Below are 56318 nucleotides of genomic sequence, written 5' to 3' on the forward strand. Positions count from 1 at the left end.
TCCTCGTCGTACTGTAAAACCTTTGATCCCATTCTATCATCCTCCTTCTGAGCTGTATTTACTTTTCAATGATTCCCAGAATGTCATCCTCTCGCATGATGAGGTATTCCTTGCCTTCCACCTTGACTTCCGTGCCGGCATACTTGCTGAAGAGGATCCGGTCACCGGCCTTGACGTCCAGCTTGATCAGCTTTCCATCCTCCGCGGTGCGGCCCTTGCCTGCGGCGACAACCTTGCCTTCCATCGGCTTTTCTTTGGCTGTGTCGGGGATAATGATGCCTCCCTTGGTCTTCTGCTCCTCGTCCACCCTCTCGACGATGACCCGATCCTGAAGCGGCCTGATCTTCATTCTGCAACCTCTCCTTTCTTTGGTTAATCTCTTATTTTTACAAGAATTTCAGATAGGATATAGCAATTCGCGGATATATTAAACATCAATTTCCCCCTGTCAAGTCGAGGCGGCAAGTTTTTCCTCCATCGGCCGGGAAATAGGACTTGACATTTTTGTCAACGGAGGCTAGGAATGTGGCACTCGGCCGCGAAGCACCGCTGTACAAGGGCTGGCGGCGCATCGGCAGGTCGGGAAAAACGAAAAGGAGGTAAACGATGAGGAGAAAAAGAATGATGTATGCGGCTGTTGGTTTGTTGGTCGTGTTGCTGTGGGCTCCATTGGCCATGGCGGCGGAAGCTGCGGCTCCCGGAGCGGCGGTGAATTACACGAAGGCCATTATCATCGGTTGCAGCGTGTTGGCGGCCGGCCTTGGTGTTGGAATCGCGGCGAACGGAACCGGTACCGGTATGGGACATGGTCTTGGCGGAGCCACGAGCGCCGTTGGTCGTAACCCCGAAGCCCAGGGCAAGATCCTTCTCACCATGATGGTGGGTCTGGCGATGATCGAATCGCTGGCGATTTACGCCTTGGTTATCGCGCTGATTCTGCTTTATGCGAATCCGCTGCTGAAGCTCATTGCATAAGGCAAGAGCGATCCTGTTATCATAGAAAAAACGGGAGAAGGAGCGCCGCAAATAATGCTCCTTGCTCCCGTTTTTTTTACTCTTATGCATCGTCGGTGTCCGGAGCGGCCGTGCGGAGTCGCTTTTTCTCAGACTGGCGGTGCTTGTCCTGAAGCATCCTCTCTTTGGCACGCTGGGAACGGCGCCGTTTCTGCCGACGGATTCTTTCCCGCTTCTGCCTCTCTTCCGTGAGGAATCCCTTCTGCTGCCTCTCGATCCGATCCAGAAGAATCCGTCGGGCGAGATAGCGATTCAAGGTTTGGGACCGTTCTTCCTGGCATTTCACCGACAAACCCGTGGGAATGTGGACCAGATGCACGCAGGTTGATGTTTTGTTGACCTTCTGGCCTCCCGGACCGGAAGAACGGGTGAAATGCTCCTGAAGGTCGCTTTCGGAAACACCGAGTCTGGCCATCCGTTCGGCCAGTTCCTGAAATTTTTCGCGCCGGACCGTCATGCTTCATTTCCTTTGCCGCCTGCGGCAAGAACTTTTCTGATGAGGGTGCTTACAGCAACACGTTGCCTTCCGTTCATCCACCGGGGAGGAAACCCGGCATCCGGTGCCCTCCCATACTTCCGGAACGTGCAGAGGCCCTGAATTCCTGCAGCATTTTCGGTTGAATTTTTGGAGTCCCCCCTGTAGTATGCCGACACTGGCGGAGTTCGCCATCCGTCGGGAACAGCGGATGGGCCGGCTGGTCCGTCAGGACCGGATCACTCTGGATACCGCCATGGGAAAACCCGACAACCGGATGCTTCAGCGACCCAATATCAAATTTCCCGTCTGGCTGACGACCTTTTTTCTTCTGCTCTTTCTGGTCCTCATGGCATTGACGGTGAATCATGCCCTTCGCAAAGGGGTGGCGGAGCCGTTCAGCCGTCAGGAGCTGACCTTCGCCCTGGGTGCCGCAGGGCTGATCCTGATTCTGTTCGCGGGCGGTATCGTTCTGGCCTACGTGAGCAGGCGCCGGAGATTTGTCCGCGAGGAACTGGAACGGCTGAAGGAAGTGGAGGCCTGGGAGGAGCGCCTCCTCCGTGAAAAGAAGACCGTCGAGGGAATCATCGAGGGTTCCCCCATCCCCACCTTTGTAATCGACCGCGACCACAGGATCATTCTCTGGAACAAGGCCTGCGCCGACCTGACCGGCCTCGATCAGGCCGACATGATCGGCACGGACCGGCAGTATATCCCTTTTTATGGCCCGGGCCAGAAGCGGCCGGTCATTGCTGACCTGATCGTGGATCAGGATATGGCGGGGCTGGAGCAGTTTTACGGCACGAAGAAAGTTCAACCCTCGAAACAGGTGGAAGGGGCTTACGAGGCCAGGGACTACTATGAAAACCTGGGAGGAAAGCCCCGGCACCTCTATTTTCTCGCCGCACCGATCTTTGACGAGAAAGGACAGATCATCGCCGCCATCGAGACCCTCCAGGACGTATCCCAGGAAGTCGAGATGGCGCTGCACCTCAAGGATTCGCAGGAACAGCTGGCCAGGGAAAAAAGAACCGTCGAGGGAGTGATCGAGGGCTCCCCCATCCCGATGTTCGTAATCGACCGTTCCCACCGAATCATCTTCTGGAACCGGGCCCTGACGGAGATGAGCGGTTACGGAAGCAACGAGATGACCGGAACGGACAGGCAATACCTTCCGTTCTACAAAGAGAAGCGACCGCTCATTGCGGACCTGATCGTGGATAACAACATCGAGGAACTGGATCGATATTACGCGAAAAAAATGGTCCGGCCCTCTGCAGTTGTGCAGGGCGCCTATGAGGCCAGGGACTATTACGAAGATCTCGGAGGCAAGCCTCGCCACCTTTATTTTCTCGCGGCACCTATTTTCGATGAAAAAGGGGAGATCATCGCAGCCATCGAAACGCTCCAGGATGTGACCAGGGAAGCGGAGATGGCCATGAACATGAGGGAATATGCCGAGACTCTGGAAAACGAAGTTACGGAGAACGTCAACCTCCGACAACAGATCGAGGCCGTTCATAATTACCTTCGGTCCATTGTCGAGAGTTCACCGGACAATCTCTTTGATCTCGGTCCCGACGGGACGGTGAACTTCATCAGCCGCGTTCCGAAATTCATGAACGGGCTGACAGCTGAAGAGATGCGGGGCCGGCACTTCACAGAGTTTATGGGATCGGAGCATCGAACCGCTCTCCTGACCCGGTTCGAGGATGCGAAAAAGGGGATCTTCACCCCATTTGAAATGGAGGTTACCCTCGGCGACGGGACCAAGCGAAACCTCCTCCTGACGGCCCGGCCGCTCCGCGGTACGGACCGGCTCGTGGTCGTCGAACGGGATATCACCGAATTCAAGGAACTGGAGGAAAAGTTCTACGAAAGCCAGAAGCTGGCAGCGGTCGGCCAGCTTTCCGCAGGCATTGCCCATGAAGTCCGGAACCCTCTTTCGTCCATCAAGATGAGCCTGCAGATCCTGGAGAAACGGCTGCAGCCCACAGGAAACGATCTCAAGCGCTTCAGGATCGCCCAGCGGGAGGTCGAGCACCTGGAGCACCTGGTGAACGACGTGCTCATTTTTGCGCGTCCGGAGGAACCGAGAAAGAGGATGACCGACATCCGCCGAATCCTGGAGAACGCCATGGAAATGGTGGAAAAGTCCCTGGCGGACAAGACCATCCGCGTCGAGTATCGCTTCCCCGAAGCCCTTCCTGCCGTGGCGGTGGACGGAGCCATGCTGGAGCAGCTTTTCCTGAACCTGTACCGGAATGCCATCGACGCCATGGAGACGGGCGGTACGCTTGTGGTAGGCGCCGGGAATCTCCAGGAGAGCGGCAATTCCATGCTGGTCGTGGAAGTCGAGGACAACGGCTGCGGCATCGATGACGAGGAGATGCCGCATGTGTTCAACCCTTTTTTTACCCGCAAAAGCTACGGAACGGGGCTGGGGCTGACGCAGGTCAAGAAGATCGTGGATCTTCATCAGGGAAACATTGAGATCAGGAGCCGCAGAGGAGAGGGGACCCGGGTGATCGTGACGCTGCCGCTTGGTACGGGAAACGGCAAAGCACCCGTTACGGCCGTTGAGAGGAACGGAAATTGAGCCGGATCCAGAGGAGAGACGGAATGGCCAAGATTCTTGTCATCGATGACGACGAATCCATCTGCGAAACCCTCGAGATGTACCTTTCGGAGGAAGGCTATGAGGTCGTGACGGCCAATACCGGGACGACGGGGCTCAACCGATATGTGGAAGGTCCCACCGACGTGGTGATCCTGGACATCCGCCTGCCGGACATCGACGGATTCACCGTCCTGGAGGATCTCCGGGAAGAAAACGAAAACGTGAAGGTGATCATGATTACGGCCCACCACGACATGGACTCGACCATCAAGGCCATGAAGGGGGGCGCCTTCGATTATATCCACAAGCCTGTCAATGTGGACGAGCTGGATGTGGCCATCAAGAAGGCCCTCAAGACCAACGAGATGGAAAAGAAGATCGACGGCCTCCTCATGGAGCCCTCCCGGCGCTTCAAGGTGGGCGATATCATCGGTGCAGGGCGGTTGATGAGGGACATCTTCAAGACCATCGGCGTGGTCTCTCAAAGCAAAACCACCGTAATGATCCAGGGGGAGAGCGGGACGGGCAAGGAGCTCATCGCCCGGGTCATTCACAACAATACTTCTCCCGACGAGCCTTATATCGCCATCAACTGCTCCGCCATCGTGGAGACCCTGCTGGAATCGGAGCTCTTCGGTCATGAGAAGGGGTCCTTCACCGGGGCGTTCACGCGAAAGCTCGGGAAATTCGAGTTGGCCAGGCAGGGGACCGTCTTTCTCGACGAGATCAGCGAGATGTCTATTAATCTTCAGGCCAAACTTCTCCGGGTTCTTCAGGAAATGGAGTTCGAACGGGTCGGGGGCAAGGACCGGGTGCCCGTTCACGCCCGGGTCATCGCCGCGACCAACCGGGACCTGAAAACCCTGGTGGAGGAGGGGAAGTTCCGGGAGGATCTCTATTACCGGCTGAACATCTTATCGATCCGGATCCCCGCCCTACGGGAGAGGAGGGAGGATATCCCTCCACTCGTGGACTACCTTCTGGCGAAGATCAATGTGGATCTTCACAAGCGGATCGTGAGCGTTTCCGAAGACATGATGGACGTCTTCATGAAGTACGACTGGCCCGGAAATGTCCGGGAGCTCGAAAACCTGCTTGTCCGGGCGGCCGTTGTCGCCAAGGGGCAGGTCCTGGGAAAAGGCGATTTCCCGGAACTTCTGGGGGAGCCGCAGCCTGAGGTTACGGCTGGAGAGAAGGCCGAAGAAACAAAGCTTCCGTACCGGGATGCATCCGGGAGGATCATGACCCTGGATGAACTGGAGGAAGACCAGATTCGAAGAATTCTGGCCGATGGGGGCCGGAACAAGGGAGAGATCTGTGAGAGTCTCGGCATCTCCCGGCCCACGTTCGAACGAAAACTGGAGAAGTACGACATCAATTTCGAAAAGGAATGATTCGAGGCGGTCCACCGGCCGGCCGATCGGAACAGGAAAACCGACAGAATGAACAAGTCCAGTCAGTCCATCTTTGCCGGCACAGCCGCGGACCCGTCCCAGTTTCCCCGGGAAGGCCTTCCCGAGGTCGCGTTTGCCGGCCGCTCCAATGTCGGGAAATCATCTCTGATCAACGCCCTTCTGAATCGCCGGAGCCTGGCCAGGACGAGCAAAACCCCCGGAAAGACGCGAGCTATCCAGTTTTTCCGCGTCAATGACGATCTGCTGTTTGCGGACCTTCCCGGGTACGGGTTCGCCCGTGTTGCGCGGACCCTTCGGGAGGACTGGGGGCCCCTGATTGAGGAGTACCTGACGGAAAGGGATCGCCTGAAACTCCTGATTCTGCTTCTGGATATCCGCCGTGATGTCACCCCGGACGATCTGGCGCTTCTGGAATGGCTTGCACTCAAGGGGGTACCGGCGCTGGTGGTTCTTACGAAAATCGATACGCTGTCCCGGACGCAGCAGACGGCGCGGGAGCGAATCATCCGCTCGGCGCTTGGACAGGCGGGTGAATCACTACTGATGGTTTCCGCCCGAACGGGAGCCGGGAAAAACAACTTGTGGGGGGCAATCCGAAGGCGTGTGCTCTAAAAACTTGCTGAAGGAGTTAAGGGATTCGGGATGATCTCGAATGAGAAAAAGGGGGCCGATTTCAATCGGTCCCCTTTTTCTCATTTCAGGACGCAGCAGACGACCGCTGATCAACAGCCTGCCGACTAGAGCGAGTAAATTTCTTCACCCACGATGCGGATCCAGTTCTGCTTCAGAATACGGGACGCTTGCTCGATTTTGTCCACACCCAGGATCACAATGGTTTCCCGGCCGATGCGGTTGATGGTTGTATAGAGGTAGTGGACATTGACGTCGCTGCCGGCCAGGGGCTTGAGGATTGCGTTCATTCCGCCCGGGTGGTCGGGCACCTCCGCCGCCAGGACCGCCGTGACTTCGTAATTGTACCCGAATGTCATGAGAATGGCGGAGGCCCGCTCCGGCTCGTTCACCACCAGCCGGACCATGCTGCTCTCGGTCGTGCTGGCCGTGAGCAGGGCCTTTGCGGTGATTCCCTCGTTGTCCAGCATGTTCATGAGCTTCAGAAGCGTTCCCGGGACATTGTCCAGCAGAACCGAGATCTGGTTGACGATCTTCATCGGCCGGCCTCCCCATCGACGGACTCGAGAAAGCGGAAACCGGCGTCGAAGGCTTTCCGGTTCGATTCGTGCATCGCCTTCTTCTTGCTTCCCATGATGGTCTCCAGGCTCTTCATGTATATCTCCGGCCGGATGATTCCCGTCTTTTGCAGAAATGCCCCCATCATGACGACATTGGCGGCCCTCGGGTTGCCGACGTCCTCAGCCATCTCCGCGCAGGGAATGGCGTAGAAGGTGATGTCCTTTCGGGTCGGCCGGGCCTCGATGATGGAAGCGTTCAGGAACAGGATGCCGCCCTTGGCGAGGCGGTTCTGGAAAGTATAAAGGGATGGTGCGTTCATGACCACCAGGTAATCAGGCTCCGATGCAATGGGGGAGGCGATTTCCTCATCCCCCAGGGAGATCGTACAGTTGGCCGTTCCGCCCCGCATCTCGGCACCGTAGGCGGGCAGATACGTCACATGGAAACCCTGCGTCATCGCCCCGTGGGCGAGGCTGTAGCCCATCATGAGAACGCCCTGGCCGCCGAATCCGGAGAAGATGGTCTTGACGTTCATGACTTCTTCTCCTTCCCGGTTTCTTTGGTGCCGATGTCTTTGAGGACACCAAGTGGAAACTCCTTCGTCATGACCTCGTCGATCCACTTACAGGCATCGACGGCGCTCATCTTCCAGTTTGTGGGACAGGGGGAGAGGACCTCCACCATGCTGAACCCGCGGTTATCCATCTGATACTGGAAGGCCTTCCGGATGGCTCGTTTTGTCTTCATGACCGCCGCCGGACTGTTGACGGTGCAACGTTCGATGTAGGCAGCCCCCCGAAGTTGGGCGAGGATCTCGCTGATCTGAACGGGGTATCCATCCAGGAGAGGCGTCCGGCCGGGGGGAGACGTCGTGGTTTTCTGCCCAAGGATGGTCGTGGGGGCCATCTGGCCTCCCGTCATTCCGTAGACGGCGTTGTTGATGAAAATGATCGTGATGTTTTCTCCCCGGTTGGCGGCGTGGAAGCTTTCGGATGTACCGATGGCCGCCAGATCGCCGTCACCCTGGTAGGAGAAGACGAGATGATTCGGCAGAACCCGCTTGACTCCTGTGGCCAGGGCAGGTCCCCGTCCGTGGGGGGCCTCGACCATGTCTATATCGAAGTAGAAATATGCCAGAACGGCGCACCCCGCCGGGGGGACGCCGATGGAACTGCCGCGCATGTCCATTTCGTCAATAACCTCGGCCACCAGGCGGTGGACGATGCTGTGACCGCACCCTGGACAATAGTGGGTGGGAGTGGGCTTGAGGCTTCTGGGTCTTCCGAAGATCTTTTTCATGGTTTGTCGGATCCTTGACCGGTCGGTCCGGGGATTACGGTCCGAAGGGACCTTCCACAACCTTGAACCGGAGGAAACGGTCCACGTATGCATCCTTCTGCGGATAGCGGCGGGATACCACGTTGGATAGTTCCGCCGGTGTCGGGACGACGCCACCGGGACGGCCGAAGAAATCGATGTTGGCGAATCCCTGGAGGGCGAGTCGAACGTCATCGAGCATCTGGCCTGTACTCATTTCGAAGACGATGAAGTGTTTGATGTGCTCGGACAGCTCCCGAAGTTCGCGGGTGGGAAAGGGCCACAGGCTGACGGGCCGGAACAGCCCCACCTTCAGTCCCATGCTCCGGAGGCGGCGTATGGCCCCTTTGGCGACCCGGGCGGCGGTTCCATAGGCGACGATCATCATTTCCGCATCTTCCGCCTCGTGGATCTCGCAGCGGGTCTCCTGCCGGCTGATCAGATCGTATTTCCGGGCCAGCTTCCAGTTGTGCTCTTCCATTTCGATGGCATCCAGGATGAGCCCGCGGATGAATTTGCTCTTTCCGTCGCCCGCCCCCTTCAGAACGTAGCAATCCGGATACTGCCGGGGCTTGGGTTTCCGGAACACGACGGGTTCCATCATCTGGCCCATCATCCCGTCGGCGAGAATCATCACCGGCGTCCGGTACTTGTCCGCCAGGTCGAAGGCGTCCATGGTCAGATCCGCCAGTTCCTGGCCCGTGGCGGGGGCCAGGACGATGGTCCGGTAGTCGCCGTGACCGCCGCCGCGGGTGGCCTGGAAATAGTCCCCCTGGGAGGGACGGATGTTGCCCAGACCGGGTCCGCCTCGCATCATGTTGACGATCACTCCGGGGAGTTCGCAGGCGGCCATGGAGGAGATGCCCTCCTGCTTGAGGGATATGCCGGGGCTGGAAGACGACGTCATCACGCGGGCTCCGGCGGCGCTGGCTCCGGCGATCATGTTGATGGCGGCGATCTCGCTTTCCGACTGGATGAAGACGCCCCCCTCCGCCTTGCGGAGATGTTCCGCCATGTATTCCGTCAATTCGTTCTGGGGGGTGATGGGATATCCGGCATAGAAGCGGCAGCCCGCACGGATGGCGGCCTCGCCGATCACGCAGTTTCCCTGCATCAGGACCTTAGTCACGGTACACCTCGATGGCCACTTCCGGACAGATGATGCCGCACAGGGCGCAGCCGGTACATTTGGCGCCCTCAACCGATTCGACGGGGCGATACCCTTTTTGATTGAATTCCTTGCCCGGACGTATGTTGCCCTGCTTGCAGGCCTGAATGCAGAGGTGGCATTCCTTGCACAGGTTCCGGTCAATGACTATCATTCCCTTCGGTGCCATTCCGTCTCCTGTAGAGGGGAGAATAGGTAGAAAACAGGAGGGCCTTTATTCAAAAACCGCTCTGAAAGTCAAGGCGAATCTTCGGCTCAGATCTTCGCCACCTGGAATCCTTCCAGCCGGATCGCCACGGAACGCTGGAGGAGTTCAATGGAAACCACGAACAGTTCCTGCTGGTAATCGGCCTTCAGCACGATACCCTCTATTCCCTGGAAAGGTCCGTCGATGATGCAGGCCCTCTCCCCCACCTTCGGGTACTGGATCTGCTGGATCTCCACCCGGGAGACGACCAGGCGCTGGATCGCGTCGATTGTTTCATCCGGGACGGGAATCGGCTCCTGGCTGTTCGGCCGGCCGAGGATTCGGACCACTCCGGATGTCTTAAGGATGTCGAGCCGGATCCGGTTGTCCATCTCCGCTGTTTCGGCAAAGAGATATCCGGGAAACATGGGAACGGGAATCTTCTTCCGCCGGTCTTTGCGCTTGCTCCACACCTCCATCTTCGGTAGAAAGGCGTGGACGGCCTTCTGAGTCAGTCCCAGGCAGACCTTGTCTTCGTGACGGCTTCTCGTATGGATGGCGTACCAAGGCATATCCCGGATCTCCCTCCTGGCTGCCGACGATTCATAGCGCGGTCTATATCAAAGCATCCCGTTTTGCAACGAGGATCGGATCATGAACCTTCGGATCAGCGGACTGGAACTCTCTCTCGGCAAGCCGGAAGCGTCTCTGAAGGGGGAGGTGTCGGGGCTTCTGAACGTCCCGGAAGATGCCATCTCCCGCCTGAGAATCATTCGTCGTGCCGTTGACGCCCGCCAGTCCAGGCCACCCCGGTTCGTTTATGTCGTGGAAGTGAGTGTCCCGGATGATGTCCGCCTGTCCCCGGTGCAGAAAAAAGGAATCACGACGGCCGCCTCTTTACCCGATCCTGTCCCCTTGCCGGTCCCGGCGATCGCCCGGGGAGGTGCCCGGCCGGTCGTCGTCGGGACCGGACCGGCCGGCCTGTTTGCAGCCCTGACGCTGGCCGGAAGCGGTCTTCCGCCCCTCCTCGTGGAAAGGGGCAAACCCGTGGAGGAAAGAATCGCCGATGTTCAAAGCTTCTGGGAAAGGGGAGTCCTTGATCCGGAGAGCCATGTCCACTTCGGCGAGGGGGGCGCGGGGACATTCTCCGACGGCAAGCTCACCAGCCGGTCGAAGAATCCCTATACGCCATGGGTGAAAAGAGTCCTTGTCGATGCGGGAGCGCCTTCTTCGATCCTGACGGATGCCAAACCGCACATTGGTACGGACCGCTTGAGAAAAGTTTTGATTTCGCTGAGGAATCGCCTGATCGAACAGGGTTGTGAGGTCCGTTTCCGGACCGTTCTGACCGATCTGCTCATGCATCGGGGAAAGCTTGCCGGAGTCGTTTTCGGATCCGGAGAGGAGGTTCCTGCGGATGCCCTCATCCTTGCAACCGGCCAGAGCGCCCCGGACGTGTATCGTCTGCTGATGGCCCGGGGAATGTGCCTGGAGGCCAAGCCGTATGCCATCGGGCTCCGCATGCAGCATCCGCAGGACGGGATCGACCGAATCCAGTACGGGAAGTGGGCCGGCCATCCGGACCTGCCTCCGGCGGAGTATTTCCTGGCCGTGAAAACCCCGGTGGGAGGCCGTTCGGTTTACACGTTCTGCATGTGTCCGGGCGGAGAGATCATCGGCTGCAGTTCCGAGGAGGGCGGCGTTGTGACAAACGGCATGAGCACGTGGAGACGGAATGGCCCATGGGCCAACAGCGCCGTTGTCGTGAACGTGCGGACGGATGACTTTCGGGAATTCGGGGAAGGACCGCTGGCAGGCCTCGCCTTCCGCCGCTTCTGGGAAAAGCGGGCCTATAAACTGGGTGGTGGTGGCTTTTTTGCGCCGGCCCAGCGAGTAACCGAATTTCTAAAGGATGGGTCGTTCGATTCCTTGGGTGACGTTACGTATCGTCCCGGCGTTCGGGGAGCGCCTCTCCGGGATGCCCTCCCTTCGTTCGCCGTCGATGCGATCAAGGCGGGCCTCCTGCTTTTCGAGAGGAAGATTCGCGGCGTCGTCTCCGAGGAGGCCATGCTCGTCGGCGTTGAAACCCGGACGTCGTCACCGGTTCGGATCCTTCGCGACGAGAACGGTCGATGCATCGGCGGGGACGGAATCTATCCCTGCGGAGAGGGGGCCGGCTATGCAGGGGGAATCGTCAGTTCCGCCCTGGACGGTATTCGGGCGGCACGGCGGCTCCTGGAGACACGAGCCGGTTGATCAGGTCGCCCCGGCATCTACTGCCGACGCTTTGGGATCCCGCAGAACGCCGTCGAAGATCATATCCTCGCCCCGGCGAAACACCTTCCGCCAGGTCAGGCCGACGGCTTCTTCCATATTGCGGATATTAAGCTCTCCCACCGCGTTGATCCCGCTCCCCAGAATTTTCGGAGCCACGACAACCACGATCCGGTCGGCCAGCCGTTCCTGCAAAACAGATGTGATCACTCCGGCGCCGCCTTCCACGAGCACGGATGTTACTCCCTTCCGGCCCAGCAGAAGGAAGAGTCCTGCCAAATCCACGCGGCCCTGCTTGTCCTCCGGGACATGCAGGATATCGATGCCCTTCCGCGAAACCTGTTGAATCTTCTTCCGGGGGGCGCGCCCGGTCACGGCGAGCATGGTCCTGGCCTCCTCCTGGTCCCGGAGCAGCTTCGCACCCAGGGGGATCCGAAGGCCGGCGTCGACGACCACCCGGAGAGGATTACGCCCTTTGACCCGTCGTACCGTCAGTTCCGGATCATCCTTCAGAACCGTGCCGATTCCTACGAGAATTGCGTCATGGGTGCTCCGCAGCCGATGGGCGAGAGTGAGTGAGGGGGGGGAACTGATCCACCGGGAGTGACCGGTGCAGGTGGCGATCCGGCCGTCCAAAGTCTGGGCGAATTTCAGTGTGACGAAAGGGCGCCCCGTTTCCATGTATGTAAAAAAACGCTCGTTCAGGGCCCGGCATTGGGGAGCCAGTACACCCACGGTCGTCCGGATGCCCGCCTTTTCCAAGGCGGCGATGCCGGCCCCGGCAACGAGGGGGTTCGGATCCGGAGTTCCGATGACGACGCGGGCCGGCCTCTTGCCGATGAGGGCCTCGGCGCACGGAGGGGTTCGGCCATGATGGCTGCAGGGTTCCAGCGTAACGTAGACCGTAGACCCCTCGACGGATTCCGGGGCCTTGCGGAGTGCGTTGATCTCCGCATGCTCCTCGCCGCAGCAGCGGTGGTATCCCTCCCCGATGATCCGGTCGTCCCGGACGATGACGGCACCCACCATCGGATTCGGAGTAACCCGGCAGGCGCCTCTCCGGGCCAGGGCAAGAGCCCTTCGCATGTAACGTTCGTCGCTGTTCATCCGGACCTTCTCCTTCGTCCAGGCAGGCGGTCGCCGACCTATATCATGCACGGCCTGGAAGGAAAAACGCTTTTTGTTGGGCATCCGGGGGATTTATGATATACATCCCGCGCCATTGAAAGAACAGGGCAAGGAAAGGAGATCAGGCATGAAAGGCATCGTACTGGCGGGAGGACTGGGGACCCGGATGCATCCCCTGACGAAAGTGACCAACAAGCACCTCCTGCCCGTTTACAATGAACCGATGATCTATTATCCCATCAAGGCCCTAGTCAATGCGGGCATCGACGAGATTCTGATCGTGACGGGAGGCGGGAATTCCGGCGATTTTCTCCGGCTGCTGGGCAACGGCAAGGATTTCGGACTCAAGCACATCAATTACACATACCAGGAAGGAGAGGGAGGCATCGCCGCCGCCCTGAGCCTGGCGGAGTATTTCTCGGATGAGGACAGAATCATCGTCGTCCTGGGGGACAACATCATCGAGAAAAACATCTGCCGGGCCGTTCAGGCCTTCAAGGAGCAGAAGGATGGCGGCCGGATCCTGCTCAAGGAGGTTTCCGATCCCCAGCGGTTCGGCGTTCCCGTATTCGAAGGGGATCGTATCGTCCGGGTGGAGGAGAAACCCGCAAATCCGGCTTCCTCGTATGCCGTCATCGGCATCTACATGTACGACCACCGGGTGTTCGATTTCATCAAGACCCTGAAACCGTCCCAGCGGGGGGAACTGGAGATCACCGACGTGAACAACTTTTACATCCGGGAAGGAAAAATGGAGTGGGACGTCCTGGACGGCTGGTGGTCCGATGCGGGAACATTCGAATCCCTTCTATACGCCTCCAACATGGTGGCAAAAACAGGGGCGAACCGCCTGGACTGACGGGGTGGGACTAGAGGATGAACCGGGAGGCGTCATGATCGACGGCGTGAAGGTCAAGAAGTTGCGGGTAATTCCCGACGAACGGGGACGGCTCATGGAGATCCTCCGTGCGGACGACGAGATGTTCCAGGCTTTCGGCCAGGTCTACATGACCACCGCCTACCCCGGGGTCGTCAAGGGGTGGCATTATCACAAGGAGCAGTCGGACAATATGGCCGTCGTCCGGGGAATGATGAAGATCGTTCTCTACGATTCCCGAAAGGATTCTCCCACCTGTGGGGAAGTGAACCAGTTTTTCGCCGGGGAGCACAACCCCATCATGGTCCACATTCCGCCTTACGTCTATCACGGCTTCAAGTGCATCTCCGCGGAAGAGGCGATCGTGGTGAACGTGCCCGACCGGGTCTACCGCTACGACGATCCGGATGAATACCGGGCCGATCCCCATGAAAACGATATCCCGTACAGCTGGGACCGGAAGGACGGGTGACGAAAGGCGACCATGGCCGTATTCATGGACATCTTCATCGCTGTAGCGACCGCCTGTGTGGGCAGCTTTCTCAATGTCTGCATCGCCCGGATGCCCGTCGAAGGCCAGTCCATCGTAAAGCCCGCGTCGCGATGCCCCAGGTGCGGGCACCCGATCCGCATCTACGACAACATCCCGATCATCAGCTGGCTGATTCTGAGGGGAAAATGCCGGGACTGCGGGGAGCCCATTTCGTTCCGCTATCCTCTCGTCGAGGGTTTGACCGCCATCCTGGGATTGACTCTTTTCAAACTGTTCGGCCTCGGTCTGCCTTTCCTGGCCGCCTTCCTGTTCGTCTCCGCCCTTGTCGTCATCACCTTCATCGACCTGGACCACCAGATCATCCCCCATGCGATCACCCTGCCGGGAATCCCGCTCTGTTTCCTGGCGGCTGTTTTTATCATGCGTGTTCCGGCGGTGGATTCCTTTCTGGGGATCATGATCGGTGCGGGCACCCTCTATTTCGTGGCCGTATACTTCGAGGCCATCACGGGCCGGGAGGGCATGGGCGGAGGAGACGTGAACCTGCTGGCCATGCTGGGCGCTTTTTTCGGCTGGAAATCGCTTCTTTTCATCATTCTCATGAGCTCCTTGACGGGAGCACTGGCGGGAGTGGGATATATCCTGCTGAAAAAAAAGAACCGGGAAACGCCCATCCCGTTCGGTCCTTTCCTCTGCCTTGGGGCGCTCGGTTATCTTTTCGCGGGGGACCCGTTTCTCCGCTGGCTCCTGACGCGTTCGTGAGGTTCAAAAAGGCTTGACTTCATCGGGTGGTGCGGATAAACGTATCGCCCGGAGCGATAGAACCGGCACCGGAGGAGAGGTCGTTCCCGGACTTGCCGGTGATTGAAGGCTGAAAAAGGGGGCTGTCAATGGGAACGGACAAGAAGTACTGTGCAATCTGTGCATGGAGAGGAACCTGTCAGAAGCGGTTCAGCGTCTCGACGGATGCCTCAGGCAACGTTCATTGTCCCGATTACACGAGGGATCTGGCGATCAAGGACCAGGACGTCGAGGCGGCGAAAAAGAAATTCGACGGATAGGAACGGGATCCCGGCAGGATCCGGGCCTGCGTGTGTCGGAGTTCGAAGCGCGGATCCAAGCCGATGAGGTTCTGAACCGATGTTTATGAAAAGGTTGGCCCCGTGCCAACCTTTTTGCTGTCCTGCAGAAAGAAATTCCGGCAAGTTTATTATGAAGCGAACACTCCAGAATATGCTGTCCGAAGCCTTGGCAGCGTCCTTCCGGGAAGGGCTCCTGCCGTCCTGTGATATTCCCGCGCTTGAAGTGGACTGGACCAAGGATCCCGTTCACGGGGACTACGCATCCAATGCGGCCATGGTTCTCGCATCCCGTCTGAAGAGAAAACCGCGCCAGATCGCAGAGATCCTCGTAGCGAAACTCGGCGATTCCAAAGGAGTGATCCAGAAGATGGAAATCGCCGGTCCCGGCTTCATCAACTTTTTCATCGAGCCGGACCGCTGGTATCGAATGCTGGGGGAAGTGGAGGAGCGGGGCGAACGGTACGGGATGTCGGACATAGGCCGGAACCGGAGGGTGCAGATCGAGTTTGTCAGCGCCAATCCGACGGGTCCCCTGCACATCGGCCACGCCCGCGGAGCCGTAGTCGGGGACGTCATCGCCAACATCCTTGCCGCAACGGGGCACTCGGTTTTCCGCGAGTATTACATCAACGACGCGGGCAACCAGATGAACAACCTGGGACGCTCCGTTTATTACCGCTATCTTCAGCTTCTGGGAGAAGCCGTCGAGTTTCCGGAAAACGGCTATCAGGGAGACTACATTGCCGAACTGGCCCGGGAAATACTGGCGCGGGACGGTGATCGCCACCGGGTCCTGGGGGAACAGGAAGCCGTGCCGGTTCTATCCACCGATGCCGGAGGCGAGATCCTCGAGGGGATCAAGGACGATCTGAAAGCTTTCGGCGTGGTCTTCGACCTTTATTTCAGTGAGCAGGAACTCTACAAGGATGACGGCGTTGCGAAGCTTCTCGAGGATTTGAAACAGAAAGATTTCATCTACGAGGAGGAAGGGACGCTCTGGTTCCGGACGACCGCATTCGGGGACGAAAAAGACCGGGTTGTTGTCCGCCAGAACGGCGAACCGACCTATTTCGCTGCGGATATCGCCTATCACCGGAACAAGTTCGCCCGGGGATTCGAAACGGTCATCGACATCTGGGGTGCCGATCACCACGGATACATTCCCCGGATGATGGCCGGTGTCCAGGCCCTCGGTCACGAGCGAGAAGCCCTGCAGGTCATCCTTGTGCAGCTTGTCAGTTTGCTCCGGGACGGAAAACCGGTGGCCATGTCCACACGTGCCGGTGAATTTGTTACGCTCCGGCAGGTTGTGGACGAAGTGGGGAAGGATGCGGCCCGCTATAATTTTCTCATGCGCCGTTCCGACAGCCATCTGGATTTCGACCTGGAGGTGGCGAAGCGCCAGTCCAACGAGAACCCCGTTTATTATGTTCAGTACGCCCACGCCCGGATCTGCAGCATCTTCCGGATGGCGGCGGAACGGGGTTTCGCCAGACCCGACCGGCGGGATGTGGATCCGTCGGTACTGAAGCTGGACGAGGAGATCGCCCTGATCAAGGCCATTGTCCGCTATCCGGAGGTCGTGGAAGCGGCGGCCCTCGCCCTGGAACCGCACCGCCTTACATTTTATCTGAACGATCTGGCAGGCTTGTTCCACAGTTACTACAACCGGAACAAGGTCCTTTCCGAGGACGGCCCCCTGAGCATGGCACGGCTCTTTCTGGCCGGCTGCATCCAGACGGTGCTCCGCAACGGATTGGGTCTGCTCGGCGTCACGGCGCCGGAGGCGATGTAAAATCCCGTTTTGTGCCGGGAACGGCGGGGAGATCGACGGAATGCCCTCCAGGAACGAAAAGCGATTCGAATTCCGGTTGGGAAGACGGGGATTGCTGCTCTTTGCTGCGGGTATGTCGGCTCTGGTCTTCGCCTCCTTCTGGGTTGGGCTGCAGATGGGCAGGAATATGGAAACTCCGGCGATGCAGATGAGCCGGATGGCGCCGCCGCTGGTCGGAACCGAAAAAGGAAATCTGCCCACGCCGGGCCCTGCCAAGGTCGTTGAAACACCGGCAGTGGGAGGGGAGAAGGCAGCAACGGCGGCTGCGGCCCCCGGCGTTGCCCCGGCGCCTCAAACGGCATCTTCCGGGACGGGTTCTCCCGTGCCGTTGAAACAGGCTGAGACGAAGCCGGCGCCCGTACCTTCCAGTGCATCCGCTTCCGGAACGGTACCTCTTCCGGATGGTGCGGCTGCGCAGAAAGCAACGGCTCCTCCGGCCGCCGGAGCGGTCGGGCGTGCACCGGCAGGCGAAAGAGACGCGAAAGCAGGGAAGTCGGCGCCGTCCGTTCAGGCTTCGGTGGCAGCCACTCGCGGAGTGGAGACGGCGGTTGCACCTCCAAAGAAGACAGCCGAACCGGCAAAAGGAGCAGGGACAGCCAAAGAATCCTTCATCCTGCAGGTTGCCTCTTACAAGGAAAAGGTGAAGGCGGAAGAGACGGCCAAAAAACTGGGCTCCATGGGATTCAGGCCGCGGATTCAGGCGGTCGATCTGCCGGCAAAGGGACGCTGGTTCCGCATTGTCGTTGGAGGATTCGAGTCCCGGGATGCCGCTCAAAAGGCGGCGGATAAGATATCCAAGAAACTCAAGGGCATCAATTGTATCGTTCGCAAAGTATGATGGTTTTGGATCGAAGAGATGGAATCCCCCCGGGGAAGCCCTGCGGCATATGCTGGACCCACGACGTGCCCTCCGGGGCCGGGGGACGGAAGACGCCCGACGAAGGTTGAAGATCATGTTCGAGAACCTGACTGAAAAACTGGAAGGAATTTTTAAAAAGCTCAGGGGCCATGGCGTACTGACGGAAGAGAACATCCAGGACGCTATGAAGGAAATCCGGATGGCGCTTCTCGAGGCGGACGTGAATTTCCGGGTCGTCCGTGATTTTGTCGAGGACGTCCGTACCAGGGCAGTCGGCCAGCACGTCCTGGAAAGCCTGTCGCCGGGGCAGCAGGTCGTCAAGATCGTCCATGAGCGTCTCGTGGAACTCATGGGCGGAACGGGCAGCGCAATGCGGTTCGGGAACCGTATCCCAACGCCCGTCATGATGGTGGGTCTTCAGGGATGCGGAAAAACGACAACATCCGTGAAGCTGGCCCGTATCCTGGCGGCCCAGGGGAAGCGGGTGTCCCTCGTTTCCGCCGACGTCTATCGGCCCGCCGCCATTGAACAGCTGCGGGTGCTGACCGAATCCATCGGCGCAGGCTTCCACCGGGCTGATGATTTGAAAGATCCCGTAAAGATCTGTCTGAATGCTGTCGATGAGGCCCGCTCGAAAGGGTACGAAGTCCTGATTATCGACACCGCCGGCCGTCTTCACATTGATGAAGCCATGATGGACGAACTGCGGCGCATCAAGGAAGCCGTGCTTCCAGCGGAGATCCTCTTCGTGGCCGATGCGATGACCGGCCAGGAAGCAGTGAATGTGGCAGCGAAATTTAACGAGAGCCTCGGCATCGACGGCGTCATCATGACGAAGATGGACGGGGATGCCAGGGGTGGCGCCGCCCTCTCGCTGCGTGCGGTGATCGGGAAACCCATAAAATTCGTCGGTGTCGGAGAGAAGGTGGACGCGCTCGAGCCGTTCCATCCGGAGCGGATGGCCTCCCGGATCCTCGGAATGGGAGATATCCTGACCCTGGTGGAGAAGGCCCAGACGGCGGTCGACCAGAAAAAGGCCATCGAACTGGAACGGAAAATCCGCAAAAACGAGTTCACCCTCGAGGATTTTCGGGACCAGTTGTCGCAGATCCGGAAGATGGGATCGCTGCAGGACATTCTGGGCATGATCCCCGGCCTTGGGCGGGTGAAAGCCATGAAGGATACAATGCCGGACGAAAAGGAGCTTGTCCGGATCTCCGCCATCATTGATTCAATGACCCGCCAGGAGCGGGCGAATTACCTCATCATCGACGGCTCCAGGCGCAAGAGGATCGCCCGGGGAAGCGGGACCTCCGTACAGGATGTGAACCGGCTGTTGAAGAATTACATTGAGATGAGGAAGATCATGAAAAGGATGACCTCCAAGGACGGCATCAAGGCCCTCCGCCGGGGTAATTTTCCCTTTTCATTCTGAAAAAGATATGTTAATCAATCACCCTTTTCGTTAGAAAAACCACTTTCGGAGGAGGTTACAAGCAGATAGAATGGCAACAAAGATCAGACTGGCACGCATGGGAACCCGGAGCAGGCCTTTCTACCGCATCGTGGTAGCCGATTCCGAATTTCCGAGAGACGGAAGATTCATCGAGATTGTCGGCCACTACGACCCCAAAAAAGAGCCGGCGGAAGTAACCTTGAAAGACGAACGCGTCCGGGAATGGCTCTCCAAGGGGGCGAAGCCGACGCTCACTGTTTCCCAGCTGCTGAAAAAAAAGGGAATCCCACTTAAAGGGTAACTTTTGCCCGTCATTTCCGGCCGAACGGCATGTTTCGGGCGCTTCCGACCCACGATCGATCGTGCAAGCAGGAGATCCCAGGCTGCCGGCAGGCAGCCGGTGAGAATCGATATTCGTGACGCTTCAATCTTTGCAGACATCACGGAGGTGGGAACGATGAAGGAGCTCATCAAGTACATGGCGCAGGCTTTGGTGGATCATCCTGATCAGGTGGAAGTGAATGAAATCGTTGGAGAGCAGACCTCGGTGATCGAATTGAGAGTGGCCAAAGAGGATTTGGGGAAGGTTATCGGAAAGCAGGGACGAACCGCCAAGGCGATGCGGGCTATCTTGAGCGCCGCTTCAACGAAAATCCGTAAGAGGACGGTCCTCGAGATCATTGAATGATGCATGAGACTCCTGGAAATCGGACGGATCGTCAAGTATCACGGGTTGAAAGGAGCCTTGAAGGTGCTCTCCTTCCTGGAGGGAAACCGCACCCTGAAAACCATCCATGAAGTTTATATCGGGAAGGAGGCCACCCGTGCCGTTCCTTTCCGGATAAAGTCCGTAGAACCGCTCAAAAGGGCATTTGCACTGACCCTGGAAGGTATTGAGCGGAATGAACAGGCGGAATCCCTTCTGGGGTGCAGCGTCTGGATTCCCGCGGACCGCCTGGAGAAACTTCCGGACGGCGAGTATTACTGGTGGCAGATCATCGGCCTTGAAGTCCGGTCGGAGGAAGGGTGTCGACTGGGCTTCATAGAAGAGATCCTTCCCACGGGAAGCAACGATGTGTATGTCTGCCGGGGGGGCGAGAGGGAGATTTTGCTCCCGGCCATTGCAGACGTGATTCGGGAGATTGACACGGAGAAGGGATTCGTAACCGTTCGAATCCTTGAGGGACTTTGAGCCGCCATGCTCCGCTTCGATATCCTGTCGATTTTCCCGGAGATGTTCCGATCCCCCTTCGATGCCAGCCTTATAGCGAAGGCCAAGGACAAAGGGAGAATCGAGATTCACCTGCACGACATCCGGGATTATGCCGAGGGAAGGCACCGGATGACGGACGATTATCCTTACGGCGGCGGCGGTGGGATGGTCATGAAGGTGGAGCCGGTGGCCCGTGCACTGGAGGCCATCGTTCCGGAGCGGGACGGGACCCTCGTGGTGCTTCTCTCTCCCCAGGGAGAACCGTTGCGGCAGAGGCTGGTCGAGGAACTGGCCTCCTGGCCTCGACTGGTCATGATTTGCGGACATTATGAGGGTGTGGACGAGCGAATCCGGGCCCATCTTGTCGACCGCGAAATCTCCATCGGCGATTATGTCCTGACGGGAGGGGAACTGGCGGCCATGGTCCTCGTGGATGCCGTCGCCCGTCTGGTTCCCGGTGTTCTGGGAAACAGCAATTCACCTGCGGAGGATTCATTTTCCGCCGGGCTTCTCGAACACCCCCAGTATACGAGACCGGAAGACTTTCGGGGGTGGAAGGTCCCGGATGTTTTGCTCTCGGGCCATCACAAGGCCATTGATGGCTGGAGAAAGCGGGAGTCGTTGAGGAGGACATGGAAACGGCGCCGGGATCTCCTAGAATCGTCGCCGCTGACGGAGGAAGAACAGAAGATCCTCAGGAGTCTGATCCTGGAGGATGAAAACAAGAGTCCGTAGTCGTCCATATCCGGTTCCTTCCGGAATGGGATGAAAGAGGAAAAGCGAGCGACGGGCCGATGAAGCAATTTACAGGGGTGGCCTTGTAGGGATAGAAGGAGGCGCTTTGCCATGAATGTATTGGATATTATTGAAAAGGAACAGATGCGGGGAGACATCCCCGAATTCAAGCCCGGCGATACGGTAAAGGTCTATGTCCGGATCGTGGAAGGCCAGAAGCAGCGGATCCAGGCCTTCGAAGGCGTGGTGATCAGGAGAAGGCGCGGAAACAACCGTTCCAGCTTCACCGTCCGGAAGATTTCCTATGGTATCGGAGTTGAACGGACGTTCCCGCTTCATTCCCCCGTGATCGACCGGATCGAGGTAATCAGCCGCGGCAAGGTTCGCCGATCCCGACTTTACTATCTGAGAGAGTTGAGAGGGAAAAAGGCCCGGATCAAGGACGCGAGCAGGACCTGAAACGGCGGGACGGGGGCATCCCATCCCGCGGCGGCAGGATCCCTCACGGGGGATCGTGCCGCCGAAGAGAGCGATGGATCATTTCGAACGCAAGGCTCTTGAGGAGGGTTTTTCCTCCATTGCCGGCGTGGACGAAGCCGGCCGGGGAGCCCTTTGCGGGCCCGTCGTTGCCGCTGCTGTTATTTTTCCTCCCGGATATCGGAATCCCGACATAAAAGATTCAAAACTGCTGCGCCCGCAGGTTCGGGAAACTCTCCATGACCGGATCCACCAGGATGCCCTGGCGGTCGGCATTGGCGTGGTCGAAGCACAAGTGATCGACCGCATCAACATCCTGCAGGCGACATTGGCCGCGATGAAGGATGCCGTGCTCGGACTGTCCCAACAGCCGGATTTTCTTCTCGTAGACGGCCGGAATGCCATTCCCCTTGATTTCAATCAGAAGGTCATTGTCGGTGGAGACCGCCTAAGCGTTTCCGTCGCGGCTGCGTCCATCGTGGCCAAGGTTTCCCGGGATAAAATCATGGAAATCTATCATCATCAATTTCCGCAGTACAATTTTCTCCGGAATAAAGGCTACGGGACGGAAGAACACCGGTATGCCATTCAGGTTTACGGGGCCTCCAAGATTCACCGGAAATCCTTTCACCTGAAGGCAAAGGCCTTTCCCTCTCCCTCTGAACCTCTCCCTTTTTCATGAGGCGCCCATCCGATTCGAAAGCGGCGTCTCTTTCACAAAAAGGCGCCCTCGGAGAAGACCTGGCGGCAGCTCATCTGAAAAAAGCCGGATACGAAATTCTCGTGAGAAATTACAGGTGTGCCGCCGGTGAGATGGATATAATTGCCAGGGACGGCGATGTGCTTGTGTTTGTGGAAGTGAAAACCCGGCGTTCCGGGACCTTCGGAGAGCCGGAAGAGTCCGTGGGGCCGGCAAAGCAGCGGAGACTGACAAGAATATCCCTGCAGTACCTGAATCGGCAGGGGCTTCAGGATGAAAAATGCCGCTTCGATGTCGTATCGGTGAAAATGGAGTCGTCGGGGACCCGGATCGAGATTTTTCGGGATGCCTTTGACGGCCTTTGGTAGGGGGTGCCGGACCAGACCGTAAGCCGAGTTCTGTTCCACACGGCCGTTGCCGGCCGGGTGGCGGTGGTCATTCATCTGGGACGGCAGTTGCCTGCCGCCTCAAGCGACGCTACCCGAGAACTTCGGACGGGCCGCCCTCAAACGTTCTCCTATTCGGTCTTGCTCCGGATGGGGTTTACCAAGCTTTCCCGGTCACCCGGGAAACTGGTGAGCTCTTACCTCGCCTTTTCACCCTTACCTGCATATGCAGGCGGTATCTTTTCTGTGGCACTTTCCTTAGGGTCGCCCCCAGTCGCCGTTAGCGACCATCCTGCCCTGCGGAGCTCGGACTTTCCTCCGTTCCCTCGGGGGGAACGGCGACCACCTGGTCTGCTCCGGCACCTTTTCAAAGATCCCTGCCAATGCCGATTCCAGTTCAGAACACGGCAATTCGGAAAAACTATCCCATCGGGACAACGGAATCAAGCGGCGCGATTGTTTTTCCCGTTATCCCCGTTGCTCTGGTCGTCCCAGTAGAGGATCCTGTTGCAATTGGGGCAGAACCGGATTTCTTCCTCCCTCTGTATTTCATTATATAATTGAGGAGGTAGATTCATCCTGCACCCCTGGCAGACTTCCTTCCAGACGCCGATGACGGCTACTCCGGCATTGACACTGCGAATGGTATCGTACCTTTTGAGGATATCAGGGGGGACCTTCTCTCGCAACGCCTGGCTCTTTTCCTTGGCTGTACGAAGTTCTTCATCGGCGAGAGAGAGTTCCCGGGTTCGCTCTTTCCGCTCCCCCTCGTAGCACGACCGGGCCTGATCGAAGTCTCGCTCGATGTTCTGCACGAGAATGCGGACCCGGTCCATCTCCTCCATTGCCTCGAGGATCTCGTCCTCCACCTGGCTGTTCTTGATTTCCAAGCTTTCGATTTCCTTCAGGATAGCCTCGTACTCCTTGTTGGTTTTGACTTCAAACTGGCGGGCTTTCGCTTTCTTCAGAGAATCCTGGCCTCTGCGCAGAAGCTCTTCTTTTTCCTTGTGCTTTTTTGTTGCTTCCTGAAGTCTTTCCTTCTGCTCTTCCATTTCCGTCCTGGACGCCGTGAATGTTCCGTCCAGCGTTTCTATCAGACCGGGCAGCTGGGTCTTCCGGCCCTGAATTTTCTCGATTGCGGAATCGACTTTCTGCAGATCTCTTAAGAGAGAAAGCAGTTCTTTCAAGGATCATTCCCCTTTCAAACAAAGTATGTGTAAAAAAAAATGCACCGGACCCGGTGCATTGATTTATTCCTGCGGGACGGAGGTTCCCTGTCGGGAACATGCACCGCCGGTGATTGTCGACCGGCCGGTCCGTCCTTTCCTGCCGCTTGCGGATGGAACCGCTGATTTTTGTTTTGGTATCTTCATGGCTTTGAATAAACAATGGTGGGCCCACCTGGGATCGAACCAGGGACCGACCGGTTATGAGCCGGTGGCTCTACCAGTTGAGCTATGGGCCCTTTTTGTATTCCCTGCGCCCGCAAACACGTCTCTTCCCCAAGGTCGATTCGTCTGCCGACGCGTTTGATTGCTATACCCGAAAAGGGTCTCTGTCAATGGTCTATTTCGACACGAGTTTAAGAACCCTCCTCCGGGGCGGGTTGATCATTTTCTTTCCCGAAGACGCAGGTAGCGGACGGGGTGGAGCTTCCCGCCGAGTGGATTCCAGAAGCTCCCGGGTTTCCTCATCGGTGTAGTCCATCCGCTCACTGATACCGAACCGCATCCGGAGGACCTTTTCCTCCCGCGGGGTCAGCGTCGCCAGGATTTTTCTCGTCTGCTCAGCGAGATCCATGCTGATGGTCGCTTCGGAGGGGGACATGATTTTTTTGTCCTCGATAAAATCGCCGAGATGACTGTCCTCCTCTTCCCCGATGGGGGTCTCAAGGGAAATCGGCTCCTTTGCGATTTTCAATACCTTCCGAACCTTCTCCAGCGGGTACTCCATCTTGTTGGCGATTTCCTCGGGAGTAGGTTCCCGTCCCAACTCCTGAACAAGGTATCGGGAAGTTCGGATCAGCTTGTTGATCGTCTCAATCATGTGCACAGGGATACGGATAGTCCTGGCCTGATCCGCAATGGCCCTTGTGATGGCCTGACGGATCCACCATGTGGCGTACGTTGAGAACTTGTAGCCTCGCTGATATTCGAACTTGTCGACGGCCTTCATAAGCCCGATGTTTCCTTCCTGGATCAGATCCAGGAATTGAAGACCCCGGTTCGTGTACTTTTTCGCAATGCTGACCACAAGCCGGAGGTTCGCCTCGACCAGCTTTCTCTTGGCGATCTCCGCATCCATCTCTCCCGTCTCGATCAGGTATACAACCTTCTTCAGCATTGCCGCCGGAAGGCCCGTCGCCAGAGTCACTGCCTTGATCCGCCGGGTTGCTTCCTTGTACTGGTCCTCGCATTCCTTCAACCGCTCCTGCGAGATCCGGAGGCTTTTCGCCACGGCCTTGGCTTCCTTCGGGGATTGACGCAGCCGTGACCAGGTCTTCTCCATCTCCTTGACGGGAAGCCCTGTCCTCTCCTTGCACTGGCGGATCAGCCCATCGGCCTCCTCCACTTCGGCGATGAAGTCCTTGAGCATGGCAACCATTGCATGGGTCTGCCGTTTGCTGAACCGGACCTTGCGGCAGAGACGAACGATGTTCTTATGGTTTTTCTCCAGGTCCTCCCGGAGTTCCTTGCGGATTTCCTCCTCAAGGCCCTTTTCCTTGAGTCGTTTGTGAATCTGGTCATTCTTCCGGTCCACTGTGGCGACCCGTTCGATCAGCTTGACGACTCTCTGCTTGTGAAGGTCTTCCTCGACGAATCCATCCTCGTCCTCGAGATTGTCGATGATGCTCTTGATGCGGATTTCTTCCCGCTTCAGCTTTGCGCCCAGTTCGACAACATATTTCACGCAGCAGTCCACGCTGAAGACCGAGTCCATGACGATCTTGTCGCCTGCCTCGATCTTCTTGGCAATTTCGACCTCCCCCTCACGACTGAGGAGAGAGACCATTCCCATCTCCCGAAGGTACATCTTAACCGGATCGCCGGTTTTCCCGGCAATCGGCATCAGGCTGAGAACATCCTCCTCTTTCGTCTCGAGGGTCTCTTCGGCGGTCTTCTTGACGATCAATTTGTCTCCCTTGTCCGTGTCGATGATATCGATGTTCTTTTCTCCGAAAAGCATGATGATGTCGTCGATCTGGTCGGAGGATACGATATCCGAGGGCAACAGGTCGTTCACATCGTCGTACGTGAGAAAACCCTTTTCCTCGCCAAGGGAAATCAACTTCTTGAATTCGTCGGACTGGATGTCTTTCGCCATGTATTTTTCTCCCTGTTTCTTTCCGGACGTTTAACCGGAGGGACGCTCCCGATCAGGTTCCCTTCGGCAAATTTCTTTCGATGCTCAGCAGTTGTTCTTTTTCTCGAAGCAAGGCTTCGCAGAGAGCCCCGTCTCCCCGTTCCTGGGCGCTGAGTAGATTGCGCCTCAGTTGCTCATGTTGCCTGCGGAACCATTTTCGCCGGATCTGTCCAATGCTGTCCCAGAGAAACCGTTCCACCAGCGATTCGTCCAGCGGTTGTTTCTGAACAAGCATTTTCATGATCTTCTGCCGGATTCCCTCCTCGGGAATCTCCATGGTCAGCGTTGACACATCGAGCCGACCATCCCTGCTGAACGTGTCCACGAGGGTTGCGGCGAATGTTCTCAATGCCCCCGCCTCGAACTGTTCCAGGACTCCGGAGCCGGCCACATCGGGAATCCGGAACGGATACTCCATCATGAGTAGCACAAGATTCAGTTCCAGGGGGTCCGGTTCCGTTCGCGAACTCTTCGGGATTCCCGGTGTGGAGGAATGTTCCCAGGTTCCCACGGCCTTTCCGACCTGTCCTTTCAGCACCGACTGATCAAGACCTGTCTTCTCGGATACCCGTTTCAGCAGCAGGTTCCGTTTGATGGGATCATCAACTTTGGCCAGCATGGCCACAGCTCCCTGCGCTGCTGATCTCCTGGCGGAAATGGTGGTCCCGCTGCCGGCCAGAGTCTCCAGATAATAATCCATAAAGGTCGGGGACCGTTGCACCAGCTCTTCCAGCGCCTCCGCCCCGGAAGAACGGACGAAATCATCCGGATCCGTTCCCTCGGGCAGAAACACGGCCCGGGCCTCCACATCGGCCGTCAGGAACATTTCCAGACTCCGGTCCAGGGCCTTGCGGCCTGCCGGGTCGGAATCGAAGATGACGGCGACGTCTTTTGTATACCGCTTGATCAGGTGAACCTGATCGATCGTCAGGGCTGTTCCCAGGGAGGCCAAGGCATTCCTTACACCTTCGTTCCAGAGGGAGATGACGTCAAAATATCCTTCCACGAGAACGGCATAGCCTTTGCGGCGAATCATCTCCTTGGCCTGCCGGATCCCGAACAGGTTGCGTCCTTTGACGAAGACGGGAGTCTCCGGCGAATTCAAGTATTTCGGTTCCTCGTCGCCGATGACTCGGCCGCCGAAAGCGATCACCCGGCCTGAGGCGTCTTCGATCGGAAACATGATGCGTCCCCGAAACCGATCGTAAAAGCTTCCGTCTTCCCGGGACAGGAGCAGTCCTGCCTGCTGCGCCGTAGTCAGAGGAACGTTTCCTCTCTCCAGGATTTTCCTGAGACCCGTCCAGTCGTTTCTCGCAAAGCCGAGGCGAAAGGCCTTCAGTGTCTCTTCGCGGATCCCCCTCTTCTCCAGGTATCCCCGGGCTTCTTTCCCTCCCGGGCTTTGCAGGTTGCCGGTAAAGTGGGCGGCTGCCTTTTCATTCACGTCCATGATGGCGGCCCGCAGCCCCCTGTTTTCTCCAGGAGGTGCCGGCCTACGGGGGATCTGGATGCCCATTTTCCCGGCCAGATGCCGGAGAGCCTCCGGATAGGTCATGGCATTCATCTTCATCAGGAAGGTGACGGCGTTTCCCCCCTCGCCGCAGCCGAAGCAATGGAAGATCTGTTTTTCCGGATTGACCGTGAAGGAAGGGGTCTTTTCCTTGTGGAACGGACACAGGCCTATGAAGTTCCGACCGGTCTTCCGCAGGGTCACAAAATCCGATACAACCTCCACGATGTCCGCGCGGCTCTTGATCTCCTCCACTTTCTCTTCGGGTATCAAGCCCATGGATGTGTTTCGCCCCTTGCTTGAATCCCTGTTGCCGATCGACCCTCTTCGGCAGGAACCTCTCCTCTGTTCAGTCCGTTACCGGCGCCCGCCCTGCTGACAGAATCACGTTTTCAACAGCCCGTGAGCTAACCTGCCAGCTTGGCCTTGACCAGGTCTCCCACCATTTTCCCGTCCGCCTTGCCGGTGATTCGGGGTATCAGGACTTTCATGACCTTACCCATATCCTTTACGGATGAGGCTCCCGCCTCACCGACCGCTTTTTCGATTTCTGCCTCGATTTCCTCCCGGGAGAGCTGCTGGGGCATGAAGGACTGGATGATTGCCAGCTCCGCTTCCTCCTGGGCCACCAGGTCCGCGCGTCCTCCCTTGGCAAACTGCTCGATCGAGTCTCTCCTCTGTTTTACCATTCCGGAAAGAAGCTGGAGAATCTCCGGTTCGTTCAGTTCGCGTTTAAGGTCGATCTCACGGTTGTGCATGGCCGTCTTGATCAGGCGCAGCGCGGAAAGCCGAACCTTGTCCCTGGCTTTCGCCGCCTGGATCATGTCCTGTTCCACCTGTTTTTTCATTGTCATAGCGCTCACCCATTCCTTATAAAATTGGTTCCCGTTGCCCCCTTTGTCAACAAGGGGCCGGATTTTTGTCTCTACAGATCAGCCACGCGAATCTTTCCGCCTCCCACGACGTGAACATGGAGATGGAAGATCACCTGTCCTCCCTCCTTGTTGCAGTTGATGACGGTTTTGAAACCCCGCTGATCGATGCCCTTGATCCGGGCCACTTCCTGAATCGCATGGACAAGGGGCGGAAGGAGGTTTGTCTTTTCATCCCGGAGGTCCAGGAGTGTGGGAATGTGCTCCTTAGGGACGATGACGACATGAACCGGCGACACCGGGTGAATGTCGTCAAAGGCAAGGACCCGCTCATCTTCATATACCTTGCTGCAGGGGATCGATCCGGCGATGATTTTGCAAAAAATGCAGTCGTCCATGGTTTCACCCTCCTTTCCTTGCTGCGGCAGCGTCTGCCTTGACCGTTTCGGCGATGGCCTCCTCCAGGTTCAGGGCGCCCGTATAAAGCGCCCGGCCCACGATGACGCCCAAAATGCCGGGGCCGCCGGACACCAGCAATCGCTCGATGTCCCTCAACCCCGATACGCCCCCCGAGGCGATGACCGGCAGGCCCGTTGCCTCCGCCAGGGCTCGGGTGGCCTCGACGTTGACGCCCTGCTCCATGCCGTCCCGGTGGATGTCCGTGTAGACGATGGCATGAAGGGCTTCCTGCCGGTACCGGTCCGCCATTTCCACGGCGGTGATGTCGGATTGTTCAGTCCAGCCTTCGACGGAAACCTTCCCGCCGCGGGCGTCGATTCCCAGGATGATCCGCTCCGGATAGCGGCGGCAGGCTTCCCGGACGAAGGATTCGTCCTTCAGAAGGGCGCTTCCCAGGATGACCCACGAAACGCCGGTCTCCAGATAGGAAACAATGGTATCCATGCTGCGAATACCGCCTCCGATCTGAACCGGGAGCCCGGAGGCCTTTACGATGGCCGCCACGGCGTCGCTATTTCTGGGTTGCCCTGCCAGGGAGCCGTCCAAGTCTACCAGATGCAGGCGGGATGCCCCTTTGTCCTTCCACATCCGGGCAACCTGTGCGGGGTCTTCCCCATACACGGTCACCCGCTGGAAGTCGCCCTGGGCCAGCCGGACGCACCGACCGTCCTTGAGGTCAATAGCTGGAATGATGATCAAGAAGAACTCTCCCTCCGGAGCGCTGGAATCCTTGCGCCTTCAGGGCGCCGCCGGGAACGTCTTGCATACTTCTTCCATGCCCGCCGCAGCCAGTTCCTCCGCGGTGAGCCATCTCCCTTTTTCCTTGAAGAAGAAGGGTAGCTGAAGCATGTTCTCCATCAGCGACTCCTGTGCCTGGTCGAAGAGGCCGCGCCAGAGAAGGGCGCCGTCGCTAGCCCGGTACAGATGAATGTCGAAGGCAACCGATGCCGGCTTTTCAACGGAATAGGAGAGGCCTTTCCGTTCACGCCACCGGTAAACATAACCCGCAACGATCCCGTCGGCGCCGAGGTCGCTTCCCATTTTCTTCAGGGCGTCGGCGGTTTTGATCTTGAAAGAACCGGACGCAGCGTTCAGGTAGGCAGCCCCGGCCCGCGCCGGATAAACGATTTGAGTCCGGCCCAGGGCTTTCTGACGCTCTAGAAAGATCCGCTCCGTGATCCGTTCCGGCGATCCGTCCGGATGATCGGCCTGAAAATCTCCCAGAATGACCGGTTCCCTGGCCACCCTTACCGACACCTCCGACGGGGAGACCTGCTGGAACGGGAGCACAGCGATACGGCCGACGGTGATTCCGGCTCCGGAATCCGGTACGGATGTACGGGAGGGGGTGCAACCGGCTATCAACAGTACTGTAATGGACGCGATCAGGATGCGGGTCAGCCGCTCCCGAATAATGGATCGGTGCAAAGAGGTCACCTCCTTACGGACGGGCGGGTCCGACGGTCGGGACCGGTCAGAGGCTGCCCTTTGTGGACGGAATCCCTTGGATCCGTTCGTTGGGAGAAACGGCCTTCTTCAGGGCGCGGGCGAGTGCCTTGAAGATCGCCTCGGCCATATGGTGGCTGTTGCCGCCATGAATTACCTGAATGTGAAGCGTCGTTCCGCTGTGGTCTGTGAACGCCTTGAAGAACTCGCGGATGAGCGCAGGGTCGAAATCCCCGATCCGGCTGTCGCCGAAATCGGCCTGGAAAACCAGGAAGGGCCGGCCCGACAGGTCCATCACAACCCGGCAGAGGCTTTCATCCATGGGAACGGTGGCCTCGCCGAAACGCTCCAGGCCACGCTTGTCCCCGATAGCCTGCTTCAGGGCCTCCCCCAGGCAGATGCCGAGATCCTCCACGAGGTGGTGATCGTCGACTTCGCGATCCCCCTTTCCTCGGACGGTCAGATCGAAGAGGCCGTGCCGGCTGAGGAGGTTCAGCATGTGGTCGAGAAATGGGATGGAGGTGGAGATGGTCCCTCTGCCCGATCCATCCAGGCTAAGCTCCAGAGCGATGTCCGTCTCCGTGGTTTTTCTCTTTATCTTCGCCTTCCTCGCCATGGGGATTCCTTCCGATCAGATAACCTTGTTGAGAGAATATTCGATGATCCCCTCCGCCCCGGCTTCCTTGAGAAGCGGGATCAGGTCCCGGACGATACCGGCATCCACGATCGTTTCCACGGCATGCCATTCCTCGGAGAACAGGCTCGAAATAGTGGGGGCCTTGAGGGACGGGAGAAGCAGGACCACCCGTCCCAGGTTCTCCTTGGAGACGTTCAGCTTGAGTCCCACCTTTCCCATGGCCATCAGCGATCCCACGAGAAGAGTCCGGATCTGCTCGATTTTCTGACGCTTCCATGGATCTTCCCAGGCCTTGCGGTTGGCCACGAGCTGGGTGTTGGTCTTCATCATCTCTTCGACGATCCGGAGCTTGTTGGCCCGCAGGGTCGAACCCGTCTCCGTCACTTCCACGATGGCGTCCACGAGACCCTCCGCCACTTTCGCTTCCGTGGCACCCCAGGAGAATTCGACGTGAACGCTGATATTCCGCTCCTGAAAATATTTCCTCGTGAAATTGACCAGTTCCGTTGAGATATGTTTCCCTTCCAGATCCCCAAGGGCCTTTACAGGGGAATCCTCCCGGACGACGAGGACCCATTTGGCCTGGCGGGCCGTGACTTTGGAATAGACAAGGTTTTCCACGACGAAGACATCCGATTCGTTCTCAAGGATCCAGTCCCGGCCGGTGAGGCCTAGGTCGAGGACCCCGCCTTCCACATAGCGGGACATCTCTTGGGCCCGGACCAGGGAACAGGCGATCTCGTCATCGTCGATGTCGGGAAAATAGCTGCGGTTGTCATAGGTGATCCGCCATCCCGCCTTCCGGAACAGATCGACCGTGCTCGTTTCCAGGCTTCCTTTCGGGATTCCTAGTTTCAGCGTCCTCATCGATAGACCTCTTCCGGATCGAACACGCGTTCCCCGACGATTTCTTCGCCGTCCCGGGAGATGCGGCGGTAGAAGCAGGATCGGTAACCCGTGTGACAGGCCGCTCCCCCTGCCTGGTCGACCTTCAGCAGGACCGTATCATTGTCGCAGTCGATGAACACCGCATGGACTTTCTGTACGTGGCCGGATGTCTCCCCCTTCACCCACAGGGCGTTCCGGGACCGACTCCAATATGTGGCGATGCCCGTCTCCATGGTCTTCTGCCAGGCCAGGCGGTTCATGTAGGCCATCATCAACACCTCACCGGTAGCCGCATCCTGAACCACCGCCGGGATCAATCCCTGGCCTTTATCGAAATCGGGCTCTGTCACCGGGAACCTCCAATCCATTCACGAGCATGTTTCAATAAAGTATTTACACCTAATCGAATTGCATTCGTTCAGCAAGTATTTTTTTCTCAACAGCGTTGTCTTGCCAGCAAAATGCGATGACACTGTCATCCCGTTTTTTTTCTTTACAAAGAAACACTGTTTATGTATGACGGATTCCCCTTTTGGGTTCCATTAGCGTGAGGTGCTGCCAATGTCTTCCCTGAAGCCGGATAAACTGCTTTATTTCAGGAACCTGTTAATCGCAAAAATCAGCGAGCTTCTCAACGAAGCGGAGAAGACGGTTTCTGAAATGACCGACGGCAAGGAAAACTATCCCGATCCAACAGATAGGGCTTCCCTGGAAGCGGACCGGAATTTTGAATTACGAATCCGGGACCGAGAACGGAAGCTCATCGCCAAGATGCAGGAAGCCATCAAACGGATCGATGACGGCACGTACGGCATCTGCGAGATGTGCGGGAATCCCATCTCCGAAAAACGCCTTCAGGCTAGGCCGGTCACGACCTCCTGCATCGACTGCAAGACGAAACAGGAAAGACTCGAAAAGCTCAAGGGCGAGTAATTTCTGAATCGTACAACCGATCGGAAAAGTGCCCCGGGTGCCCGGAACGATCCGGCTGCATGAAGGGGCTTCGAGTCGGAGCCCTTGTGCCGTTTTTCTCTCCCAGATCCTGTCTCCGAAGTCCCGCCAGGGATTTCGCCTCCGGGAACGAACCATGTCCTTTGTTCAGGTGGCCCTCAACGTTCCAGCCCGGCAGACGTTTACGTACAGGCTGCCGGAAGGAATGGACGCCTCCGTCGCTGTGGGCAAGCGCGTTCTGGTCCCCCTGGGGCGCAGAAGGCAGACGGGCTACGTGGTGGGGATCCTGAAGGATCCAGATTGCGAGTCCCCCAGGGATGTCCTGGAGATCCTGGACGATGCCCCCCTCTTCTCCAGGGAAGAATTCCTTTTTTATTCCTGGGTTGCCGATTATTACCTGTATCCCGTCGGGAGGGCGCTGGGGGAGATTCTGCCCGGCAGCATCCCCGCCCGGGATCAGACCCGGGTGTCCCTCAACCGCGGTTCCATTCCCACAGAAGCTGGATCGTTTACTCCCCTTCAGGAACGAATCATGGCCGTCCTCCGGGAGCGGCCCCGGGGCCTTTCGCTCCGTCAGTTGAAGGCGCTGCTCAAAACAAGGGAGATATCGGGGACGCTGGAAGGACTGGCGGAGCGCCGGTGGATCCGGCTGGCCGATGAGGGCGGCCGGGGACCGGAGATTCGCCTCAAGGCGGAGCGGGTGGTTTCCATGGCAGTGGAGAATCCGGAAGGGCTAACTTCCCGGCAGGAGGAGGTCGTTCGTGTCCTGAGGCGCCTCGGCACCGTACCCACAGCGGAATTTTCCCGGATTCTCCCGGGAAGTGCGGCCATTCTTACCACTTTGAAGAAGAAGGGAATCGTTCTCTTCGAGCGCAGGCCGCTCGTCAGCCTGCCGGGACTCGTTCCCGTCGTCGATGATCCGCGGACAGGGCTGACGCTCAATCCGGACCAGGTGAATGCCCTGGAAGCCGTCCGATTGGGGCTTTCCCGGGAGGCCTCACCGGTTATCCTGCTCCACGGCGTGACCGGAAGCGGAAAGACGGAAGTTTACCTGCGGGCCGCGTCGGAAGTGCTCGAAAGGGGCGGCAGTGTCCTTTTTCTCGTGCCGGAGATTGCCCTGACCCCGCAGCTCTTGAACCGGGTGGCCGGCGTCTTCGATGCCACCCGGATCGCCGTTCTCCACAGCGGGATCTCCCGGGCCGACCGGTATTCCCAGTGGCGGCGCATCCAGCGGGGGGAGGCGGATGTTGTGGTGGGTGCCCGTTCCGCCCTGTTCGCTCCCCTGAAAAACCTGAAACTCATCATCGTGGACGAGGAGCACGATCCTTCCTACAAGCAGGACGAACGCCTGTGCTACTCCGCCCGGGACATGGCCGTCGTCCGGGGGAAGCTGGCCTCCGCCACGGTGATTCTGGGATCCGCAACCCCTTCCGTCCAGACGTACTTCAACGCCGAGTCGGGACGTTATCTGCGCAGGTCCCTCCCCTTCCGGGTGGAGGACCGGGACCTGCCGGTCGTGGAGATCGTGGACATGAGGGTCGAGGGATTGAGGGCCGGTGAATTGCCGATTCTCTCCTACACCCTGCGGAACGCCCTGACAGACAACCTCGCCGCACGGGGGCAGGCCCTGATCTTCCTGAACCGGCGCGGTTTTCACACGCACCTGTTCTGTGCCTCCTGCGGACATGTTTTCACCTGCCGGAACTGCAGTCTCTCGCTGATCTCCCACGCCCGGGCGGGGGTTCTGCGCTGCCATGCCTGCGATTTCTCCATGCCGGCGCCCGCCGCCTGTCCGGCCTGCGGCAGTCCGGGACTCGTTCGCCACGGACTTGGAACGGAGCGGGTCGAGGAGGCCGTAAGGACACTGCTCCCGCAGGCGCGGGTGGGGCGGATGGACAGCGATACGACGGCCAGGAAAGGCGCTTCCGCCGACATCCTTCGACGCCTCCTGCGCGGAGAGATCGATATCCTCGTGGGAACCCAGATGATCACCAAGGGACATGACATTCCGGGCATCACCCTCGTGGGGGTCGTCTCCGCCGATACGAGCCTCCATACGGCCGATTTCCGCGCCGCCGAGCGGACGTTTCAGCTCCTTACCCAGGTTTCCGGCCGCAGCGGCCGCGGCGATACACCCGGCCGGGTGGTCATCCAGACATACAACCCGGAGCATTATGCGGTCCGGCATGCCCGGGGCCACGATTTCGAGGCCTTCTACCGGGATGAGATTCCCCAGCGGCAGGCCCTGTCTTATCCGCCTTTCACCCGTTTGGCCCAGGTAAGGATCTCGGGGCTGGATTCCCGGAAGACCCGGGAGGGAGCCGGGGCCGCGGCCTCCTTTGCTTCCCGCTTTGTTGCCGGACAGGGACTGGCCGCCAGGGTTGAAGTCCTGGGACCCGCGGAGGCCCCCGTCGCCCGGGTCAAAAACCGCCATCGCTGGCAGATCCTGCTGAAGGGTAAGGACAGCCGAGCCCTGCACGCCGTTGCGGAGACCCTGCTGGTTCAGCGTTTTCCGGGTGTTGAGATCAAGATAGACGTGGATCCCATGGATTTCCTGTAGTTGCCGGGGGCCGGTTTTCCCTTGACCGTCGGGGTCCGAGCAAGTAATTTGACCTTTCAGCCTGCCGTGCCGGCCGGGGCGAAGACGCGAGACCGCAGATGGGAGGAGCAGATGTGATGAAGATTCCCGGACGATTCGTGATCGCAGCCGCGATCATCTTCCTCCTGGCCGGCACGGCCGGGGCCGAGGAGAAGAAATCGATTCCCCTGATCAAGCCCCAGATGGACAGCGGACGGCTGCTCATGCATGTCCTGAAGGAGCGCCGGTCTTCCCGGTCCTTCAGCAAGGCCAAGCTCCCCATCCGCGTTCTTTCCAACCTCCTGTGGGCCGCCAATGGCGTCAACCGCCCGGCCACGGGGAGCCGAACGGTCCCGTCGGCCAGGAACATGCAGGAAGTGGACGTGTACGTGGCGCTTCCCCGTGGACTTTATATATACGATGGGACGAATCACCTCCTGAGCTTCGTCTCGGGACAGGACATCCGGGCCCTCACGGGCACCCAGCCTTATGTGAAAGACGCCGCTGTAAACCTCGTCTTCGTGTCCGACGGCCGGAAAATGGAAGGAGTGGCATCGGAGGAGCGCGACGCCCTTTCCTCCGTCACGGCCGGTGCCATGGCCCAGAACGTCTATCTGTACTGTGCCTCCGAGGGCCTGGCCACCGTTGTCAGGGCCTCCATCGATCGCCCCGCCCTGGCGGCCGCCATGGGACTCCGGCCGGACCAGAAGATCCTGCTTGCTCAATCCGTCGGATATCCTAAAAAATAATCCTCCGTCCGCGGGAGTTTGTCCGCCGGCAAATCAGCGGGTGCCCCGGGAGTATCTTGCCATGAACCGGTCAAACCTGATTCTCTGCCAGTCTTTGGCCGTCTTCCTGATCCTGCTGGTGTCATTCCCGGCCTTCGCACTGTCCTGTGCGGACTCCGATCAGATTTGCCTGCGCAGGGCGGTGGAGGGGCATGCCGTCCGCCGGATTGCGTTCTGGAAGCCCTTCATGAAGGGTACATCGAAAGACCGGATCCGACGGGCGCCGGCGGATCTCATCGACTACCTCGTCCTGGACAACCGGCTGAACGGGTTTGCGGAAACACCCGTACCGGTCGACCTGTCCCCTGGGTTCGCCGCTGATCTGGAGGCGGCCCTGGAGGCGTTGCCTCCTGTCGTCCATACCCTCATGGAGCCGAAGCTGGCCGGCATTTTCATCGTCCGGAACCTTGGCGGCACAGGTTATATGGAGGCCGTTCTCGATGAGCGCGAGACCCCGGCGGCTGGCTTCATCGTGCTGGATGAGGCCGTCCTGGGGAAAACGGCCAATGCCTGGTTTACCTGGAGAGAAGGCACGCCGTTCCGGTCCGATCAGCAGTTCCGCCTGGAAGGGGTGATCGAGAACCCGGCCGACGACAACCGGAAGAACGCCATTCAGTTCATTCTGCTCCATGAGATTGGCCATCTCCTGTCCGTGGGCGAATGGTTTCATCCCTTCTGGTTTGAGGGTCCGGCCGCTGCCGGAAATGAGGGCGACTATCCCTTCCTGGACCTCTCCTGGACGGTTTCCCCCGACGGCAAAACGTTTTTGTCCCGTTACGAGCATATCTTTCCCTGCCGGAAGGATATCGTTTTTTACGGCAGGCCGAAACTGGATGGAGCGGCCCTTCCGGATGTCTATGGGAAACTCGCGGCCACGAACTTTGTTACCCTCTATGGCGCAACGAACCCCTACGACGATTTCGCCGAGGCGTTCGCCACTTATGTCCACACCGTCATGATGAAGAAACCCTATGAGATCCGAGTCCTGAAAGGGAGAGAGGTCCAGTCGGTATTTCGCTCCTGCTGGGGTGAGGAGCGCTGCGAGGCAAAGCAGCGGATTCTCGCCGGGTGGCTCCGGCGGAACTGACGGGGAAATCCCCGTTGTATGGCGTCCGAAGAAGCGCGGGCCCCGGCATCAGGCCTGGAACGGCTCATCCAACGGAGGCGCATGTTCGATCATTTCAACGGGATCGCCTTTGCCTACGACCGGCTTCTGGGAACGCCGGACGTCGAACGGTTCAGGAGACTGCTCAGGCTCCCCGCGGCAGGATGGCTGCTGGACGCCGGGGGAGGGACGGGGCGCGTCTCTTTCCATCTGCGGCCCTGGACCGGTGGCGTCGTGGTGAGCGACCTGTCACGGGAAATGCTGAAACGGGCCGCGAAGAAGAAGGCCATCCATCCCGTGAGAGCCCATGCCGAGCGGCTTCCCTTCCGGGACGGCACTTTCGATCGCATCATGGTGGTTGACGCCCTTCACCATTTCTGCGATTCCGGGGAGGCCGTCGCCGACCTGCTCCGGGTTCTCCGTCCCGGTGGCCGCCTCCTCATTGAGGAGCCGGACCTGCGGCTTCCCGCCGTGAAAGTCGTGGCGGTTCTGGAAAAACTGTTCCTGATGCGGAGCCGCTTCGAGACGCCGGAGGCGATCCGGGAGCGGATCGAGGCCCACGGCCTGGCGGCGGCCATCGAGCGGGGAGGGGGGTTCAGGGCCTGGGTTTGGGCTGACAAGCTGTAAAGACGGAAGGCTGTTGAAAAAGGGCGTCTGCTGCGTTGCCCTCATCCCGACCCGCTCGACGTACGAAAGAATACGACTCGCGGCATGGGATTTCGGGCGCCTTGCATTCAACCCTTTTTGAACAGCCTTCGGATGGTGGTCTGAGCAGGCAGTTTCCGCTCCTTTTGAAACCCCCGGCCGCGCTCCCGCGCGACGGAGCCGCAGAATCACGACGAGCAATGACATAAGGAGGTACAATGCGATTTTCCGAAGACGTATACGTGTACGAGTGGACCGACTATTTCGACAACAACTGCAACAGCTTTTACCTCGGCGGCGAGGTCCGGGCGCTCATCGATCCCGGCCTGTCCCGCTATGTTCCACAGCTCCTGGAGCAGATGCGCCTGGACGGGATCGATCCCGACGACATTCGCTACGTCATCAACACCCACTCCCACCCGGACCATTTCGAAGGATCGTCCTTTTTCTCCGGCTCCGACGTGAAGGTCGCCCTCCACCAAAAGGAGATCGAATTCCTGAACGGTCCCGGTGGGCAGCTCTATTCGCTCTTCGGGATGCCGCGGCCCCGGATCGCCGTCAATCTGCCGCTGGATGGCGAGGAACTGGTCCTGGGCGGGGAAACATTCCGGGTTCTCCTCCTGCCGGGACACTCGCCCGGATCCATCGGCCTCTACAGTCCCGGACGCAAGGTCGTCTTCTGCGGCGACGTGATTTTCGAGCAGAACGTCGGGCGGACGGACTTTCCCGGCGGCGACGGCTCCCTGCTGAAGAAGAGCATCCGGTCCCTGGCGGAACTGGAGCTGGAGGCCCTCCTGCCCGGGCACATGGGCATCGTGGACGGGGCGGAGGCGGTCAAGCGGAACTTTGAGATCGTGATCCGGAACGTGTTCCCGTATATTTGAGAAACCGGTCCTGCGGTTTCCGAAATCCCTTACCGCTCGGGCATCCCGGTCCTCCAGGAGGCGTCGAGGATCATGTACGTGGCGAGGCCCTTTGCCACCAGGCTTCCCTCGTCGTCCCGGACGTCCACTTCCCCCAGGGCCGTCCGGCTGCCTTTGTGGGTGATGACGGCCTCCGCCGTGATGGCGCCCCGCTCGAAGGGCTTCAGGTAATTCAGTTTCATTTCGATTGTGGTGAATGTCTCCGAGCGATCCACCATCCCGATGAGGGCCATGGCGACGGCGGAATCCGCCGCGGAAAAGATGGCTCCCCCGTGGGCGATTCCCAGGGGGTGGACCAGTTTGCGGTCGAAGGCCAGGCGAACCCGGGCCCAGCCTTTCCTGACGTCCGTCAGTTCCAGCCCCAGGAGTTCCCAGTACGGCGAGGCGGTCTGCATCCTGCGGAGCAGGGTTTCCCGGAACGCCGGGGCCAGCTCTTCGTGTTTGTTCATCGTCAACCTCCCTGTGAAGTGCCATCCCTGTAGCAGACCGGTTTCCCCGTGAAAAGGGCAAAGCGCACGATCCCCCTTCTTTACATCGGGATGCGGGAGGCCTATCTTTAAATCCGGACGCTTCTGAAAGGAGGAAGCCATGAAGACGATTCGCATCGAAGGAATGAGTTGCCAGCATTGCGTCATGGCCGTCACGAAGGCCTTGAGCGGCGTGGCGGGAGTCCGTAACGTGAAGGTGGATCTGGCCCGGGGTGAGGCGGCCTACGAGGAGGAGCGGCCCGTCAATATTGAGCTGCTCCGCGAAGCCGTCCGGAAAGCCGGGTATAAAGCGGGGTAGAATTTCATGGAATCGACCACCGTCTCGGTCGGCGGGATGACCTGCGCCGCCTGCGTCCGCAGGGTGGAAAACGCCCTGAAGGAGATTCCCGGCGTGGCGGATGTCTCGGTGAACCTGGCCACCGCCCGGGCCACCCTCGTTCACGAGGGGGTCTGGGCCGGCGTGGAGGCCGTCCGGGAGGTCGTGACCGACAGCGGCTACGAATACCTGGGGATTCCCGACGAAGACCGGGAGGATCCCATCACGGAGGCCCGGGAGCGGGAAATCCGGGACCTGACGGTCCGTTTCTCCGTCGGGATCGTCTTGAGCGTTCTGATCTTCCTGGGATCCATGCAGCACTGGTTTCCCTTCCTCCGGGATATTCCCCATGCGCCTCTGCGCGTGGTCCTGTTCTTCCTGACCGTTCCGGTGATCTTCTGGGTCGGAGAGCGGTTTCTGGTCGGTGCCTGGAAGGCGGCCCTTCAGAAAACCAGCGACATGAACACCCTGGTGGCCGTGGGGGCCCTGTCGGCATTCCTCTATTCTTCCGGGGCCACGTTCTTCCCCGGATTTTTCGCGGCGGCCGGCGTAGCGCCCCACGTCTACTTCGACGGTGCCGCCTTTATCGTGACCCTCATCCTCCTGGGACGTCTCCTGGAGGCAAAGGCCAAGGGGCGGACCTCCCGGGCGATTCAGCGCCTCGTGGGCCTGAAGCCGAAAACGGCCCGGGTCCTCCGGGGAGAGGAGGAGACGGACCTTCCCGTGGAGGCCGTCGTTGCCGGCGACCGAATCCGGGTGCGGCCGGGGGAGAAGATCCCCGTCGACGGCGTCGTCCTTTCGGGCGCCTCCGCCGTGGATGAATCGATGCTCACCGGGGAGAGCCTGCCGGTGGCCAAGGAGGAGGGGGCGGAGGTCTTCGCCGCCACGCTGAACCGGACAGGTACCTTCACCTTCCGGGCGACCCGGGTGGGAAAGGAGACGGTTCTGGCCCAGATCATCCGGCTTGTGGAGGCCGCCCAGGGATCGAAGGCACCGGTCCAGAGGCTGGCCGACCGGGTGGCCTCGATCTTCGTGCCCGTCGTCTTCGCTATCGGTGTTGTCACTTTCGTCGTGTGGATGTTTCTTGTCCCGGACCCGATCTTCAGCCTGGCCCTTCTGAACTTCGTTTCCGTGCTTGTCATCGCCTGTCCCTGCGCCCTCGGCCTGGCCACCCCCACGGCGGTGATGGTGGGCACCGGCCTCGGCGCGGAAAACGGCATCCTCATCAAGGGCGGCGAGAGCCTGGAGCGGGCGGGCCGGCTGACAACGGTCGTCTTCGACAAGACGGGCACCCTGACGAAAGGGGAGCCGGAGGTGACGGACATCATCGCCGCCCCCGGTTTTGTCCGGGAGGATGTTCTGCAGGCGGCCATGTCCCTCGAGGTCGGATCGGAGCACCCCCTGGCGGCGGCGATCCTGGCCGGGGGGAAAGCGGAGGGGCTGTCGCCGCAGCCGCTGGAAGACTTTGAGGCCCTTCCCGGACTGGGTGCGCGGGCCGTGCTGGCCGGCGACCGTTTCCTCATCGGGAACCTCCGCCTGATGGAGCAGGAAAGCATCGATCTGTCAGGGCTTCGGGAGATCGGGGAGCGATTGTCCGGGGAAGGAAAGACGTCCGTGTTTCTGGCCGCCGACGGCCGTGCAGCCGGGATCATTGCCCTGGCGGACGCCTTGCGGGAGTCGGCGGGGGCTGCCATTGCCGACCTGAAGAAAATGGGCCTCCAGGTTGCCCTGATCACGGGGGACAACCGGGCGGCCGGGGAGTCGGCGGGACGCGCGCTCGGAATCGACCGCGTCCTGGCGGATGTCCTGCCGGGAGACAAGGCCAACGAGATCCAGAGACTTCAGAAATCGGGTCAGGTGGTGGCCATGGTTGGGGACGGGATCAACGATGCCCCGGCCCTGGCCGCGGCGGACATCGGCATCGCCATCGGGTCGGGAACGGACGTGGCCGTCGAAGCCAGCGACCTGACCCTCATGCGGAGCGACCTGACCCTCGTTCCCCGGGCCATCGGCCTTTCCCTGGCGACGATGAAGGTCATCCGCCAGAACCTCTTCTGGGCTTTCATCTACAACATCGTCGGCATCCCCGTGGCGGCCGGTGTTCTCTATCCCTTCTTCGGAATCCTCCTGAATCCTGAATTCGCCGCCGCCGCCATGGCCTTCAGCTCCGTCTCCGTGGTCACCAATTCCCTGCGCCTCCGGCGGGTCTGGAAGAACCGGTAGTGCAACCGTACGACCCGGAAAAGCGAAAGGGGAACGGATTTCTAATCCGTTCTTCCTCTTCCTTTTCTTATTTTCTTTATGTTGCGGCGCGGGGGCTGCCACGGGGGCTTCCGCCGTCGCGGCCTTTTTCCCCGCGATCCCTCGTCGACGGCCAGAAAGGCTGGAGGGATGGAAAAAAGTCCTAATCGCTCCTCTGGAAACCCCCGGTCGCGCCCCCGCGAACGTCCGTCGGGGAGAGGGGGCTTCCCGGAGCGCGAATAGCGGCTTTTTCGGGGTATCCTGCCGTCGCAGAGAAGCGCCCGCAAAGTCATCTGTCTGAGCGCCCCCAGGCGCGAGTTATGACTTTGCAGCGGAGCGAGACGATGCAGGGTCGAAAAAATGCTTCTGAGCGCGAGGGAAGCCCCTCTCCCATGAGCTGGATTCCCGTTTGTGGTTTCTGGTTTCCTGGAAAAGAGAAGGAAGGAAGGACCAACAGATTTGAAATCCGTTTGCTTTTGACTTTCTTGTTCGATGGTCTGTCAGTTCGTTCCCCGATCCGACGAGTGGCAAGGGACGAGGGGAACGCGGTAGGTGATCCTTTTTCAACAGCCTGATTATACGTTGAACCGGAAGGTCACGATATCCCCGTCCCGGACGATGTAGTCTTTCCCCTCCAGGCGCAGCCGGCCGGCTGCTTTCGCGGCGGCAAGTCCTCCTCCGCAGGAGATGAAGTCCTCGTATCCCACGACTTCCGCCTTGATGAAGCCCCGCTCGAAGTCCTTGTGGATGGCGGCGGCGGCCCTGGGAGCCCTCGATTCTGCCGGGATCACCCAGGACTTCACCTCGTCCTCGCCGACGGTGAAATACTGGATTCGCCCGAGCATTTCGAATGCGGCCCGGATGACGCGGGTAAATGCCGGTTCGGTCAGGTCAAGCGCTTCGAGAAAATCCGCCTGCTCCTCCGGAGGAAGCTCAAGCATTTCCGCTTCCAGCTTGCCGCAGATGCCGATGACGGGATCCCTCAGGCCGGCCTTCTGCCGGAACGCCTCGACCTGCGATGCGTCTCCCTCGGCCGTGTTCAGGACCACCAGCTCCGGGCGCAGGGTCCAGAAGGAAAAACTGCGGAGGGCATGTAGTTCCTCGGGGGCAAGACCAAGTTCCCGAAGCGGCAGGCTTCCTTCGAGCTGCTCCTGGAGTCTCGGCAGCAGGTCCGCCTGGAGCAGCTCCAGCGGATTCAGGGCCTTGCGGGGAATCTTCCGGAGCCGCTCCCCCCGGTTCTCCACGACCATCAGATCCGAGAGAATCAGTTCATCTTCCAGCTGGCGCCACCGCTGAACCATTTCCTGCACATCCACGGCGGTAAACCCATCCACCACGTGCAGGAGCCCGTCGACACCGGCCAGGCTCTGGCGGACCGTCTGCCAGGCCTTTTCCCCGGCGGCATGGACGTCCACGAAGGGTGCCCTGGCCGGAGAAACCTTGGCCGGATGGAAAATCGAAACGAGGTGATCGAAACGGTCGTCCGGCACGACGGCCTGTCCGCGGACGCAGGTCTCCCCGAAAGCGTCCCGGCTGTTCGTACCGGTCATGATTTCAAACAGGGTGCTCTTCCCGCTCTGGGGAAGCCCAATAATTCCAAGCTCCATAATTGTTCCTCTTGCAGGTTCCGGCGCGCCCTATATCAGTACGGGGATGCACTTTCAAGAAAAACAATCTGGCCGGGGAGATGCCGAAGGAATGGATTCTCCATCCATTTGCGCATCGACGGCGGGAGACGCCCGTCCGGATTGGTTCCACCGCCGGTGCACACGGTCCCGCCCCACAGGGGGCGGGACTCGATGGGCACGATACGTTTTTCAGAAGGAGAAACTCAGTGTCACTCCGCCGTACAGGTAGGAGCTGTCCCGTTCGGAAGGCGTCGCCGTTCCCTTCAGGCCCTGTCCTTTCATCTCCAGCCGCGCCTCGTTGGACAGGGGGAACACATAGGACAGGGTCGGCGTGATGGTGATTTTATCCGTTGCCTTGACGGGCAGGCTGGCCGTCACGACGCCGTCGTGAAAGTTGCTGAACTTGTCGTCCGTTGCCAGGCTGTCGCCGTCGAATTTCGGGTAACCGCCGTATCCGGCACCGGCGTTGAACAGGGTGGCGTCCGCATAGGTGCTCAGGAGGTAGCTGGCCGATGCTCCAAGTTTCAGGGACACCATCTTGTTCAGTTCAAAGACGTGGGAGATCCCGAGCAGGAAATACCAGTTCCGGTAATGGTCGATCTCCTTGTAGACCGTCAGGGTCGGCGAGAGAAGCGTGTTGAGGCCGATGGAGGCGAAGATCTCCTGGGCGTCGGCCCGGTCGAGCCCGTCACTGTTCAGCGACGCCAGGCTGTAATAGATGTAGCCGGCGCCGAGGTTCACGAGCCCGATTGTCTTCGTGTACGAAAGCGTCAGGTCTGTCTCGTTCCAGGTCCCGTGGTAGCTCTTCCCTTCGCTGCCGCCGTAGTAGGGGTTCGTGTCGATGTTTCCCCACAGGTTGGCGGAAAATCCCTTCCAGCCGACGGTGGCGGACGGCTGGATGACGATGCTGTTCCGGCTCAGCTCATAGCCCCTCCAGATGTACTGGCTCAGGACAGAGACCGAGACGTCGCCCGTCGGCGCTTCCACGGCGGGGGCCGCCGCCTCCGCCGCGGCCGGTTTCGTTTCGGCCGGCTTTTCTTCCGCCGTCGCTGCCGTCTGGATCATGAAAACCGCCGCAATGGCGCAGCACAGGGTGATGAAGATCCTTTTCCCGTAGAACATGATTCATTCCTCCTTGCAAACAGAATGAAAAATGTTTCTCAAGGAGTGTGCCACGGGAGGTCCTGGTGATGTAACTCCTTGTTACTGTGGTGGAACAACCCGTTCTGGAGTGACAGTGGAGAAGGGGAAAGTCCGACATTTATGTCCCGTTCCGGGGAATCGGGGCGAAAATGTGGCGAGTGCCGCGGAGATGTGTCGGAAGTTCTGCCGGATGGAAGCGGATAAAAAAAGGGGGCGCCGGATCGGCGCCCCCGATGATGTTACAGAGTGAGGATGATCAGCCCCACGCTTTTTCAGCCGCCGCGTTCCTGCCGGCGATCCGGCCGAAAACGAGACAGTCCAGCGTGGCGCAGCTGCCCAGACGGACGGCGCCATGGACGCCGCCGGTCACTTCGCCGGCGCAGTAAAGACCTTGGATGGGCTGGTCCGTCATGACGTCGGTTGCCTGTGCCTTGGTGTTCATGTTGATGCCGCCCATCGTGTGGTGAACCTTGGGCATGAGCCGCAGGGCGTACCACGGACCGGGGCCGAGGGGCTTCTGGTTCTTCTGCAGGTACCGGCCCCACTCCTCGTCCTTGCCCGCCAGGACGCTCTTGTTCCAGGTGTCGATGGTCTGCTTCAGGGGTTCGATGGGGACGTTGTAGGCCGCCGCCATCTCCTCCAGCGTCTTGTATTCCTTCACGACGCCCCGTTCCATCAGCTTCGGCATGTACTCCGCCAGGAGCTTCTTGCCGATGGCGTAACCGTTCGCGTCGGTCATGGCGATGCACTTGTTCCCCGCCTTGATGATCGCGTCGGCGCGGATTTTCCGGTCTGCCAGCTCGTTGACGAAGCGCTTTCCCGTCTTGGTGTCCACCCAGAGGCCGTACATGGCGGCGCAGAGCTGGGCAAAGAAGGGGGAGAGCCCCATCCCTTTTTCATCGGGGCTGCCCCAGGGACCCAGCTGAATCCAGGAGAGCTGGATCGGCGTGCAGCCGATCCGGAAGGCCTCCCGCAGGGCCTCAGCGGTGGCTCCGGGCTGGTTCGTCGTCTGCATGTCCGCCGTCAGCCGGGGGTCCTGGAGGGTCCGAAAGGCCACGTCGGCGCCGAATCCGCCCGTAGCCAGAACGACGGCCTTGCGGGCCTTGATGTCCTTCAGCTTGCCGCTGCCGGCCTTCGGGAAAGTGTAGCCTTCGCGGATCTGGACGCCTTTCACCCGGCCGTCGGCGTCCCGGTAAATCTGGGTCAGGTAAGCCCGCGTACGGGGTACGACGCCCAACTCCTTCAGCTTCAGGAGTTGCTGCTGCACGATGGCGGAGCCGCTCTGGTTGTAGGTGCTGTACATCCTGGGGACGGAATGGCCGCCCTCCTGGGTCAGCTTGTCCTTGTACTTGACGCCGAGTTCGCTGATGGTCCACATCACCGTGCTGACGGACTGGTCGGCCACCATCTTGGCCAGCTCCACGTGGTTCAGGTTCAGTCCCGCCGCGAGCATGTCCTTCAGGAGCAGCTCCGGGGAATCCTTGATGCCTTCCTTCTCCTCCATGGGTGAACCCGCCGCCGATACGACACCGCCGTTGATGATGGAGTTGCCGCCGGGGGTCATCATTTTTTCCAGGACCACCACGGAGGCGCCTGCCTTCTTGGCCTCATAGGCGGCCGCCAGACCGGCGAAACCGCTGCCGATGACCACGACGTCGAAGGTCTCCTGCCACTTCTTCGGCAGAGGTGCCGCCTCGGCGCTCCAGGGCTTCATCGTGAGCGTGCCCGCTGCGACGCCCGCAGCCGCAGCCGCGCCGCTTGTTTTCAAAAAGTTTCTTCTCGTCATTGTTTTCGGGGTTTTCGTTTCTTCCGACATGTTGTACCTCCTGAATTTCCATTCGCATGGATGGGTTATTATTCCCCCGTACTATCCCCTGTTTCCGTTTTCCGTTCATGAGGCCCCGGCCTGATGAACGACTTTGTTCATACGCTGTCCGCCGATCCGAAGTCAATCCCGTATCTCGTTCTCGCGTAATAATATATGATTTCAAGCGGTTTCGGCCTCATTGCCGGTCCGTGGGAAAGATCACGAGACCGGTTGATCTCACGAGCCGGGAACGATATATAGACAACTTGTCGGCCGGGCCGTCCGAAGCGTTCGCTCGAAGGCGGTCCGGGGCAGGTGGGGTGCTGTTCGTTCCGGTGGAAATCCATGGGTGTATGTTTGTATTCGTTTTTTCGGAAATCGGGGAGATGACGGAAATGGGTTTGAAGAAGAATGAATCCGCAGGTGTTCGGCCCGCTCTGACCGCCCGTTTCCGGGATGCACTCGGTTTTGCGGCCGTCCTCCATGCGGACCAGGTCCGCAAGGGATCGGACATCCCCTACGTGGCCCACCTGCTTGCCGTGGCGTCGACCGTGATCGAGCAGGGGGGGAACGAAGACCTGGCCATTGCCGCGCTCCTCCATGATGCGGCGGAGGACCAGGGCGGCGCGGATATCCTGGCGCGGATCCGCTCCCTGTACGGGGAAACCGTGGCGGCCGTCGTGGAGGCCTGTTCGGATGCGATGGAATCGCCCAAACCGCCGTGGCGTGAACGGAAGGAATGCTACATCGGTCATCTGGCGGAGGCTCCCGAAGACGTGCTCCTCGTCTCGCTGGCGGACAAGCTTCACAACGCCCGGGCAATCCTCCGGGACTACAGGGACGTGGGCGAGGCCTTGTGGGAACGGTTCCGCGGGGGCCGAGCCGGGACCCTCTGGTATTATGAAACCCTGGCGGAGACCTTCGAGCGGTGCGGGAAGTTCCGCGGACTGGCGGGAGAGCTCCGGTCCGTCGTCGACGAACTGGTCCGGACCGCCGGGACGGCGGCTTCCTGACCGTTCCGGTGCCAGGGGGCCGAAACGTGTCGATCGACCAACTTCCATCAGCGAGGTGCAATCCATGAACGTGGAACTGGAGCCCCTTTCGCCGGACCACGGCGGGCCGGTGATTGACATTTTCAACCACTATATCGAGCATACCTTCGCGGCGTTTCTGGAAAACAGGGTGCCCTACGCCTTCTTCAACGTCCTGCTCAAAACGGCGGAGGGATATCCCGCCGCCGTCGTGAAGACGGAGGCGGGGGATGTCGTCGGCTTCGGCTTTCTCCGCCCCCACAGCCCGATCCCGACCATGGCGGGGACGGCGGAGATCTCCTGTTTCCTGCATCCGGACCACTGCGGGCGGGGAATCGGCGGAATCATGCTGGACCATCTACTGGAAGCCGCTGCGTTGAAGGGGATCCATACCGTCCTGGCGGCCATTTCGGCGGTCAATGAACCGAGCATCCGGTTTCACCGCAAGAATGGATTCGCCGAGTGCGGCCGATTCCGGGAGGTGTTCCGGAAACGGGGCCGTTTTGTGGACACGGTCTGGATGCAGCGCCTGCTGGGAAACGGAAAATGATCGTGACAGGGACGGCCGTTTCGGGCATACAGCCGTAACCGCCGGCGTTGTGGTGAGGAGACCGGACTTGCCCGACAGCCGGCTGGAAACTGCAGGAAACACTGAACGAGGAGGATAACATGGCCATGAAGCAATGGGACGGTCCGCCGGAGATGCTGATCGATCCGGACAAAAAATACCGCGGGACGATTGAAACCGCACGGGGCATCATTGAGATCGAGTTTTATCCGCAGCATGCACCGCTCACCGTGAACAACTTCGTCTTCCTGGCCCGCGAGGGCTTCTATGACGGGGTCGTGTTCCACCGGGTGATTCCCGATTTTGTCATCCAGGGGGGCGATCCGACGGGCACCGGCCGGGGCGGCCCCGGGTACCGCTTCGAGGACGAGTGCGAGGGAAACCCCCTGATCCACGAGCGGGGTGTTCTCTCCATGGCGAACGCCGGCCCCGGCACGAACGGCAGCCAGTTCTTCATCACCCACTCGCCGCAGCCCCACCTGAACGGTCGGCACACGGTCTTCGGGAAGGTCGTGGCGGGCCTGGATGTCATCGACGCGATCCGTCAGGGGGACAAGATGGACAAGGTGACGATCATCGAGAGCGAATAGCCGCATTGTAGTGACGTTCAAGCCGTGCAGGGAGGTTGCCGGCTGTCCCGACGGCCCACAGGACGCCGGGAAAGGGGGAATCAAAAGCCGTGAAGGCAGCGGATATCCGGTGCATCCTCGTTCTCGGGGCCGGCACCATGGGAAGGCAGATCGCCCTGCATTTCGCACTGCGGGGCTGCGAAGTTGTTCTTTATGATCTGGAAGACGCCATCCTGGAGCGGGCGGCGGTGCTCATCAGGAAAGCCGCCGCCGGCCTCGTCCGTCAGGGGCGGGTGACGGAGCCGGAGGCCGAGGCGGCCCTCGGCCGGATCCGCGCTACAACTGATGCCGCGCAGGCGGCGGACGGCGCCGACCTGGTCAGTGAATCCGTTCCGGAAGACCCGGTCCTCAAGGGAAGGGTCTTTTCCCTTTTTCACGGCCTCTGTCCGGCCCGAACCCTGTTCACCACCAATACCTCCTCCCTCGTTCCTTCCATGTTCGCCGCCGAGACCGGTCGGCCGGGAAGATTCCTGGCCCTCCACTTCCACGACCTATCGTACAATCTGGTCGTGGACGTCATGCCCCACCCCGGGACGGACGGGGAGGCGGTGCGCGTCGTCCGGGAATTCTGCGAGCGGACGGGCCTGATCCCCATCGTCCTGAAAAGGGAGCATCCCGGCTACCTTTTCAATCACATGTTCATGGCTCTCCTGGAAGCGGCCCAGACGCTGGCGGCCGAAGGGATTGCCGAGGTTGAGGACATCGACCGCGCCTGGATGGGAGTGTTCGGCATGCCCATCGGGCCTTTCGGACTCATGGACCGCGTCGGTATCGACACTGCGTGGAAGATCGTGGATTACTGGGCGTCGAAGACGGGGGACCCCCGGGCGCTGAAGAATGCCGCCTTCCTGAAAAGCCGGGTGGAACGAGGCGAACTGGGCCAGAAAACGGGGCGGGGATTCTATGCCTACCCGGGGCCCCGTTTCACAAAGCCCGGCTTCGTCGAGGGGCGGGTTAAAGAGGAAGGGGAGTGACCATGAGCCTGGAAGCCCTGTTTGCACCCGTTACGATCAACGGGATGACCCTTCGGAACCGGGCCGTCATGCCCGCCATGGGGACCGGTTACGGCAACACGGACGGCACCGTCAGCGACCGCCTGGTCCGGTATCTCGCCCGGAGGGCAAGGGGTGGCGCGGGGCTCATCATTACGGAGGTCTGCGCGGTCACGCCCCGGGGAAAGGGGTTTCTCCGGGAGATCGGCGCCTGGAGCGACGATTTCATCCCCGGCCTGGCAGATATGGCAGCGGCGGTCCACCGCGAAGGGGCGAAGATCGCCCTGCAGCTGCATCATGCCGGTCGGGAGACCTTTTCCGCCGCCGCCGGAGGAATGCCGGAGGCGCCGTCACCCATTCCCAGCGTCATCATGAGGCAGCCCTGCGAGGAGATGAGCCCGGACCGGATCGCCGGGGTGATCGATGCCTTCGCCTCCGCGGCCCTGCGGGCCCAAAAAGCGGGGCTGGACGCCGTCGAGATCCACGGCGCCCACGGGTACCTGCTGACCCAGTTCCTGTCCCCCTTTTCCAATGTGCGGACGGACCGGTACGGAGGCTCTGAGGAGAACAGGATGCGTTTCGTCCTGGAGACCGTTGCGGCGGTGAGGCAGGCCGTGGGGCCCCGCTTTCCCGTCCTCGTCCGGATCTCCACGGACGAGCTGATCAAGGGCGGCTACGACCTGGAGTTTGCGAAACGGCTGGCGCCGCGACTGGTGGCCGCCGGCGCCGATGCGATTCACGCCTCGGTGGGCGTCTATTCGACGCCGGGCAACCTGAGCATCGCGTCCATGGATACGGAGGCCGGGTTCAACCTGTCCCGCGCCCGGGCGATCCGGGAGCGGGTGGAGGTGCCGATCATCGCCGTGGGACGGATCAACGACCCCCGGCTGGCCGGCCGGGCCATAGCGGCGGGCGACGCCGACCTGGTGAGCTTCGGCCGCCAGCACCTGGCGGATCCGGACTTTCTCGCCAAGGCCCGGGAAGGGCGCTGGGACGATATCCGCTGGTGCGTCTCCTGCAACCAGGGCTGCATCGAGCGGCTGATGTACGAGATGCAGCCCGTCACCTGCACGTTCAACCCCGAATGCGGAAACGAGCGCGAACAAGCATCCGCCGCCGAGCCGGGGCGCCGCCTGTGGGTGATCGGCGCCGGTCCGGCAGGCCTCTCCGCCGCTCTGGCCGCCGCGGAGCGGGGACAGAAAGTGGAGGTTTTCGAGAAGGAGGATGCCCCGGGAGGACAGGTCCTCCCGGCCAGCCGTCCGCCCCACAAGGAGGCCTTCCTGGGCTGGGTGACCTGGGCGGTGCGCCGGGCGAAGGAACGGGGCGTGATCTTTCACCTTGGCCGGGAGGTCGATGCCGAACTCATCAAAACAGGACGCCCCGAAGCGGTGGTTCTTGCCGCCGGTGCCTCCCCGTCGGTTCCGAAGATCCCGGGCATCCGCGGGTGCCATGTCTTCGATGCCCGGGACGTTCTGACGGGCAGGGCGGACCCCGAGGGGCCCGTTGCCGTTCTCGGCGCCGGATACGTCGGCATGGAGACGGCGGATTATCTGCTGGCCCGGGGCGTCGACGTCACGGTCCTCGAGATGCAGGCCGCTTATCCCGTGGGCAGGCACACCTCCCACGGGTACTGGCTGCACCTGCGGCTGAAGGAGCGGGGCGCCCGCATCCTCCTCGGCGCGACGGTAACGGGAATCGGGGAGCATGCCGTTTCCTACCGGCAAGGGGAAGAAGAAGGAACCGTCACGGCGGCTTCGGTGATCACGGCACTGGGGGCCAGGATGGAGAACGGACTGGAAGACGTCCTGCGGGAGATCGGCATCCCTTGGCGGACCGTCGGCGACGCGGCCGGTCCCCGGAGGCTCCTGGAGGCCATTCACGAGGGCGACCGGGCGGGTCGGGAGATCTGAGGCCTATCGGCCCTGAATCGCCCTGGCAAGGGCGTCGCCGAGCTTCTCCATCTCCCGGTTGAGGCCGGCCTCGCCGAGGGAGCGGACCTGCCGGTCCAGGACCACCTTTCTCGCCGGCACATTGATCAGCCGGCAGTGAATGATATATAGCGTCTTTTTCTTCTCCACGCTTCCCGCCACGATGTAGGGGATGCCCATCCGCTCACCGATATGGACGATGTCGTCCAGCTTTTCATTCTGCTGAAGATCGTTGAGACTCAGAAACTCCTCCAGCTCCTTCCGCTCCACGAGCAGGAACGAGGGGGTCTTCCGGAGGGAGTGGACGAGCGCGTCGGTGATGGAAGCGGAGACCGGGGAGGCGTCGATCGTCAGGGACTGGAAATTGTAGACGGCGATCCGGACGGGGGCCGACGATTCGACCGGAACGTTTCTTTCCGGCGCGGGAGCCACCGCGACCGGGACCGGGGCAGGCTCGGCAACGGAAACGGGGGGATGGACCGCGGCGGGCAGCGGTTCCGTCCGGACGGCCGCCCGGGCGGGTTGTGACGGAGCCCCGCCGAGAAGAGCGACGATCTCGGCAAATCCGCCCTGCCGGGCATAATCCGCTGCCGTTTGTCCGGAGGCATCTTTCATGGAAGGATCGGCGCCGGCTTCCAGGAGCGCCCTGACGGCGGAGGCGAAACCATACTGGGCCGCCAGGGTCAGGGGGGTGCCGTACGGGGATGACGCATTTACGTTGGCACCCCGACTGGCGAGCAGCGTGATCATGTCCGCCTTGCCGTAGTAGGCCGCCCAATGGAGGGGCGTGAAGCCGTCGGCTCCTTTTTCGTTTACGTCGGACCCCTGATTCAGGAAGTTCGTAACTGCCGGGCCGTCGCCGGCAATGATGGCGTTTACGAAGGTGTTGCGGCAGCCCGCCGTCAGCGCAATCAGCGCGACCGCGCAGACGGTCCAGATGAGCAGTCTATGCCTCACGGTTTCCCTCCCTTGCTGTTTTCCCGGGCAGATCTGATTTTCTGCACCGGTTTTGTTGCCGGTGGACCTGATGGATTCCGGACTGTCTCCCGGAGATGCAGGCCGCAGCGCCTCAGCGCAGGCAGACGCTCAGGATTTCGATGAAGTCCGTTTCTCCCTCCAGCACCTTCAGGATCCCGCTCTGCAGCAGGGTGTTCATCCCTTCCAGTGTTGCGGTCTTCCGGATGGCGGCAATGGACTTCCGGCTGATGATCATCTGCTTGATGCCGTCGCTGGCCACCAGGAGCTCGTAGATGCCCATCATCCCGCGGTATCCGGTGCCGTTGCATTCCGGGCAGCCCTTGGGGCGGCTGATCCGGCGATCTTCCGAATACTCAAGGTTCAGCGAGGCAAAGGCCTTCTCGCCGTAATTCCTCGCCAGGTCGTCCCACTCCTCCCGGCCGATGGGGACGGATTCTCGGCAATGGACGCAGAGGCGCCGCACGAGGCGCTGGGCCAGGACGCACAGCAGCGAATCGGCGAAACCGAAGGGGTCGATTCCCATGTCCAGGAGGCGGACGATGGTCTCCGGGGCGTTGTTCGTGTGGAGGGTGGAGAGGACGAGATGGCCTGTCGTGGACGCCTCGACGCCCATCTTGGCTGTTTCGTAGTCCCGCATTTCCCCCACCATGATGATGTCCGGGTCGGAGCGCAGGAAAGCCCGCATGGCGGTGCTGAAGTCCAGGCCGATTTTGTGGTGCATCTGGACCTGGCGGATTCCCTTCTGGGTGATCTCGACAGGGTCTTCGGCGGTCCAGATCTTGGTGTTGGGACGGTTCAGGCGATGCAGGGCGGCGTGGGCCGTCGTCGTCTTGCCGGAGCCGGTGGGGCCGACGATCAGAATCAGTCCGTAGGGCTTGTCGAGCTGTTCGATGAACCGGGCCAGGGTCTCCCGTGGCATGCCCAGTTCGTCCAGGGTCATGATCTTCCCCCGGGTCAGGATCCGCAGGACCACGTCCTCCACGTAACCGTGGGTCGGCATGGTGGCCACCCGGAGCTCGATGTCATCTCCGCCGGGCCGCGTGTGCCTGATCTTTCCGTCCTGGGGCAGGCGCCGCTCGGTGATGTCCAGATTGGAGAGAATCTTGATGCGCGAGACGATCGCCGCCCGGTAGTCGTAGGGGAGGGTGCGGTAATGGAAGCACTCGCCGTCGACGCGAAACCGGACGACGACCTCCCGGTCCCGGACGTCCGGTTCGATATGGATGTCCGAGGCCCGGCGCAGGCAGGCCTCGTTGATGATCTCGTTCACCAGGCGGACGATGGTTCCGTCCGTCTCGGTGACGGCCATGAAGTCGTCCCGCCGTTCCCCGTTTTCCGCCTCGCTTTCCTTTGACCGGGCTTCCTTCAGGTAGCCGGTTCCGTAGAAATGGTCGATGAACTTCAGGATGTCTTCCCGGGAAGCCAGGCAATAATCGATCTGCTTCGTCTTCAGCAGGTTCTCGATGCTGTCACGCCGCGGCAGATCGTCCGGATTGTCCACGAGGACCGAAATCCGTCCCTCCCGCCGCTCCAGGGGCACCCAGCACTCGCGGTTCAGGTATTCATGCTTGAGATTAACGAGGAGACTGCGGGGGACGGGAAACCGCTCGTCGAAGGATACCGAGCGGACCGGAGCGGACTTCCCCGGAACCCGGTCGGGCCGCCCCGTTTCCTCCTCGGTCCCGTTTCCGTTTGGCTGTACAGCCGGATGCCTCATGATTTCAATGCCCTCACCGAATGTGTGCCATAAAGCGGGCTCATTATAGGGGAAGCGGCCGTATTCTTCAATGGATGATATGCCGCTGCCACGCCGATGCTGACCGGGAGGACGATTCGTGCTATACGGGAACCATCCCCCACCGGATCGAGCACATGGAGCTTGTCTATCTCTCCGACGTCCACGATGCCTTTGACCGGGTCAAGGAACTCCTGGCCCGGACGGACGCCGATGTTTACGTCATCGCAGGCGACCTCATCGATCGTCCCTTCTATACGGAGGAGATGTCCGCCCGCTACCGGAGGAGGCAGGCTTTCTTTTCCGCACTCCGCCACCGGCTGGGGTGCGGGGAGATCGCCGTCGAGGAATTCGTAGATACCCTGCCGGAGCGGACCGACGTGCCGGAGGACGTCCGTCGGCAGGCGGCTGAGTTCCGGGAGGAGACCATCCGGGGCCGCCGGGTTATGCAGCAGAAATACAAGATCCTCGAGAGCATCCTGCGCCTGAAACCGTCGGCCCGGATCCTCTGCCTGCCCGGCAACTACGACATGGACCTCCAGTACACCTCTCTCCATGAGCGGGACCTGCACCGGCACTGGGTTCAGGCCGGGGAGCTGAGGATCGCCGGCTACGGGGGGGCGGATATACTGACGCCCGGGATTCCCGAGCAGTACGCGGTGAAATACCTGGCTGACAGGGGTGCGAGTGAGATGGCCCGGTTCTTCGGCGAGGCGCGGCCGGACATCGTGGCGACCCACAAGCCTGCACACGGCGTCCTCGATCACCTGCCGTCCAGGGGCGAAAGCGGCTCGCCGGAGCTCCGGCGCTACTGCGAGGAGAACGGGGCGCTCCTGTGTCTGACGGGCCATCTGCACGACCAGTGGGGGTTCGAGGAGGTAGAAGACACGGTATACCTCAACCCCTCCAACTTCGGGGAGATCCATGAGCCGGGCGGAAGGATCTCCGAAGGCGGCTTTTTCTATGCCATCGAGACCGGGACCCGGCGGCTCGAGCGGATCACCCTGCGCAAACTGGCCCGGGGACTCATTCACGACGTGGCCGTCTTCGTGCCCGGGGAGGAAGGATGGTCCCGGACGGTCCTGGACAGGGAGCGCTACGGAGCCCACCTGCTGGCAAAATGCGTCGATCGGGAAGGAGAAGCGACCAGCCGGGAGCCGCGGGAACGGCTGATCGCCCTCATGGCCCGGTTTTTCCCCGGTCTCGACGATGGGACCGATGCCGGGCCGCTGATGATGCATGTCGCGGATTCATGCAGCCGCATCGTGGCACGCTTCGGCATGGACGCGGGGGTGGACCTTGTGAGCGACGGTGCTCCCGCACGCTCCGGATCGCCACCCTGCTTGGAATTGGTCGTTTATCTCGGCCGCGGCGATTCTTCCGGGAGTGGGCATGGCGGGGATCGCGGAGAGACTCCCCGGTTCGACGAGGCGCTGGAGGTGCTCCGGTCGGACCTGGAGGCCGTTGCGGGTGTTGCCGTCGTCGACGGCATCGACCTGGAGCGGGTGGATCGAAGCATCCGGGAAAGGGACTATGAGTGCGACTCCGCCCAGCGCTTCGCCGCCTACCGATCCGTGGGGCGCCTGCTCGTGCCCGGTGCCGTGTCCGCGGTGGACCGGCGGCTCGATTCGGACCCGGTGTTCCGCGGAGAGATCGAAGGAACCGGCGGAACGTACATGGAAATTTTTCTCAATGTCGCCGAAGGGGTCCGGACCATGAAGGATTTCGACGCCCGCCTCCGGGATCTGGGAATCATCGCGCCCGAGTCCTA

57 protein-coding genes, 1 tRNA gene, 1 other RNA gene and 1 pseudogene (2 of these 60 running past the window's edge) are annotated in these 56318 nt (G+C 60.2%); 32 read left to right on the forward strand and 28 right to left on the reverse strand.

Going from position 1 to position 56318, the window contains the following annotated elements; genetic code table 11:
- Together groL and groES are read right to left on the reverse strand one after the other, a co-directional pair.
- On the reverse strand, positions 1 to 32 hold the beginning of the coding sequence (gene groL / locus HPY65_10265; protein NPU84861.1) for a chaperonin GroEL. It extends 1606 nt beyond the left edge of the window; the window shows 32 of its 1638 coding nt (coding positions 1–32); it begins with the start codon at positions 30 to 32; its stop codon lies beyond the left edge, outside the window.
- 26 nt (positions 33 to 58) lie between these two features.
- Entirely contained in the window at positions 59 to 349 is a 291-nt protein-coding gene (groES, locus tag HPY65_10270; GenBank protein ID NPU84862.1) for a co-chaperone GroES, read from the reverse strand.
- A 257-nt stretch (positions 350 to 606) separates the two neighbouring features.
- On the opposite strand from groES, the gene atpE reads away from it, so the two are divergent.
- Positions 607 to 975: an ATP synthase F0 subunit C gene (gene atpE, locus HPY65_10275; protein NPU84863.1), complete on the forward strand. Its 369-nt coding sequence runs from the start codon at positions 607 to 609 to the stop codon at positions 973 to 975.
- Positions 976 to 1057: 82 nt separating this feature from the next.
- Here the strand turns inward: atpE and HPY65_10280 are convergent, their stop codons facing one another.
- Positions 1058 to 1471 carry a peptide chain release factor-like protein gene (locus tag HPY65_10280; GenBank protein NPU84864.1) on the reverse strand — a complete coding sequence of 138 codons (414 nt, stop codon included), beginning with the start codon at positions 1469 to 1471 and terminating at the stop codon, positions 1058 to 1060.
- Positions 1472 to 1658: 187 nt separating this feature from the next.
- Here HPY65_10280 and HPY65_10285 point away from each other — a divergent pair, with 187 nt between their 5' ends.
- Genes HPY65_10285 through HPY65_10295 form a run of 3 tightly spaced genes read left to right on the forward strand, consistent with a single transcriptional unit; the run spans position 1659 to position 6136 of the window.
- Positions 1659 to 4088, forward strand: a complete 2430-nt coding sequence (locus tag HPY65_10285; GenBank protein NPU84865.1) for a PAS domain S-box protein — start codon at positions 1659 to 1661, stop codon at positions 4086 to 4088.
- Positions 4089 to 4111: 23 nt separating this feature from the next.
- Positions 4112 to 5503: a sigma-54-dependent Fis family transcriptional regulator gene (locus HPY65_10290; GenBank protein ID NPU84866.1), complete on the forward strand. Its 1392-nt coding sequence runs from the start codon at positions 4112 to 4114 to the stop codon at positions 5501 to 5503.
- Between the two features lie 48 nt (positions 5504 to 5551).
- On the forward strand, positions 5552 to 6136 hold the full coding sequence (locus HPY65_10295; GenBank protein NPU84867.1) for a YihA family ribosome biogenesis GTP-binding protein: 585 nt from the start codon (positions 5552 to 5554) through the stop codon (positions 6134 to 6136).
- Between the two features lie 125 nt (positions 6137 to 6261).
- Here the strand turns inward: HPY65_10295 and HPY65_10300 are convergent, their stop codons facing one another.
- The 6 genes from HPY65_10300 to HPY65_10325 all read right to left on the reverse strand — a co-directional run bounded on the left by HPY65_10300 (position 6262) and on the right by HPY65_10325 (position 9959).
- Entirely contained in the window at positions 6262 to 6693 is a 432-nt protein-coding gene (locus HPY65_10300; GenBank protein NPU84868.1) for an amino acid-binding protein, read from the reverse strand.
- The gene (locus tag HPY65_10305; GenBank protein NPU84869.1) at positions 6690 to 7250 is read right to left on the reverse strand and encodes a 2-oxoacid:acceptor oxidoreductase family protein; all 561 of its coding nucleotides are present in this window, start codon (positions 7248 to 7250) and stop codon (positions 6690 to 6692) included. The genes HPY65_10300 and HPY65_10305 overlap by 4 nt, the downstream gene beginning before the upstream one ends.
- Positions 7247 to 8014 carry a 2-oxoglutarate oxidoreductase gene (locus tag HPY65_10310; GenBank protein NPU84870.1) on the reverse strand — a complete coding sequence of 256 codons (768 nt, stop codon included), beginning with the start codon at positions 8012 to 8014 and terminating at the stop codon, positions 7247 to 7249. The genes HPY65_10305 and HPY65_10310 overlap by 4 nt, the downstream gene beginning before the upstream one ends.
- A 34-nt stretch (positions 8015 to 8048) precedes the next feature.
- Positions 8049 to 9146: a 3-methyl-2-oxobutanoate dehydrogenase subunit VorB gene (vorB, locus tag HPY65_10315; GenBank protein ID NPU84871.1), complete on the reverse strand. Its 1098-nt coding sequence runs from the start codon at positions 9144 to 9146 to the stop codon at positions 8049 to 8051.
- Between the two features lie 7 nt (positions 9147 to 9153).
- Complete coding sequence (locus tag HPY65_10320; GenBank protein NPU84872.1) at positions 9154 to 9369, reverse strand: 4Fe-4S binding protein; 216 nt, start codon at positions 9367 to 9369, stop codon at positions 9154 to 9156.
- An 86-nt stretch (positions 9370 to 9455) separates the two neighbouring features.
- Positions 9456 to 9959 (reverse strand): UpxY family transcription antiterminator, encoded by a 504-nt coding sequence (locus tag HPY65_10325; protein NPU84873.1) that lies wholly within the window; start codon positions 9957 to 9959, stop codon positions 9456 to 9458.
- Positions 9960 to 10041: 82 nt separating this feature from the next.
- Between HPY65_10325 and HPY65_10330 the strand changes: the two genes are divergently transcribed.
- Entirely contained in the window at positions 10042 to 11643 is a 1602-nt protein-coding gene (locus tag HPY65_10330; protein ID NPU84874.1) for an FAD-dependent oxidoreductase, read from the forward strand.
- Here the strand turns inward: HPY65_10330 and ribD are convergent, their stop codons facing one another.
- A complete protein-coding gene (gene ribD / locus HPY65_10335) occupies positions 11644 to 12768 on the reverse strand; it encodes a bifunctional diaminohydroxyphosphoribosylaminopyrimidine deaminase/5-amino-6-(5-phosphoribosylamino)uracil reductase RibD (GenBank protein NPU84875.1) in 1125 nt (374 codons plus the stop codon). It abuts the gene before it with no gap.
- Between the two features lie 148 nt (positions 12769 to 12916).
- Here ribD and HPY65_10340 point away from each other — a divergent pair, with 148 nt between their 5' ends.
- The 14 genes from HPY65_10340 to HPY65_10405 all read left to right on the forward strand — a co-directional run bounded on the left by HPY65_10340 (position 12917) and on the right by HPY65_10405 (position 22883).
- On the forward strand, positions 12917 to 13648 hold the full coding sequence (locus tag HPY65_10340; GenBank protein ID NPU84876.1) for an NTP transferase domain-containing protein: 732 nt from the start codon (positions 12917 to 12919) through the stop codon (positions 13646 to 13648).
- Between the two features lie 34 nt (positions 13649 to 13682).
- Positions 13683 to 14138: a dTDP-4-dehydrorhamnose 3,5-epimerase family protein gene (locus HPY65_10345; GenBank protein NPU84877.1), complete on the forward strand. Its 456-nt coding sequence runs from the start codon at positions 13683 to 13685 to the stop codon at positions 14136 to 14138.
- Positions 14139 to 14150: 12 nt separating this feature from the next.
- Positions 14151 to 14921 (forward strand): prepilin peptidase, encoded by a 771-nt coding sequence (locus tag HPY65_10350; GenBank protein ID NPU84878.1) that lies wholly within the window; start codon positions 14151 to 14153, stop codon positions 14919 to 14921.
- A 128-nt stretch (positions 14922 to 15049) separates the two neighbouring features.
- Positions 15050 to 15220: a hypothetical protein gene (locus HPY65_10355; GenBank protein ID NPU84879.1), complete on the forward strand. Its 171-nt coding sequence runs from the start codon at positions 15050 to 15052 to the stop codon at positions 15218 to 15220.
- A 151-nt stretch (positions 15221 to 15371) separates the two neighbouring features.
- On the forward strand, positions 15372 to 17036 hold the full coding sequence (locus tag HPY65_10360; GenBank protein ID NPU84880.1) for an arginine--tRNA ligase: 1665 nt from the start codon (positions 15372 to 15374) through the stop codon (positions 17034 to 17036).
- A 556-nt stretch (positions 17037 to 17592) separates the two neighbouring features.
- A complete protein-coding gene (locus HPY65_10365) occupies positions 17593 to 17913 on the forward strand; it encodes an SPOR domain-containing protein (protein NPU84881.1) in 321 nt (106 codons plus the stop codon).
- A 115-nt stretch (positions 17914 to 18028) separates the two neighbouring features.
- Positions 18029 to 19369: a signal recognition particle protein gene (gene ffh, locus HPY65_10370; GenBank protein NPU84882.1), complete on the forward strand. Its 1341-nt coding sequence runs from the start codon at positions 18029 to 18031 to the stop codon at positions 19367 to 19369.
- Positions 19370 to 19439: 70 nt separating this feature from the next.
- Positions 19440 to 19691 (forward strand): 30S ribosomal protein S16, encoded by a 252-nt coding sequence (gene rpsP / locus HPY65_10375; protein ID NPU84883.1) that lies wholly within the window; start codon positions 19440 to 19442, stop codon positions 19689 to 19691.
- A 156-nt stretch (positions 19692 to 19847) separates the two neighbouring features.
- On the forward strand, positions 19848 to 20078 hold the full coding sequence (locus HPY65_10380) for a KH domain-containing protein (GenBank protein ID NPU84884.1): 231 nt from the start codon (positions 19848 to 19850) through the stop codon (positions 20076 to 20078).
- 3 nt (positions 20079 to 20081) lie between these two features.
- Positions 20082 to 20582, forward strand: coding sequence for a 16S rRNA processing protein RimM (gene rimM / locus HPY65_10385; GenBank protein NPU84885.1), 501 nt, complete (start codon positions 20082 to 20084; stop codon positions 20580 to 20582).
- A 6-nt stretch (positions 20583 to 20588) separates the two neighbouring features.
- Positions 20589 to 21338, forward strand: a complete 750-nt coding sequence (gene trmD, locus HPY65_10390; GenBank protein NPU84886.1) for a tRNA (guanosine(37)-N1)-methyltransferase TrmD — start codon at positions 20589 to 20591, stop codon at positions 21336 to 21338.
- A gap of 111 nt (positions 21339 to 21449) precedes the next feature.
- On the forward strand, positions 21450 to 21797 hold the full coding sequence (rplS, locus tag HPY65_10395; protein ID NPU84887.1) for a 50S ribosomal protein L19: 348 nt from the start codon (positions 21450 to 21452) through the stop codon (positions 21795 to 21797).
- 73 nt (positions 21798 to 21870) lie between these two features.
- The gene (locus HPY65_10400) at positions 21871 to 22497 is read left to right on the forward strand and encodes a ribonuclease HII (protein ID NPU84888.1); all 627 of its coding nucleotides are present in this window, start codon (positions 21871 to 21873) and stop codon (positions 22495 to 22497) included.
- Positions 22494 to 22883, forward strand: a complete 390-nt coding sequence (locus HPY65_10405; protein NPU84889.1) for a YraN family protein — start codon at positions 22494 to 22496, stop codon at positions 22881 to 22883. The genes HPY65_10400 and HPY65_10405 overlap by 4 nt, the downstream gene beginning before the upstream one ends.
- 4 nt (positions 22884 to 22887) lie before the next feature.
- On the opposite strand, the gene rnpB is transcribed toward HPY65_10405, so the two are convergent.
- The 12 genes from rnpB to hisI form a co-directional block, all read right to left on the reverse strand.
- Positions 22888 to 23259: RNase P RNA component class A (rnpB, locus tag HPY65_10410), an RNA gene on the reverse strand.
- An 85-nt stretch (positions 23260 to 23344) separates the two neighbouring features.
- Positions 23345 to 24088 (reverse strand): hypothetical protein, encoded by a 744-nt coding sequence (locus tag HPY65_10415; GenBank protein NPU84890.1) that lies wholly within the window; start codon positions 24086 to 24088, stop codon positions 23345 to 23347.
- 202 nt (positions 24089 to 24290) lie between these two features.
- A tRNA-Ile gene (locus HPY65_10420) sits at positions 24291 to 24366 on the reverse strand.
- Positions 24367 to 24467: 101 nt separating this feature from the next.
- Positions 24468 to 26225: an RNA polymerase sigma factor RpoD gene (gene rpoD, locus HPY65_10425; protein NPU84891.1), complete on the reverse strand. Its 1758-nt coding sequence runs from the start codon at positions 26223 to 26225 to the stop codon at positions 24468 to 24470.
- A gap of 52 nt (positions 26226 to 26277) precedes the next feature.
- Positions 26278 to 28050: a DNA primase gene (locus HPY65_10430; GenBank protein NPU84892.1), complete on the reverse strand. Its 1773-nt coding sequence runs from the start codon at positions 28048 to 28050 to the stop codon at positions 26278 to 26280.
- Positions 28051 to 28178: 128 nt separating this feature from the next.
- Complete coding sequence (locus tag HPY65_10435) at positions 28179 to 28625, reverse strand: GatB/YqeY domain-containing protein (GenBank protein NPU84893.1); 447 nt, start codon at positions 28623 to 28625, stop codon at positions 28179 to 28181.
- 71 nt (positions 28626 to 28696) lie between these two features.
- Positions 28697 to 29041, reverse strand: a complete 345-nt coding sequence (locus HPY65_10440; GenBank protein ID NPU84894.1) for a histidine triad nucleotide-binding protein — start codon at positions 29039 to 29041, stop codon at positions 28697 to 28699.
- A gap of 4 nt (positions 29042 to 29045) precedes the next feature.
- Positions 29046 to 29801, reverse strand: a complete 756-nt coding sequence (gene hisA, locus HPY65_10445) for a 1-(5-phosphoribosyl)-5-[(5-phosphoribosylamino)methylideneamino]imidazole-4-carboxamide isomerase (GenBank protein ID NPU84895.1) — start codon at positions 29799 to 29801, stop codon at positions 29046 to 29048.
- Between the two features lie 39 nt (positions 29802 to 29840).
- Entirely contained in the window at positions 29841 to 30530 is a 690-nt protein-coding gene (locus HPY65_10450; protein NPU84896.1) for a hypothetical protein, read from the reverse strand.
- Positions 30531 to 30576: 46 nt separating this feature from the next.
- Positions 30577 to 31164, reverse strand: a complete 588-nt coding sequence (gene hisB, locus HPY65_10455) for an imidazoleglycerol-phosphate dehydratase HisB (protein NPU84897.1) — start codon at positions 31162 to 31164, stop codon at positions 30577 to 30579.
- Between the two features lie 15 nt (positions 31165 to 31179).
- On the reverse strand, positions 31180 to 32052 hold the full coding sequence (locus tag HPY65_10460) for an ATP phosphoribosyltransferase (GenBank protein NPU84898.1): 873 nt from the start codon (positions 32050 to 32052) through the stop codon (positions 31180 to 31182).
- Positions 32049 to 32423: a phosphoribosyl-AMP cyclohydrolase gene (gene hisI, locus HPY65_10465; GenBank protein NPU84899.1), complete on the reverse strand. Its 375-nt coding sequence runs from the start codon at positions 32421 to 32423 to the stop codon at positions 32049 to 32051. The genes HPY65_10460 and hisI overlap by 4 nt, the downstream gene beginning before the upstream one ends.
- A gap of 220 nt (positions 32424 to 32643) precedes the next feature.
- Between hisI and dksA the strand changes: the two genes are divergently transcribed.
- From dksA to HPY65_10495, 6 genes are all read left to right on the forward strand, one after another.
- Complete coding sequence (gene dksA / locus HPY65_10470; GenBank protein ID NPU84900.1) at positions 32644 to 33006, forward strand: RNA polymerase-binding protein DksA; 363 nt, start codon at positions 32644 to 32646, stop codon at positions 33004 to 33006.
- A 154-nt stretch (positions 33007 to 33160) separates the two neighbouring features.
- Complete coding sequence (priA, locus tag HPY65_10475) at positions 33161 to 35584, forward strand: primosomal protein N' (GenBank protein ID NPU84901.1); 2424 nt, start codon at positions 33161 to 33163, stop codon at positions 35582 to 35584.
- 116 nt (positions 35585 to 35700) lie between these two features.
- Positions 35701 to 36351 (forward strand): SagB/ThcOx family dehydrogenase, encoded by a 651-nt coding sequence (locus HPY65_10480; GenBank protein NPU84902.1) that lies wholly within the window; start codon positions 35701 to 35703, stop codon positions 36349 to 36351.
- A gap of 61 nt (positions 36352 to 36412) precedes the next feature.
- Positions 36413 to 37477, forward strand: a complete 1065-nt coding sequence (locus HPY65_10485; protein ID NPU84903.1) for a hypothetical protein — start codon at positions 36413 to 36415, stop codon at positions 37475 to 37477.
- An 18-nt stretch (positions 37478 to 37495) separates the two neighbouring features.
- Positions 37496 to 38122: a class I SAM-dependent methyltransferase gene (locus HPY65_10490; protein ID NPU84904.1), complete on the forward strand. Its 627-nt coding sequence runs from the start codon at positions 37496 to 37498 to the stop codon at positions 38120 to 38122.
- Positions 38123 to 38358: 236 nt separating this feature from the next.
- Positions 38359 to 39024, forward strand: a complete 666-nt coding sequence (locus HPY65_10495) for an MBL fold metallo-hydrolase (protein NPU84905.1) — start codon at positions 38359 to 38361, stop codon at positions 39022 to 39024.
- Positions 39025 to 39053: 29 nt separating this feature from the next.
- Here HPY65_10495 and HPY65_10500 read toward each other — a convergent pair whose 3' ends face one another.
- Positions 39054 to 39512, reverse strand: coding sequence for a PaaI family thioesterase (locus tag HPY65_10500; GenBank protein NPU84906.1), 459 nt, complete (start codon positions 39510 to 39512; stop codon positions 39054 to 39056).
- A 139-nt stretch (positions 39513 to 39651) separates the two neighbouring features.
- Here HPY65_10500 and HPY65_10505 point away from each other — a divergent pair.
- Positions 39652 to 42090: pseudogene (locus HPY65_10505) on the forward strand (heavy metal translocating P-type ATPase).
- Positions 42091 to 42683: 593 nt separating this feature from the next.
- On the opposite strand, the gene ychF reads toward HPY65_10505, so the two are convergent.
- The 3 genes from ychF to HPY65_10520 form a co-directional block, all read right to left on the reverse strand.
- Positions 42684 to 43715, reverse strand: a complete 1032-nt coding sequence (gene ychF, locus HPY65_10510; protein NPU84907.1) for a redox-regulated ATPase YchF — start codon at positions 43713 to 43715, stop codon at positions 42684 to 42686.
- A 210-nt stretch (positions 43716 to 43925) separates the two neighbouring features.
- Positions 43926 to 44858: a hypothetical protein gene (locus HPY65_10515; protein ID NPU84908.1), complete on the reverse strand. Its 933-nt coding sequence runs from the start codon at positions 44856 to 44858 to the stop codon at positions 43926 to 43928.
- Positions 44859 to 45135: 277 nt separating this feature from the next.
- A complete protein-coding gene (locus tag HPY65_10520) occupies positions 45136 to 46695 on the reverse strand; it encodes a flavocytochrome c (GenBank protein ID NPU84909.1) in 1560 nt (519 codons plus the stop codon).
- A gap of 386 nt (positions 46696 to 47081) precedes the next feature.
- On the opposite strand from HPY65_10520, the gene HPY65_10525 reads away from it, so the two are divergent.
- The 5 genes from HPY65_10525 to HPY65_10545 all read left to right on the forward strand — a co-directional run bounded on the left by HPY65_10525 (position 47082) and on the right by HPY65_10545 (position 51816).
- Positions 47082 to 47699 (forward strand): HD domain-containing protein, encoded by a 618-nt coding sequence (locus HPY65_10525; protein NPU84910.1) that lies wholly within the window; start codon positions 47082 to 47084, stop codon positions 47697 to 47699.
- 64 nt (positions 47700 to 47763) lie between these two features.
- Positions 47764 to 48267 (forward strand): N-acetyltransferase, encoded by a 504-nt coding sequence (locus HPY65_10530; protein NPU84911.1) that lies wholly within the window; start codon positions 47764 to 47766, stop codon positions 48265 to 48267.
- A gap of 119 nt (positions 48268 to 48386) precedes the next feature.
- A complete protein-coding gene (locus HPY65_10535; protein ID NPU84912.1) occupies positions 48387 to 48875 on the forward strand; it encodes a peptidylprolyl isomerase in 489 nt (162 codons plus the stop codon).
- A gap of 89 nt (positions 48876 to 48964) precedes the next feature.
- Positions 48965 to 49888: a 3-hydroxyacyl-CoA dehydrogenase gene (locus tag HPY65_10540; GenBank protein ID NPU84913.1), complete on the forward strand. Its 924-nt coding sequence runs from the start codon at positions 48965 to 48967 to the stop codon at positions 49886 to 49888.
- Positions 49889 to 49890: 2 nt separating this feature from the next.
- The gene (locus HPY65_10545) at positions 49891 to 51816 is read left to right on the forward strand and encodes an FAD-dependent oxidoreductase (GenBank protein ID NPU84914.1); all 1926 of its coding nucleotides are present in this window, start codon (positions 49891 to 49893) and stop codon (positions 51814 to 51816) included.
- 3 nt (positions 51817 to 51819) lie between these two features.
- Here the strand turns inward: HPY65_10545 and HPY65_10550 are convergent, their stop codons facing one another.
- Together HPY65_10550 and HPY65_10555 are read right to left on the reverse strand one after the other, a co-directional pair.
- Positions 51820 to 52791 carry a hypothetical protein gene (locus HPY65_10550; protein ID NPU84915.1) on the reverse strand — a complete coding sequence of 324 codons (972 nt, stop codon included), beginning with the start codon at positions 52789 to 52791 and terminating at the stop codon, positions 51820 to 51822.
- 112 nt (positions 52792 to 52903) lie between these two features.
- Positions 52904 to 54529, reverse strand: a complete 1626-nt coding sequence (locus tag HPY65_10555) for a type II/IV secretion system protein (protein ID NPU84916.1) — start codon at positions 54527 to 54529, stop codon at positions 52904 to 52906.
- A 155-nt stretch (positions 54530 to 54684) separates the two neighbouring features.
- On the opposite strand from HPY65_10555, the gene HPY65_10560 reads away from it, so the two are divergent.
- On the forward strand, positions 54685 to 56318 hold the 5' portion of the coding sequence (locus HPY65_10560; GenBank protein NPU84917.1) for a hypothetical protein. It continues 46 nt past the right edge of the window; the window shows 1634 of its 1680 coding nt (coding positions 1–1634); it begins with the start codon at positions 54685 to 54687; its stop codon lies off the right edge, out of view.

Source organism: Syntrophaceae bacterium, from assembly GCA_013177825.1.
Taxonomy (GTDB): Bacteria; Desulfobacterota; Syntrophia; order Syntrophales; family PHBD01; genus PHBD01.

Excerpts from the sequence above, each read along its gene's own strand:
- groES (NPU84862.1), bottom strand. The coding sequence starts at position 349 with ATGAAGATCAGGCCGCTTCAGGATCGGGTCATCGTCGAGAGGGTGGAC.
- atpE (NPU84863.1), top strand. The coding sequence starts at position 607 with ATGAGGAGAAAAAGAATGATGTATGCGGCTGTTGGTTTGTTGGTCGTG.
- HPY65_10280 (NPU84864.1), bottom strand. The coding sequence starts at position 1,471 with ATGACGGTCCGGCGCGAAAAATTTCAGGAACTGGCCGAACGGATGGCC.
- HPY65_10285 (NPU84865.1), top strand. The coding sequence starts at position 1,659 with ATGCCGACACTGGCGGAGTTCGCCATCCGTCGGGAACAGCGGATGGGC.
- HPY65_10290 (NPU84866.1), top strand. The coding sequence starts at position 4,112 with ATGGCCAAGATTCTTGTCATCGATGACGACGAATCCATCTGCGAAACC.
- HPY65_10295 (NPU84867.1), top strand. The coding sequence starts at position 5,552 with ATGAACAAGTCCAGTCAGTCCATCTTTGCCGGCACAGCCGCGGACCCG.
- HPY65_10300 (NPU84868.1), bottom strand. The coding sequence starts at position 6,693 with ATGAAGATCGTCAACCAGATCTCGGTTCTGCTGGACAATGTCCCGGGA.
- HPY65_10305 (NPU84869.1), bottom strand. The coding sequence starts at position 7,250 with ATGAACGTCAAGACCATCTTCTCCGGATTCGGCGGCCAGGGCGTTCTC.
- HPY65_10310 (NPU84870.1), bottom strand. The coding sequence starts at position 8,014 with ATGAAAAAGATCTTCGGAAGACCCAGAAGCCTCAAGCCCACTCCCACC.
- vorB (NPU84871.1), bottom strand. The coding sequence starts at position 9,146 with ATGCAGGGAAACTGCGTGATCGGCGAGGCCGCCATCCGTGCGGGCTGC.
- HPY65_10320 (NPU84872.1), bottom strand. The coding sequence starts at position 9,369 with ATGGCACCGAAGGGAATGATAGTCATTGACCGGAACCTGTGCAAGGAA.
- HPY65_10325 (NPU84873.1), bottom strand. The coding sequence starts at position 9,959 with ATGCCTTGGTACGCCATCCATACGAGAAGCCGTCACGAAGACAAGGTC.
- HPY65_10330 (NPU84874.1), top strand. The coding sequence starts at position 10,042 with ATGAACCTTCGGATCAGCGGACTGGAACTCTCTCTCGGCAAGCCGGAA.
- ribD (NPU84875.1), bottom strand. The coding sequence starts at position 12,768 with ATGAACAGCGACGAACGTTACATGCGAAGGGCTCTTGCCCTGGCCCGG.
- HPY65_10340 (NPU84876.1), top strand. The coding sequence starts at position 12,917 with ATGAAAGGCATCGTACTGGCGGGAGGACTGGGGACCCGGATGCATCCC.
- HPY65_10345 (NPU84877.1), top strand. The coding sequence starts at position 13,683 with ATGATCGACGGCGTGAAGGTCAAGAAGTTGCGGGTAATTCCCGACGAA.
- HPY65_10350 (NPU84878.1), top strand. The coding sequence starts at position 14,151 with ATGGCCGTATTCATGGACATCTTCATCGCTGTAGCGACCGCCTGTGTG.
- HPY65_10355 (NPU84879.1), top strand. The coding sequence starts at position 15,050 with ATGGGAACGGACAAGAAGTACTGTGCAATCTGTGCATGGAGAGGAACC.
- HPY65_10360 (NPU84880.1), top strand. The coding sequence starts at position 15,372 with ATGAAGCGAACACTCCAGAATATGCTGTCCGAAGCCTTGGCAGCGTCC.
- ffh (NPU84882.1), top strand. The coding sequence starts at position 18,029 with ATGTTCGAGAACCTGACTGAAAAACTGGAAGGAATTTTTAAAAAGCTC.
- rpsP (NPU84883.1), top strand. The coding sequence starts at position 19,440 with ATGGCAACAAAGATCAGACTGGCACGCATGGGAACCCGGAGCAGGCCT.
- HPY65_10380 (NPU84884.1), top strand. The coding sequence starts at position 19,848 with ATGAAGGAGCTCATCAAGTACATGGCGCAGGCTTTGGTGGATCATCCT.
- rimM (NPU84885.1), top strand. The coding sequence starts at position 20,082 with ATGAGACTCCTGGAAATCGGACGGATCGTCAAGTATCACGGGTTGAAA.
- trmD (NPU84886.1), top strand. The coding sequence starts at position 20,589 with ATGCTCCGCTTCGATATCCTGTCGATTTTCCCGGAGATGTTCCGATCC.
- rplS (NPU84887.1), top strand. The coding sequence starts at position 21,450 with ATGAATGTATTGGATATTATTGAAAAGGAACAGATGCGGGGAGACATC.
- HPY65_10400 (NPU84888.1), top strand. The coding sequence starts at position 21,871 with ATGGATCATTTCGAACGCAAGGCTCTTGAGGAGGGTTTTTCCTCCATT.
- HPY65_10405 (NPU84889.1), top strand. The coding sequence starts at position 22,494 with ATGAGGCGCCCATCCGATTCGAAAGCGGCGTCTCTTTCACAAAAAGGC.
- rpoD (NPU84891.1), bottom strand. The coding sequence starts at position 26,225 with ATGGCGAAAGACATCCAGTCCGACGAATTCAAGAAGTTGATTTCCCTT.
- HPY65_10430 (NPU84892.1), bottom strand. The coding sequence starts at position 28,050 with ATGGGCTTGATACCCGAAGAGAAAGTGGAGGAGATCAAGAGCCGCGCG.
- HPY65_10435 (NPU84893.1), bottom strand. The coding sequence starts at position 28,625 with ATGACAATGAAAAAACAGGTGGAACAGGACATGATCCAGGCGGCGAAA.
- HPY65_10440 (NPU84894.1), bottom strand. The coding sequence starts at position 29,041 with ATGGACGACTGCATTTTTTGCAAAATCATCGCCGGATCGATCCCCTGC.
- hisB (NPU84897.1), bottom strand. The coding sequence starts at position 31,164 with ATGGCGAGGAAGGCGAAGATAAAGAGAAAAACCACGGAGACGGACATC.
- HPY65_10460 (NPU84898.1), bottom strand. The coding sequence starts at position 32,052 with ATGAGGACGCTGAAACTAGGAATCCCGAAAGGAAGCCTGGAAACGAGC.
- priA (NPU84901.1), top strand. The coding sequence starts at position 33,161 with ATGTCCTTTGTTCAGGTGGCCCTCAACGTTCCAGCCCGGCAGACGTTT.
- HPY65_10480 (NPU84902.1), top strand. The coding sequence starts at position 35,701 with ATGAAGATTCCCGGACGATTCGTGATCGCAGCCGCGATCATCTTCCTC.
- HPY65_10485 (NPU84903.1), top strand. The coding sequence starts at position 36,413 with ATGAACCGGTCAAACCTGATTCTCTGCCAGTCTTTGGCCGTCTTCCTG.
- HPY65_10490 (NPU84904.1), top strand. The coding sequence starts at position 37,496 with ATGGCGTCCGAAGAAGCGCGGGCCCCGGCATCAGGCCTGGAACGGCTC.
- HPY65_10495 (NPU84905.1), top strand. The coding sequence starts at position 38,359 with ATGCGATTTTCCGAAGACGTATACGTGTACGAGTGGACCGACTATTTC.
- HPY65_10500 (NPU84906.1), bottom strand. The coding sequence starts at position 39,512 with ATGAACAAACACGAAGAGCTGGCCCCGGCGTTCCGGGAAACCCTGCTC.
- ychF (NPU84907.1), bottom strand. The coding sequence starts at position 43,715 with ATGGAGCTTGGAATTATTGGGCTTCCCCAGAGCGGGAAGAGCACCCTG.
- HPY65_10515 (NPU84908.1), bottom strand. The coding sequence starts at position 44,858 with ATGTTCTACGGGAAAAGGATCTTCATCACCCTGTGCTGCGCCATTGCG.
- HPY65_10520 (NPU84909.1), bottom strand. The coding sequence starts at position 46,695 with ATGTCGGAAGAAACGAAAACCCCGAAAACAATGACGAGAAGAAACTTT.
- HPY65_10525 (NPU84910.1), top strand. The coding sequence starts at position 47,082 with ATGGGTTTGAAGAAGAATGAATCCGCAGGTGTTCGGCCCGCTCTGACC.
- HPY65_10530 (NPU84911.1), top strand. The coding sequence starts at position 47,764 with ATGAACGTGGAACTGGAGCCCCTTTCGCCGGACCACGGCGGGCCGGTG.
- HPY65_10535 (NPU84912.1), top strand. The coding sequence starts at position 48,387 with ATGGCCATGAAGCAATGGGACGGTCCGCCGGAGATGCTGATCGATCCG.
- HPY65_10545 (NPU84914.1), top strand. The coding sequence starts at position 49,891 with ATGAGCCTGGAAGCCCTGTTTGCACCCGTTACGATCAACGGGATGACC.
- HPY65_10555 (NPU84916.1), bottom strand. The coding sequence starts at position 54,529 with ATGAGGCATCCGGCTGTACAGCCAAACGGAAACGGGACCGAGGAGGAA.